The following is a 57,671-nucleotide window of genomic DNA, read 5'->3' as shown; positions in this document are numbered from 1 at the left end:
CATGGGCTGATACTTGGGCTGAAACAGGGCTTACTGGAGGAAGCAATGCCAACAGCTTCAATGAAAGGGCTTTCGCACAACCTATCCTGTCAGACATTGAGTTTTCAGATACAGGTCTTGACCTTGGTTTTTTGGATCGTTTCGGACTTCAAGGAGGATTTAGAAATCTTACACCTCAGGCATCACCGACAACACTATATTTATCGGTAGATGTGGCAGGTGATATTATCCACTATTGCAAAGTAGGAAACAGTTATGTACAGGAAGGCAGCGCTGGCTGTGCAGTTCTAGACAATACTACCAATAGTAGCTCTGCCACCGACGGGCCCAGCGGTAATGGCGAATTCTACTATGCAGAATCTTATAATGATACGGATGTTGGTCCTACGTTTAATCACAACGAAACCTCATTGGGGGGACTGGCTGTGTTAAAAGGCTCACAGGAAATTCTTAACAATGTTTTTGACCCTATCAGCGGAACCCAGACTGCAACCGCTTTTACCCAAGGGCTTCATTGGTATAATACTTCGACAGGCGCGAAAACAGATCAATATCTCATTGTACCAAATGCAACTGACAACCCACAATACTTTGGTAAAGCAGGTGGGCTGGGAGATCCTGAGCTACTGTGTAACCCAGCTCCTTTAGAAATCGGGAACCGCGTTTGGAAAGACAGTGATAATGACGGTATTCAGGATGCAGGTGAAGACGGTATCAACGGCGTTGAGATTGAACTCTATAAAGGAGAAACCTTACTTGCAACGGTTACAACTGCTACCGTAGCTGGACAAAGCGGAACTTGGTATTTTAGCAGTAAGAGCCGCTTAGGCAGTGCTTGGGTTGGCACAGGAGCAGATACTACACTACTGCCTGCTACCGCCTACAGCATCAAAGTAAAAACAGCGTTGGGAGCAGGAGCATTGGCAACTTGTACGGCTTTTAGCACAAAAGATGCAACAACCGATGGACTAGACAGCGACATCAACCCTGATGCTACCATATCATATACCACAGGCAGCTATGGTGAAAACAATCATACATTGGACATTGGTGTAACGGAATGCATAACACCCGTGATTACGGCAACTTCAGCGCAAATACTTTGTCAGGGAGAGACGGCGGGGGCTTTTACAATGAATATTACTTCCGGAACGGTCAGTTCTCAGAAATGGTATGGCCCTATTGCCAATAATTTACCATCTACCTCCTTAGGAACAGCTATCCCAGGTGCCACTTCAACCACCTTTATTCCAAGCGTGGCTCAATTACCAGCGGCCGACGGCGTAATCAGATACTATGCCGTTGTTGGCGAAAGCAACAGTTCAACCTGTTCGGATACAGCTTATGTTGCCATCACTGTCAAACCTAAACCCAACGCGGGAAATTCACAAACAGTTTGTGCTGGAACAAGTGCAACGCTGACTGGTACTGGCCCAACGACGGGTAGCTGGACGGCCCAATCTAGTCCTGCCAATCCCTCAGGTGCCACTTTGGGAAGTACTACTGCTGGTGTAGCCAATGTAAGTTTTGCCACAAATACTTCAGGAACCTTTAAGTTTGTTTACACAGTGGATGGCTGTACAGACACGGTACAGATAACCGTAGGTGATAAACCCATTGCCGGTGCTGATATTATAGGTGTCAACGCCATTTGTAACACCATTGCCAGTATTGATTTGCCCGACGCCGCAAACGGCGAAACTTGGACTCAGCTCGGCAATACACCTAAGATAGCCGCCATCGACCCCACTTCGGGTGTCGTAACAGGCATGGATGCAATCGGTATCTATCAATTTATTTTGACTAACTCAAATACAGGTTGTGCCGATACCGTAGCCGTCGAAACCAAAAACTGCCTCAAAGGAAGCATCGGTGACTTTATTTGGAAAGATATCAACGATAATGGTATTCAGGATGCCAACGAACCTGGCGTGAAAGGAGTAATTGTGCAACTGCTCAACAATGACAATAATGACGCCTTACTGGCCACCGATACCACCGATACCAACGGAATTTACGGTTTCTCAGGTCTGGATTCAGGTAATTACAAAGTCAAAATCGTGCTCAATTCTTTGCCAGACACCTGCCAAATCAGCCCTAAAAAGGATATAACGAGCAATAGCAGTAACGACACAAATGACTCCGACTTTGACCCAACCACGGCAGAAAGCCCAATCATCAACATCAATACTTTGGAAACAGGCATCACCAAAGACAATCCAACCATTGATGCTGCTTTGATTATCCCATGTATCAAGCCTGTTTGGACTGTTACATCAACCCCAATCTGTTCGCCTAGCACCGCCGTCTACAGTGTTAGTTTCTCTATCACTAACAAAAATGGTAGCTTAAAAATCAACGCGGGTACACTTTCTGGAACCAACCCCTACACCGTAACGGGTATTCCCAACGGGACCAATTTGATTGTAACCGACAGTCTACGGGCCAACTGTGTGTTTGATACCACTTTTATTGCCCCGGATTGTAGTTGTCCGCAGATTAATCTACTTACACCAAATGCCACGGCCTGTATCGGAGATACACTCCCTACCCTCAAAATCATTCTTTTCGGAACCAATCTCGACGGAGTTACGGCCAATTGGTACGCTAACGCAACAGGGGGGTCTGTACTCGCAACGGGACTCTCTTTCAAACCAACTGGTATCATAAGCGCTACCGACACTTTCTATGTAGCGTTGACAGGTGCCCCCGAATGCATCAATCAACCGCGCACTGCCGTCATCGTCACGGCCCAGAATTGTGATATTGATTTGGCATTAAAGAAAAGCATCAGCACCAAAATCGCCCGCATCGGTGATACCCTTACTTATACCATCAAAGTATGGAATGAGTTTACCAACGATGCCTCGGGCGTAGAGGTAACCGACTCCCTTGCCACCACCATTCAGTTGCTCAACGGAACATTCAACGCCAGCCGAGGCAGTGCCAACATCAGCGGAAATGTCATCAAATGGACCATTGGAAACATCGCCGCCAACGGTGATACCGTCACGCTGACCTACAAGGTAAAAGCCATGCAGGAAGGTGTTCATTTCAACACCGCCGAAATCAGCAAAACCAACGAAAAAGACAAAGACTCCTCCCCAAATAATGCCCAAGAAGGAGAAGATGACATTGATCGCCAGTGTTTTACCGTTCCTCTTAAGTTGTGTGTAGGGGAGAAAGTACAGGCCAACGTCCCTGCTAAATACACGAATGTTCAATGGTTTAAAGATGGTGGAACCAACTCAATAGCCAGCGGAAATGAGGTACTACTCACTGAAACAGGAACGTATACCTTCACGGCCAACAATAATACTTGCCCCGCTGAAGGCTGCTGCCCCGTAATCATTGAGCCTGGCGACAATTGTTGCCCCGAAGAAATCTGCGTTCCGTTTACGATTAAACAAACCAAAAAGGCAGGGAAAAACATCTAAATGCCGCTTCTAACAAAAAAGAGAGCTCCTAGGGGCTCTCTTTTTTGTTACGCTTTTCTTGATTATCAACGGTCTACATACATCCCGTCATAATATTTTTGATAATTACCAGAAGTGACATTTTCTAGCCATTTTTGATTATCCAAATACCATTGCACGGTTTTCTCCAGTCCTTCTTCAAACGTAACCGAAGGTTTCCAGCCCAATTCATTCATGAGCTTGGACGGGTCAATGGCATAGCGCAAATCATGGCCAGCACGGTCGGTGACGTAAGTAATCAACTGTACCGATGTACCTTCGGGTCTTCCTAATTTCTCATCCATTAATTTACACAACAGAAATACCAAATCAAGGTTTTTCCACTCATTGCAACCACCAATATTATACGTTTCTCCGTTTACACCTTCATGAAAAATCAAATCAATGGCGCGTGCATGGTCTTCGACGTACAACCAATCCCGAACATTCTCACCTTTTCCATAAACGGGAAGCGGCTTATTGTTCTGAATATTGTTAATCATCAAAGGAATTAGCTTTTCGGGAAAATGATTTGGACCGTAATTGTTGGAACAATTGGAAATCACCACGGGCAATTTGTACGTGTTATGGTACGCCCGCACAAAATGGTCGGAAGAAGCTTTCGATGCTGAATACGGCGACCGTGGGTCATAGCTGGTCGTTTCCACAAAAAACTCCTTCGGATCGTGAAGTTCTCCGTAGACTTCGTCGGTCGAAACGTGATAAAAACGTCGCCCTTCCTCTTTTCCTTTCCAAGCAATACGAGCCGCATTGAGCAAATTTACCGTGCCAATTACGTTGGTCATCACAAACGCCATCGGGTCGGAAATAGAACGGTCGACGTGCGACTCGGCCGCCAAATGAACAACCCCCGTGAAATCATGCGTTTTGAAAAGTTCATCAATAAACGCCGCGTCTGTAATGTCCCCTTTTACAAACGTATAATTGGGTTGGCTTTCTATATCTGTCAGGTTAGCTAAATTACCCGCGTAGGTAAGGGCGTCTAAATTGACAATTTGGGTGGTGGGATAGTTGGTCACAAACCGTCGTACCACATGCGACCCAATAAAACCAGCGCCCCCCGTAATAAGTATTTTTTGCATAGTTGTTGAGAATAAAATTCGGATATTCTAAAGCTTTATATAAACTATTTGCGTGTTGCTAATTTTTGTTCCCAACGCCATGCGTCCCGCAGTGAATCTTCCAGCGATTTTTCGGTTTGCCATTTCATCACCTCCCGCGACTTATCGACCTGGGCATAAATTTGTTCTACATCGCCCGGGCGACGCGGCCCAATGCTGTAATTTAATTTAATGTTATTTACTTCTTCAAACGTCTTAATCAACTGCAACACCGTCACTCCCTCGCCCGTACCAATATTAAATACATCATAGAAGTTTTCTTCCTGCACGCCCGCCAGCAGTTCCAACGCTTTTACGTGCGCTTTGGCCAAATCTACTACGTGAATGAAATCACGAATACAGGTACCATCAGGGGTATTGTAATCACTGCCAAAAACGGTCAATTTTTGACGCAAACCCGCCGCAGTTTGGGTAATATAAGGAACCAAATTGCTCGGAACTCCGCGCGGCAACTCCCCTATTTCGGCCGTTTCGTGGGCACCCACAGGATTAAAATAACGCAACGCAATAGCCTTCATGGCGGGCTTAGAAAAGATAAAATCACGGATGATATCTTCGCATATTTTCTTGGTGTTGCCGTACGGCGAAGCCGCTTCCTGACGCGGCGTAGCCTCCGTTACGGGCAGATGGTCAGGTTGGCCATAAACCGTACACGAAGAAGAAAAAACGAAATTATGCACCCCGTACTCTTTCATTAATTTTAATAAAAGAACCGTAGTACCAATGTTGTTTCCGTAATAAAGAAGCGGATTCTCGACCGATTCTCCCACGGCTTTGTTGGCCGCAAAATGAATTACTCCCCCAATTTTTTCCTTTTCAAAAAGCGCACGCAACGCTGCTTCATCGTTGCAATCAGCTTTATAGCAAACAACTGGCTTACCAATTATTTTTTCGAGGCCTTCCAATACTTTTTCCTCTGAATTGCTAAAATTGTCAACAATAATGGGTTCAAAACCCGATTTTTGTAATTCAACGACTGTATGTGAGCCAATAAAACCCGCCCCGCCTGTGACTAATATTTTCATATATTGAGCAAAAAGTGAGTAACAAAACTATAAAATTTGGGCGCTGAAAAAAAATTGTTTTTATTTATCGCCAACAACGCCAAATCATACCGTATGACAGAGCAAGAAATCAAAGCGCTGGTTTCGCTACTCGACGACGACGACAAGGAAGTATCTCGTTTGGTTGAACGCGAAATTCGGCAACAGGGAGGCAAAATCATTCCTTTTTTAGAGAATGAATGGGAGAGTGCGGGCTTTAGCCCTGACGTACAGCGAAAAATAGAGGAGTTGATTCATGAACTTCAATACGTATTGACCCTCGAACGCTTGACCAATTGGTACAACGGCGGAGCCGTCGACCTCTTGGAGGGGTTATGGATTGTGGCTACTTATCAGTATCCGGACCTTTCGCTGGAAAAAATTCGCGCTGATTTTGAACAGTTTTACTACGAAACTTGGCTTGAATTTAAGATTGATATGCACCCAATCGACCAAATTCGGGCCTTGAACCACGTTTTTTTCTCGAAATTAAAGTTTGGCTCGAATACCAAAAATTTCCATTCGGCCGGCAATTCCATGATTAACGTGGTGTTGGAAACAAAAAAAGGGAATCCGATTTCCCTTTGCTGTATCTACATGATTATTGCGCAGCGGCTCAATATGCCCGTTTATGGTGTCAATTTGCCCAATCTATTTGTTCTGACGTACAAACAGGATTCGATTCAGTTTTACATCAATGTCTTTAACAAAGGGCTGGTGTTTATGCGGTCTGACATTGACCACTACATTGCCCAGTTGAATCTAAAATCCAACGAGACTTTTTATCAACCTTGCAGTAATCTTGACATTCTCAAACGCGTGCTTCGCAATCTGACTCTGGCGTTTGAAAAAACGGGAGATACCGACAAGGTCAATGAAATAGAAAAAATGGCCTTAATTCTGAATGAACCTTTGCCTGAATAAACATACAATATCTATTAAATAGCCACGACTCCGCAGAAATCCTCCACCCAAAACCGATGCAAGTGGTGTAATTGTTGGGAAATTTCGGGGACAGAAACCATGCCCTGCCCATAGGCATCGCTATCCCCAAAAGGTTTGACAAAAATATGATTTTTGAAGTTAAGCCGCCGCACACCGTCTAGTTTATACAGCGCCTCTTTGGCGCACCAGTAGGTTACTAATTTTGGAAGCTCCATCCGTACCTCCAACTTTTCATTTTCTGACAAAAACTTCGGTGCTACGCGGGCCAGTTTATCGGCCATGCGTTCCATGTCAATTCCGAGCGGTTTGGTAGGGTGCAACGTAACCCCCACGTACTTAACCGTATGCGTAATAGAAATCTCGGCGATTCGGCGTCTTAAATGAGGCTTTCCGTATTCATCTTTCACCATTCCTTCATACGGTAGACCTTTACTTTCCACCAATAATTGCATGACATACCGCCCAGTCAGCCACTCTAATTGTTTTTGGGGGTGAGAAATGGTTTTGAATTCATCCCACTCTTCGGCCTCCGCCACCACGTTCTGAAGCAACACTTCGGGAGCCTCGGCAATTTCCCAAACTAAAATTTCACAGTCATCAAAAACTGTCCATTGACGAACCAGCGGCATTATAAAGGAGTTATCAAGTACTTATTCATTGTAATTCGTAAATATAGCCCGTAATTTTATACTTATCCAACCTCAGGTTGGGAGTTCATTTATGCCATGACGAAAATTCAAGTTCAAAAAATAGATACATTTTCCGGACACCGAGATTGTGTTTACGCCCTCCAACCTGCCCTCCAACCGCACCATTTTTTCTCGGCAGCGGGCGATGGCCTGGTTGTACATTGGGATTTGACCCGTCCAGATTGGGGAGAAGTGGTAGCACAAGTACCCGCTTCGGTATATTCTATGGCGTATGATTCGGTTAAAAACCAACTGTGGGTAGGACAAAACTACGAAGGAATTCAACGCATAGCACCGTATGAGAAGCTGGTTGTGTCATCCATTCGCCTGACCTCTGCCACCATTTTCGATATTCAATTCTTTGAAAATCAAGCTTTTATTGGACTATCAGACGGCGTAGTGTTAATCATGGACAAAGACCAATTTGCGGTTCGTAAGCACTTGAAAGCCTCCAATCAAAGCGCCCGTTGTATCAGCATCAACCCACACACCCGCGAACTCGCGGTAGGGTACAGTGACCATACCATCCGGATATTTGGACTGGACGAGCATGTATTGCATTATACCTTAGTATCACATACCAATTCGGTGTTTACCCTACAATATTCTCCCGACGGGCGATTTTTGATTTCTGGTAGTCGGGATGCGCACCTCAAAGTCTGGGACGTGTCCGAAAAGTATAGCTTGCATCAGGATGTTGTAGCGCATCTTTTTGCCATCAATCACGTAGTTTACAGCCCCGATGCGCAATGGCTGGCTACTTGTAGCATGGACAAATCTATTAAAGTATGGGACGCCACTACCTTTAAACTACTCAAAGTCATCGACCGCGCACGACACGCGGGGCACGGCACATCTATCAACAAACTTCTTTGGTCAACGTTTGATAATCAGCTGGTTTCGGCAAGCGATGACAAACGAATTTCGGTGTGGGATATAAAAAGTTTGTAAATTTGTGTTTTGAACGGTTTTGGTTCATCGTTCTAATCGACGAAATGCTCTCATTTACAGCCATGCAAAAATTCTTTACGTTATTACTTCAAGCCCTCAAAGGCGAAGAACAGGAATACACCTCTGGAAGTATTAATCGCGCTATTTTTCTGTTGTCAGTTCCCATGATTCTCGAAATGGTCATGGAATCCTTGTTTGCGGTAGTAGATGTATTTTTTGTTTCCAAAATCAGCACCGATGCCATCGCAACCGTAGGTCTTACGGAGTCGGTGCTTACGCTCGTGTACTCCGTTGCCATCGGTCTAAGCACCGCAGCCACGGCCATTGTAGCAAGGCGAGTGGGCGAAAAACAGTTTATTGAAGCTGGTCACGCAGCCGCCCAGGTTATTCTGGTTTCATTGGGATTGGGCATGGCCATGGGACTTGGCGGTTTTTTGGGTGCTGAGGCTATTTTACGCGCCATGGGAGGCTCTTCGGTGCTGATTGCTTCGGGGGCCAACTTTACAAGGATTATTTTTGCGAGCAGCCCAGCCATTATGCTCCTCTATACGTTGAGTGGCGTGCTACGCGGCGGCGGTGATGCCGCCGTTGCCATGCGCTCACTATGGATTGCCAACGGAATCAATATTTTGCTTTGTCCTCTATTCATTTTTGGTTGGGGGCCCGTGCCTGCGTTTGGCGTGGCAGGCTCAGCAATGGCAACTACCATCGGCCGTACCGTAGGCGTATTATACCAATTAAATGCACTCGCCAAAACCACAGGAACCATTCAAGTATTGGCTACCCAATTTAAAGTCAATATAGCCATCATTCGTAATTTACTAAGCGTAGCCGCAGGCGGAACAGGTCAGTTTTTGATTTCCTCCGCGAGTTGGGTATTCCTGACGCGCATCCTCTCTGATTTTGGCCCAAGCATTGTGGCGGGGTATACCATTGCCATCCGCATCATTGTGTTCACAATTTTGCCTTCGTGGGGTATGGCCAATGCCGCCGCCACGCTGGTAGGACAAAACCTCGGAGCCAACAAGCCCGACCGCGCCGAAGCCTCGGTTTGGCGGGCGGCTTTTTTGAACTTTCTTTTTCTGGCCGTTATTGCACTCGTCTTTTTCATTTTTTCCCGCCCCATTATATCGTGGTTCAATGCCGACCCCGTAACCGTCAATACGGGCGTCAACTGCTTACGAATCGTTTGCCTAGGCTACCTGTTTTTTGCGTATGGGATGGTCATCAGCCAATCATTCAACGGCGCTGGCGATACCCTGACGCCTACGCTGATGAACCTATTTTGTTTTTGGGCCGTCGAAATTCCACTGGCATACATCCTTGCAAAACAACTTAAGATGGGTCCCGAAGGCGTTTATACCTCCGTTGCTTTTAGCGAATCACTACTGGCAGTAGTAGGAATTGTGCTTTTTAAACGCGGAAAATGGAAAAATAAGAAAGTCTAATACTCAAATTCAACTGGTTGACACGTTTTGAATACCTGATAATTTACCTAACTTTGCTGCCCTATTTTTAGTCGTCAACTATAAATCAGGGCTTTATCATTATAATTTTTTATTACTTACTGATTTAGCAAAGAAACGACTCAATATCCCTTGTAATGAAAGAGCAAATTGACCGTACTAAACTCCCTCGACACATTGCCATTATCATGGATGGCAACGGACGATGGGCCAAACAACGCGGCGCCATGCGGGTTTTCGGACACCGCAATGCCATCAAGGCAGTACGCGAAGCGACCGAAGGTTGTGCAGAGCTGGGAGTTGAATACTTGACCTTATATGCCTTCTCGACCGAAAACTGGGGCCGCCCAGAAGCAGAAGTTCGGGCGCTCATGGAATTGTTGGTTCATACCATTGCTGATGAATTGCCTACTTTGCAAAAAAACAATGTCAGACTCAACAGCATTGGCGACATCGACAGCCTGCCTAACTCCTGTCAGCGTGAACTTCAGGAAGCAATTGATAAGACAAAACAAAACACGGGTCTTAATTTGATTTTAGCGCTCGGCTACAGCGGAAAATGGGATATTGTTCAGGCTACCCAACAACTGGCCCGCGAAGTAAAGGCAGGAACGCTACGCCCTGAAGACATTACCGAAAGCCTACTAAACTCCAAGCTTTCGACCCTCGACCGCCCCGAAGTAGACCTGATGCTACGAACAGGCGGTGATCACCGTATCAGTAACTTTCTGTTGTGGCAATTGGCCTACGCAGAGCTCTATTTTTATGACGATGTATTTTGGCCTGACTTTCGCCGTAATCACCTGCACGAGGCTATTTTGTCTTTTCAGCAGCGGGAACGCCGATTCGGAAAAACCAGCGAACAGATTCTGAGCGATGCGAAATAAAGCCGCACTTTTATCGTTATACCATTTTGGATAAAAATGCTCTTTGCGACGGATTTCTACCCTTGTTTTTCTTATTTTACCAAACTCAAAACACGTACAATCAAAGCAATTATAAAGAATTGATACCGAACCGTGAGCGCAAGAATTGTGTACCTACCTATGAAAAATTTTAACCGCCCCGGCCGCTTAGCAACTTTTGTGGTCGTTTTTCTATGCACTGTAGTATCAGCAATGGCCCAACAATTGGGCCTTGGACAACGTACTACAACCGCGCCCGTCGAAGATGCCGTTAGTTATGCCAATCCCAAAGAGCTCGTCATTGCCGACATCGTGGTGACAGGGAATCAATTTTTGGACCCTAACTCCATGATTTCAATGTCGGGACTGAAAATTGGTGATAAAATAAAAGTCCCGGGCGATGCCATCACGGGCGCCATCAAAAAATTGATGGACCAGAAAATCCTCGAAGATGTAGAAGTGCTCTACCGCAAGATTGAAGGTGACCAAATCTGGCTTGAGCTTCATATCAAAGAACAGTCACGCTTGTTTAAAGTAACCTACGACGGAATCCGTAAAGGAGAGCAGGAATCCCTCAACGACAAAATTAAACTCCCCAAAGGGCGTATTATTTCCAACACGATGATTAAAAACACGCAGTTGGCCGTGAAACGCTTTTTTATGGACAAAGGATTTTTGAACGTAAAGGTACGGATTGCTCAAATTACGGATTCAACCCGGGGAAATGCAACCCTAAAAATATTTGTTTCTAAAGGGCCCAAAGTCAAAATTCGGCAGATTGTTTTCAACGGACGAAATGAGATTTACGAACAGAAGCTGCGCAACAAAATGAAAGGCACCAAGCAGATGCGTTTCGGGCGTTTGTTTACACCTTCTAAGTTTATCCCCAAAAAATACGACGAAGACAAGGAGAAACTGATTGAACTTTACAACAAGAACGGTTTCCGGGATGCCACCATTGTTTCGGACTCAATCATCCAAAATGCCGATGGCAAAACCATTGATTTGGTCATGAACATTGAGGAAGGGCCTCGTTACTATATCCGCAATATAACTTGGGAGGGGAATTACCTCCATTCAACCGAGATTTTGAATAAAGTATTTGGGCTCAAAAAAGGAGATATCTACAATCCTGAAGAAATTCAAAAACGCCTTGAAGCCAACCCAGGACAGGATGTAAGCTCACTTTACATGGACGACGGCTACTTGTACTATAACTGCCGTCCCGTTGAGAAATCAATCGAAGGTGATTCGATTGACGTCGAAATGCGAATTTTTGAAGGCAAACAGGCCACCATCAACAAGATTATTCTAAACGGAAACACCAAAACCAGCGACCACGTCGTAATGCGTGAATTGTTTACGTTGCCTGGCCAAAAATTCAGCAAAACAGAAATCATCAACACACAACGTCAGCTTTCACAATTAGGTTATTTTGATGCAGAAAAAATCGGTATTCAGCCTATTCCTCACCCCGAAGATGGTACCGTAGATATTGAATATACCGTCGAAGAAAAACCAAGTGACCAAATCGAGCTTTCTGGCGGCTGGGGTGGATTTATCGGATTTGTAGGCACGCTGGGATTGGTTTTCAACAATTTCTCTACAAAAAATATCGGCAATCTGAAAGCTTGGAAACCCCTACCTTCCGGCGACGGGCAGAAATTGGCGGTACGTTTCCAAGCGAGTGGACGGCAGTTCCAAACGTATTCGATTAGCTTTACCGAACCTTGGCTAGGCGGTAAAAAACCCGTAACCTTTGGAATCAACCTCAGCCGTACCGTGTATCGTACCGTTGATTATTCTAATTTTTATACCCGCTCAAACAGCAGCGCCCTAAATTTCTTGGGTTCTTACAAAAACACGGGGGTTACGGTTTCTCTCGGAAAGCGTCTTAAAATCCCCGATCGTTATTTTGTGTTGAGTTCGGCATTGTCTTACCAGCGCTACCGAATGGATAGCCTTGACTTGTTCGGAATCGGTTATCCTAACGGAGTTTCAAACAACTTAACGCTTAACCTGACGTTATCGCGCAACACAATCGACAACCCACAATTCCCACGTGGCGGGTCTTCATTCTCGCTGAGTGGCACCTTTACTCCTCCTTATTCGGCCATTACGGGTAAAACCAGCTTTGCCAATAGCGAAGACCGCTTCAAATGGGTAGAGTACCACAAATGGATGTTTGACGCTAGTTGGTTCCAGACCGTGGCAGGAAAACTCGTACTCAGTACCCGCGCACACTTAGGTTTCTTGGGGCGATACAATAAAAACCTCTCCATCAGTCCTTTTGAGCGATTCGTGCTTGGAGGCTCAGGGTTGGCAGGTTATGGAATGTTTGCGTTGGCACAGGATATTATTGGTTTACGCGGATATGCTGACCGCGCGCTTGTTCCGATTTATAACCGTTTGAGTACAACTGATGCCTCTCAAACGACTGGTGCCACTAACACTGGCGTTGCCTCCAGCTTGGGAGGGGTTGCTTACAGCAAGTACGTCATGGAGCTCCGCTATCCTCTTTCCCTCAACCCTTCGGCGACCATTTTTGGTTTAGTATTTGCCGAAGCAGGGAACAACTGGGGAACCGATGCACCGCAGAAAAAATACAAAGATTTCAATCCGTTTGACCTCAAGCGTTCTGCGGGGGTTGGAGCACGTATCTTTATGCCTGCATTTGGTCTTATTGGCATTGACTGGGCGTATGGTTTTGATCCACTACCAGGACAAACCAAACGTAGTGGGCCACAATTCCACTTTACGATTGGCCAACAACTTAGATAAGAAGGTATATTTTGGATATACAACACTGAGTTAATGTCTGATATCCGGTATCCAAAATCCAAAAGATGTATGAAAACCCGCTGGCTTTTACTACTTTTGCAGTTTGTTATAGTAACCTACTCATTATCAGCCCAAAAATTAGGGTATATAGATATGGAGTATATAACAACAAAAATGCCTGATTATCAAAAAGCACAAGCCGAATTAGATAAATTTTCAGATCGTTGGGCCAAAGAAATTCAGGATAAATATGCCGAAATAGACAAGCTCCAACGCCTCTATCAAGCCGAAGAAGTATTGCTGACCGATGAAATGAAACGCAAACGCCAGCAGGAAATCAACGACAAAGAACGCGAAGCTAGAGAGTATAACAATAAAATTTTCGGCTTTGAAGGTTTGCTGTTTCAAAAAAAGAAGGAACTCATCAAACCCATTACCGACCAAGTATACAAAGCCAGTGAGCGCGTATGTCGGCAACGGAGATTGGATATGCTGCTTGACAAATCAAGTGATTTTGTCATTATCTATTCAAACCCCGTCCATGATTACACTGATTATGTGATGGAAGAATTGGGCTTAGTAACAGACACAAAAAATAATAAAACGAGTACGCCCGGCGTTAATACGCCTGCGGCTAAACCAAATGCAACGGATACCCCAAATAAAACAACCAAACCAAAACAGTAGATAAAAATGAAGAGCAAATTCATCGTGGCCCTGGTAGCCATTGTAACTTTAATCGGAGTAGAAACGAACGCCCAACAAGCCCCTAAAATCGGTTGGACCAATGTAGACTATATCTTGTCAGTATTACCCGAAAGCAAAAAAATCGAAAACGAACTCCAAATCCAGCAGCAACAAATTCAAAAAGCAATGCAGGACAAGCAGAAGGAGTTTGAGGATAAATACAAAGCCTACGAGCAAAACGCAACTAAGTGGTCGGAAATCATCCGTGCTGATAAAGAAAAGGAACTTAGCCGTCTTCAAACAGACTTTCAGGATTTTCAACGTACTTCACAGGAATCATTGCAGAAAAAACAACAGCAATTGATTCAGCCTGTATTGATTAAAATCAACACGGCTATCGAAGCCGTAGGTAAAGAAAACAACTATACCTACATCCTAAACATGGACGGTGGTGCACAAACTACTCCAATCATTCTGTTTGCAGGTTCTGACGACTTGAACGTAAGCAACCTTGTGTTGAAGAAATTAGGCGTTGATCCTGCCGAAATCGAAAAGCAGCAAAAAGCCGCCGCTGAAGCTGCCGTTCAGCAATTAAAACCAACAACTACTCCACAGCAGCCTGCCGCTAATAAGCCTGCAACGCCTGCTCCCGTGAAGAAAAACTAAGCAGTTTTATCTTTGTAGCCTATAAAAAGAGAAGGGTAGCCGTTGGCTACCCTTCTCTTTTTATAATTAGCTACCCTAATCTTAATGATTTTAAATCCAGTGCTTTCGCTTAAAGAAAAACCACATTCCAGCCATCGAACAGGCCATCAGCAATAACGAAAACCAAAATCCATACTGATGCGTACTTGTGGGTAAAATGCTATAATTCATCCCAAAAACCCCCGCAATCAATGTAGGAGGCATAAAAATGATGGTGAAAACGGTAAAAATCTTGATGATTTGGTTTTGTTCAAGATTAATCAAGCCCATAAACGTATTTTGAAGATACTCCAGTCGCTCAAAATTGAAAGTGCTGTATTCAAGCAACGAACTTATATCTTTCAAAACAATACGCAGACGCTCTTTACGGTCTTCTGGAAAAAACTGACTTCTCAAAATGCCCGACAATACGCGCTGCTTATCGATGATGGTTTCGCGTAGGAGCATGGTATTCTCCTGCATCATGTTAATCTTCAGCAGAATCTCCTGTTTTGCTTTTTGTTCCCGGTTCAGGTCTTTGCTGATGTTTGAAATATCTTTCGATAAACCTTCCAACACATCAGCATCACTTTCGATTCTGGTTTCGAGTAGTAGCAACAACATGTCTACCCCGCTCTGAAATGTTTCCTGACTCACCTTCATTTTTCGCACTGTATCGGCGAAAGTCTTGGAATCTCCGCTTCGATAAGTAAACAGCACCCCCTCCCGAATCAAAATCGAGACAGGATAAATAACGTAGCCTTCTGGACTGATTTTGAGGAAATTGGAGTTAGCGTTGATGGTATTATTTTGTTCAAAATACCGCGAACTGCTCTCAATTTCGACAATTTCTTGCGGGGTTTGAAAACTAATATCACACTTCGTCTCCACCCATTCTTCTTCTTCCTGCGTGGGCGATTGTAAATCTATCCACAAGATGCTTTTCAGATGCCCTATTTCTCGGACGTCGGTTTCGCGTTTAATCTGCTTGCCTTCACGATAATATATCCTGACCATACCTCTTTCTGCTTCATTTGCGCCAAAGTTAGCCAATTGATTTTAGGATTTTACGCACATTTTGCAGATTTTGTACCTATGTTTTGACGTGCTTAACGGTGAAAATGTTTTATAAAACATTTTTTTTCAAATCGATGCAACATTTGATTTTATCCATTGTCATTACCTCGAAAATACAGCCGATTGGAACCTAAACATTACATAGACAAACACGTCGAACTCGTTGAACGCTGTAAACAAGGAGATAGAAAAGCCCAGTATGAACTGTACAAGCTTTATTCGAAATCCATGTTGAACGTGTGCGTACGGGTGGTAAACCATATTGGGGAAGCCGAAGACGTGCTGCAAGAAGCGTTTTTGGATGCTTTTTGCAATTTACATACGTTCAGGGGGCAGTCCACGTTTGGGGCGTGGCTGAAGCAGATTGTGGTCAATAAAGCCATCAATCACCTCCGTCAACGAAAAATGCAACTTGTTGACATCGAAGGCTATGGCTACGGAGATGATGACCACGACATTGCCGACGATGCTCCGACAGACGAAGAAGGTATTCAAATGGATGTTGAACGCGTTCGAAGAGGAATTGCCCAACTCCCCGAAGGATACCGAGTCGTTCTTTCGCTGTATCTGTTTGAAGGATACGACCACGAAGAAATCGGTGAAATCCTCAACATCAGTGAAAGTACCTCCCGCACACAATACATGCGGGGAAAGAAAAAATTATTGGAATTATTAAGTAATAGAAGTGACAATTGAGCCGAAAGTAGAGATTATTAATTACTGTAAGTATTTAATAATCAACTCTTCGTATCAAAAATACAAAGAAAATGAAAGATAAACTGCAACGATTCGTCAGAGACAACCGTGAGGCATTTGATGTGCATGAGCCTTCTGATGACCTTTGGAGTCGGTTGAGTGAAAAATTACCAAAAGCGGAAGAGATTACGCCAACAGGCCAACATATACTCCCAGAAGTGTCCTCAAAAGAAACTTCGCAAGAGACAGGACTAAACCAGATTGTCCACGAAGATTTTCAGAATGGCGGTAGTTATAATCCGTTTTTCAGGAAAGTCAGCAAAAACCTAAATTGGCGCGTTGCGGCCTCCATCGCGCTCGTTGTCGGGCTGGGTTGGGTAGGCTACCGAGTGAATCAAAATTATGGAGTTACTGAGGCGCCCGAAGTAGCATTTGCCAATCCTGGTTACGCCAAACAAGTGACTCAATACACCCAATTGATTGATAACAAACGTGCGGAATTGCGTCAAATGACGGAAAATGACCCCGCCCTTTATAAAGAATTTGCAGTAGAACTGGATCAGCTTGAGCGCTCATACCAAAACCTGAAAGCCGACCTTCCGAAGAACCCCAACCAGGAAACGGTGATTCAGGCCATGATTCAGAACCTGCAATGGCAGATTGACCTATTGAACCAACAGTTGGATATTATCCAACGCATCAAAAACAAAAACAACCATGCAAACGATAAACTCATATAAGTCAGGTAGTTATTGGTTAATAATTATCGGCTTATTATGTACCCTCAGCGCCCGTGCCACCGAATACGGCAGCATCGAGAAAAAGAAATCCGTCATTAAAATGTATGACGTTTCGACCAAAGAAACCTTGCTAATTGACAATCAATTCGGACAGGTAAAAGTCAACCTTTGGGACAAAAGTGAAATCAGGGTTGACATCAGCATCACCGCCAATGCCAACAGCGACGACCGCGTTCAACAGTACTTAGATGGTGTCAGTATTGAAGATAAAAAAGAAGGCAATCAAATCAGCATTCGTACCATTATCAACAAAAACGGCAATTCAAACTGGAGCTGGAAAAGTAACAACGGCGAAAAGAACTTTGTACAAATTGATTATACAGTATCAATGCCCAAAAACACGCCGTTGACAGTCAAGAACCGCTTTGGCAATACAAATATCCCCTTTTTCAAAGCACCGCTCGTGATTGAGTCCAAGTACGGAAGTTTTATTGCCACCGACTTGTCAGGCAGTAAAAATGACATTGATGTGGCCTACGGTAAAGCAGAAATTCAGCACTTACTCAACGGCAACCTCGATATTGCTTACTCAACCCTCGAACTAGACAAAGCCAACAATATTGTGTTGAACAATAAGTTTGGGAAAATGAAAATCGGTGAAGTAGAAACCCTCGACGGCCAAATCAGCTATTCTGGCGGACGCATCGGCAACTTGAAAGGTTCCAGCAAAATCAAACTCAGTTTTTCGGGCGGATTTAGAATTGACCAATTGAATGAATCGGCCGACAATGTTGACATTCAGGCTAGCTATTCATCGGTAACCATTCCGATGGAAAATAATGACTGCAACTTTGATGTTACGGTAAGCTACGGTGGCTTCAAGTATCCTGGCGACCGCAAGGTTTCGTTCACCCACAACGACGACGACCGTAAAGATGATGCAAACCGCCACAGCCCCCGCATGACCAAGCAATACGTGGGTAAATTTGGTAACGGCAGCGGAACCAAAGTAAAAATTGTCTCGAAATACGGTGAAGTGAATTTGAGATAAAATTAAAAACCGACGTAGGGGCAGGCCTAGCGTCTGCCCTCTTAGCGTATAATCTCTTACCTCTACGTCTTGCATTTGCGTCTCGTGTAGTCAACAGCAATAATTACAAAAAAGGGCGGACGTGAACCCCGCCCCTACGTAATGTTTATTCTACAAAATCGAGCTCTTTACCGTAGGTTTCTTCGATATGTGTAAGCGAAAAAAGCGCAATTCCATAACAAAGCAAGCCCAATAACGCAGCCCCTCCCAAAGCGCCCAAAGAAGGTTTGAAGGCCTGAAAAGCAAGTGTCATAGGAATCGCCATGCCTCGTACTACGCTTGGCACAGAAGTAGTAGCGGTAGCACGGAGATTAGTACCATAAAGTTCGGCCACCATCATCAAATACAGGCCGATGTAGCCCGTACATATCCCCGACAAGAAGCAGACCGCATACAACATCGTAGGGGATGAAATACCACCGTATAAATAAATACCCACACTGACTGCTCCGCAAAACATCAGGTAGCCAATGGCTTTATGTCTCGACTGAAGCCATTGGCTGAGCGGGCCGCTGAAAAAATCGCCCGCTGTGAGTCCAAAATAAATAAACATCACACACTTGCCAGGCGAAATCGTCTCCGCTATACCGAGGGCTTTGCCAAACTCATTGCCAAAAGTGCCCAAAATACCCACCACAAACCACGTTGGAATACCAATCATGACGCATTGAAAGTATTTAATAAACCGGGGCCAACTGCTGAAAAGGTAAAAGAAATTCCCTCGACTGACCTTGGATTGCTTCATTTCCTCAAACAACCCCGACTCAAATACTCGAATCCGTAGCAAAAGCAACAACAGCCCCATACCACCGCCGACCATATACGCCGTGCGCCACTCAAACCATTCTTGCGTCAAATAAGCCGCTCCCGCCCCTAAATAGCCCACCGCCGCCACAATCGTAGGGCCTAGGCTACGAATCTCTTTGGGAATAATCTCGGTAACAAGGGTCATTGCCGCGCCAATTTCTCCCGAAAGTCCTACCCCTGCCACAAACCGCAGCAATGCGTAGGTATTGGGTTCTTGGACAAACCCGCAGGCAATATTGGCCAATGAATAGGTAATAATGGAGCCAAATAGCACTGAGAGCCGTCCTTTTTTATCGCCCAAAACTCCCCATAAAATCCCCCCTACCAGCAAACCCGCCTGTTGTGAATTAAAAATAAAGGTTCCGATTTTGGAAACTTCCGCCTCTGAATATCCCATTGATTGCAGGCTTGGAACTCGTACGATACTGAAAATCAGCAGGTCATACACATCTACAAAGAAGCCCAAAGCCGAAACAATGACAGGCAACGTAAAAAGCGCACGGTAAGAGATTTTGCTCATAAAAATTTCCTTCTCCTTGGCAAGGAGAAGGATTAAAGGTGAGGTTTAAGAGAGATTATTTATTCTTCAATAAAATCAAGGTCTTTGCCGTGCGTTTCAGGAACAGTCAGGGTAGAATAAAATCCTAAAGCGTAGCTGATGATACCCACTAAAGTACCCGCTCCAATCACGCCCAACTGCGGTACCGTAAGCTCAAAAGCCCCAAAAACATCCAAAGTGCCAGTTTTGAAGCCCGCAAAAAGCGTGGTCATCAGAATCACCATACCACGAACCATATTGGGAATAGTCGTGGCGGCCGTAGCCCGCAAATTGGTCCCAAACTGCTCGGCACCGATTGTCACAAACATGGCCCAGTAGCCAATCCCAAAGCCCATTAGGGTACAAAGACTATATAAAGCAAAGGGAGTATTGACCCCTGCGTAGAGATAAATAATGCTGAATATTCCTGAAAAAGCCATCAAAGCCGCCACGGCTTTCTTTCTCGAATGAAAATAATGGCTGAGAAAACCGCTGGCCAAGTCGCCACCCGCCAAACCTACATAACACCACATAATAGATAAACCAGGTTTGATGGGTTCGGCAATACCGAGGGCTTTGCCAAATTCATTGCTGAACGTAGCCAAAATACCGATAACAAACCACGTAGGTAATCCAATGCCGATACACTTCATATAGCGGGTGAAACGTTCCCAATTGGTAAAAAACGACAGAAAATCCCCTTTAGCGACGTGCTTTTGCCCGGAGACTTCCGTAAACATCCCTGACTCAATCACCCCGATACGAAGCAACAACAGCCCGAAGCCCAAACCGCCGCCCACAAAATAAGCAATGCGCCAATCTCCGAAAATTTCGACGGTAAAATAAGCGACAACGGCACCCAGAAGGCCGATTCCTGCCACCAACGACGTACCAATGGCCCGCAACTCTTTGGGCAGAATTTCAGAAACTAGCGTAATGCCTGCCCCTAGTTCGCCAGCTAGGCCAATTCCTGCAATAAAACGTAAATATTTATATAAATCAGGCGCTGACATGAAGGGCGTATCCTGAATAAATCCGCACAACACGTTGGCAATGGAATAGGTAATGATAGAACCGAAAAGCACCGAAAGGCGACCACGTTTATCCCCCAATACTCCCCAAAGAATCCCTCCAAGAAGTAAGCCGCCCATCTGCCAGTTGATGATGGAAGCACCAATGGCCGACACTTCCTGCTCATTCAATCCTAAATCTCTGAGACTGGGTACGCGTACAATACCAAACAACAATAAATCATAAATATCAACGAAATAGCCTAGGGCGGCCACAATCACGGGAAGTCCAAAAAGCGAGTTTTGGGTAGAGGGTTTAGACATTGGTTAAGGAGGGTTTTTTATTTTCTGCAATAATACTAAAAAAGCGTCGGCTGGTCTGATACCAACTGACGCTTTTTGTGATTCTTTTGAATATTCCTACGTATATTTTCGCCACCCGCCCAAGATAGCACCCATGGCCGCACCGCTTACTGCACTAAACCCTGCATTGAGGATGGACAATTCGACGGGTTTCATTTCGTAGGCATTGTTGGTAAAAATATTCCCCCCCACAATCAACGCCCCAATCAACGCACCCGTCATGGCTCCCGTTTGTGCGGTGCTAACATTCATGGATTTAAACAAAAGTGCCATCGCATAAGCTCCCAATAAGTACGTAATAAAACTAACCGCATACCCTATACTTCCGCCGCCGCCAGCCTGTATTTTATCTTCGGTCAGGCCCGTCAAGGCAAGCCATTGAGGTTGGAAGGTGATGTACCAGATAGCCCCTAAAACAAAGGTGGCGATTGCGGACATAAAGACCGCCATGTAATTGATTCTTAAGGTTTTCATTGAAGTAGGAAGGTTTGAAGGTATTGTAAAATAAAGCTGAAATATACACATTTTCAGAAAACCTTCCTTTTCTTTATTTCTTACTCATTACCAATCATTTACCCATTAATTGCTGATGACTATAATTGGCCCCAATCGGTATCACTTGACCATTAATATACACCTCATACCGGTCAAACCGCTCTATTTTATCTTTGGCCACAATATAGGAGCGATGAATACGCACAAAGTGCTCAGGCGGAAGCAATGATTCAGCTTCATTCATCGTCATTCGAGAGGCGATTTTTTGATGTTTAGTGATAAAAACAACGTAGTTGCCACCCGCCTCCAAATACAGAATATCGTCAAGCAGCACCCGCACCTGCTCATAGCCATTTTTAACAAAAATACTTTCTGGTACCGCAGGCGCTGGCTTAGCTGAAACATTTTCGACCAAGATGCTCCCCGCCGCCTGTCGCTTGTTTTCTTCCAAAAGAGCTAACTCTCTCACTTTCAGCACGTCATGGGCTTTGGTACAAGCTTTCAGAAACCGACTGATGGCGAAGGGTTTGAGCAGATAATCAATGGCGTCGAAGTCATAACTCTGCACGGCGTGCTCGGCGTAGGCGGTGGTAAAAATCACCAACGGCGGATTGGAAAGTACCCTCAAAAATTCAAGCCCAGAAATGTCGGGCATTTTGATGTCCAAAAAAATCAAATCTACGGACTCCCGCTGAAGAAAGTCCAACGCCTCAAAAGCATCCTGAAAGGTAGCTTTCAAGGACAAAAAAGGTACTTTTTCCGCAAAATTCCGCACTATATCCAGCGCTTTGGGCTCGTCGTCAATGGCAATGGCAATCATCCGTCAGATTGATTTATGAATCGTAAAAGTAAACAGTACATGCTTAGAGTTGGTCATAAGTGGCTAATATTGAGTTTAGCTTTTTACCTTTTTTAGCAAAATCAATCACCAACCGCACCGAAAACTCCTTTTCTGTACGATGAATACGGAGATCATGCGTTTTAGGATACAACAGTTCTAAGCGTTTCTGCACATTGACCAGCCCAATTCCCGACGAATATTTTTCAGGGTCTTCTTCGTGGCGCGGGTGAATGCTGTTAAAAACCGAAAAGTAAATTTGTTCTTGTTGACAATACAATTTAATATAAATCCATGATTGATTACGCAAGCTGATGCCATGTTTGAAGGCATTTTCAACAAAGGGAATCAGCAACATCGGCGCAATACTCCGCAAACAAAGGGCATCATCTAAGTCAACTTTCAGCTCTAGTTTATCAGACTCCGACAACCTAAGTCGCTGCAAATCAATATAGTTTCGCAAATAAGCTACTTCCTGTTGCACATCAATCTGCTCTTGGTTGTTTTCGTGCATCATAAAACGCATCATGTCCGAAAGCTGCTGAATCCCGTGGGAGGTTTTTTCGGCATTTTCTTCAATGGCCGTGGCATAAAGTGTGTTCATGGCATTGAACAAAAAATGCGGGTTGATTTGGGCACGAAGGGCCGAAAGCTCAGCTTGGTTACGATTGAGATTGGTTTCCAGCGGTTTCACCATAAACTGACGAATCAACGTAACGGCAATAGCCCCCAGCCAAGACACCAGCCAAAAAGCGAAAATTTCATCTACATTGTAGAAATATAAGTAATTTCTAAATGAGTCATACAACAAAACCAAAACGATACTGCTGCCAAAACTAACGGCCAAAACGGCTAACAAAGTGAGAAAAGCTTGGCGGTTTTCATTGTTTCTACGAAACATAAACGTCTTCCATCTCAGCAGGTTGTGATGATACAAATAAGCGTGAAGAAACGCACCCTGTACCCAAATCAGCGCAGGGATAAAGAAAAAATTACCGGGCGTTGTTTGAAAAGCAATCCACAGCACAAATCCAATCAATGCCAAGCTGCTACCATCTTTAATGGTTTTTTGGTTTGTGTTTGGATTGGTTTCTGCCTGTTGCAGCGCCCATTGGTACGCCTGAGACAGAAGGGTGTACAATACCAAAGCCAAAAACAGACCACCAATAAGTAAAGCTAAGCTCCTAAGTCGGAATGATGACAAAACTTTGGCTCCAATAATGTTGTAATTGATGTCGTGTCTGAAATCAAGTTCCTTCCAACTATACAAATAACTCCAAGCACCCGTCAACACAACAATACCAATCAGCACCAACCCCATCGCAAAAAAATTGAGCTGATTGGGCCAATAACGGGGAATAATGACGTGGTTTAGCACGTACCAACTGCCATACAGGGTCAGGAAAATACTCAGAATAGGCCACAGCCCATTGGTTGCCCAATTATATCGAAAATAAATACGGTTTTGTTCGAGCGCGTCAAGTTGAAACCACACGCGCGAAAAGTTCTGGTAATCAGTGGCGAGCGTGATTAGCAGAAACAAAGCAGCAAGGGCAGTAATCACCCAAAATTCGATTTGACGGAAGCGTTGAAGTGTCATAGAAGTAATGATTAAAATGGCTGTTTTAGGTTAGACAATTCAAAAGTATAGTGCGTAGCTGCCCAGAAGTGAAATCTGTGACGAAATCCGCCAAAAATGGGGTGAAAAAGCGAAGGCGTCAGACGGAAAAAACCGTCTGACGCCTGAAGTTCTAACCTCAAAGAAGTACTTTACGCCAACGGAATCCCCGTATCTTTTGCCACTTTCATCACATATAGGCGTGCTTCGTCGTATTCTTCGGGAGTACGCAAATGCTCCAACATCAACGGCACTTCACGGGGTAGTGCCGTTACATTTCGCAGATAAGTGGCGTAGTCCATGCCGCCGCGTCCGGGCATGGTTTCGGCAAAATGCACATCTTTTCCTACCACATCTTTGGCGTGGCATGACACAATCCACTTGCCCAGTTTCTTGAAGGTATCGTTGATTAAAGCCGTATTTTGGTAAAAACGCTCGGGTGAGTTGATGATATTGGCAATGTCGACGTGGGCCGCAAACGCGGGGCGGTCGATGGCTTTGATAAATTTAAGGCAAGAATCGGCATCATTGGGCAGACTCCAACCCATCATTTCGAGGGCAAATTTGGCCGTTTTGGGCTTAACGGCATCAATTACTTTTCGGCAGTTTTCAACCGTGGCATCAAAATATTCTTTGGTGAGGTTGCGGGCATCTGGCCCGTCCCAGTGTTTAGGATTGTACGAACCCGCAATGTCAATGCACGTCAGCGCACCGATTTCCTCCGCCAACGCCAGCCGCTCGGTCACGTAAGCCATGTTTTTCTTCCGTTTTTCGGCGTCAGCGTCAAGCATATTGACCCACGCGCCCACTTCGGCAATGATGACATTCTGCTCCGCAAAGGCTTTGCGAATAGCCTGAATTTTAGCCGTTTCTCCCACTTTTACCGCAGGCACATACGCCGCGCTGTACCCCAAACGCCGATGCTCTTTGGCCAATTCTACGGGGTCATCGCTTTTCAGAAAAATCGGGCCGCCTAAACGTAACAGATTGGGAGCCGACTTGAATTGAGGCAGTAACGTAGCCCCTGCTAATAAGGATGAAGTGTGAATAAAACGACGGCGGGTGAGGGATTTCATGGAGTGAGTATTTTAACAATAAGCCTTTGTATAAGAAGGAAAAGGCCTAAATCTCATTAAAAAACCGAAAAATCACCAACTGTAAAAATGTAAACGTGTTTTTTTCGATAGAACACAAACAAAAACCCCTATCAACATTTCTGCTGACAGGGGTTTATATTTATAGATAATTGTTAACAATTAACGCTTAATACGCTCTCACTACTCCGCGACCTTCGTAGAAGTTCACGTAGGCTTTGTTCACCACGCGGTTACCGCCTGGCGTAGGATAATCTCCCGTGAAATACCAATCACCGCTGTGGTTGGGGCAGGCTTCGTGGAGGTTTTCTACCGTTTGGAAAATAATAGACAATTCAGCCTTTAAGTCTTTCGGGCGCACAATATCAGCTACTTTACGCGAAACTTCTTCGGGCGTAAATGGCTCAAACAAGGCTTTTACGTAGTTTTGCTCATACGCATTGTCGGTTTCGAGCGAGGCAACGCACTGGGCGTATACTTCGTCGCGTAGGTTATCCAAACCGCGCTCTTTCAGGAGTTGCAGCGTGGCCCGGAAAGCAACGAAATCTTTTACTTTCGACATATCAATGCCATAACAGTCAGGATAACGTATCTGCGGAGCCGACGATACAATCACGATTTTCTTGGGGCCGAGGCGGTCCAACAACCGCAAAATGCTCTTCTCCAAGGTAGTACCGCGCACAATCGAATCATCCACTACCACTATGGTATCCACTCCTTTTTTAACTACCTCATAGGTCATGTCGTACACATGCGACACCATTTCGTCACGGGCGGCATCGCTCGTAATGAAGGTACGCTGCTTGACATCCTTAGAAACGAGCTTTTCGATTCGGGGGCGGAACGACAGCACTTTATCCAGCTCTTCGGGCGACAGATTTCCGTCCAGAATCGCTTTCTTACGCTGTTTGGCTAAGTATTCTTCGAGTCCTTCCACCAATCCAAAAAACGCCGTTTCGGCGGTATTGGGGATGTAAGAGAAAACGGTATTTTCGAGGTCGTAATCTACTTCTTCCAGAATCTGCGGAATCAACAGTTTACCCAATTGTTTGCGCTCGTGGTAAATATCGGGATCGGAAGCCCGGGAAAAATAAATCCGCTCAAAACTACACGAACGTTTCTCAAGCGGCTTCAGAATCTGGTGTTGGTCGTACTCACCGTATTTATCAATAATCAACGCATGACCTGGCGTAATTTCTTTAATATCTGCGTAATTGGCATCAAAAGCGGCCTTAATGGCGGGTTTTTCGGAAGCCACCACCACCACTTCATCATCGGCATAGTAATACGCCGGACGAATGCCCGAAGGGTCACGCACTACGAAGGCCTGTCCTGAGCCGGTCATGCCGCACATGGCAAAACCGCCGTCAAAATCACGACACGACCGGTGCAACACACGCACCATGTCCATGTTGTCTTCGATGACGTCAGAAAGGTCGGGGTTTTCGTAAATGCCCTTGAATCGGTCGAAAACACGCTGGTTTTCTTCGTCCAAAAAGTGACCGATTTTTTCCATGACCGTAACGGTATCCACGCGGTCTTTGGGGTGCTGTCCCAACGAAACGAGCTTATCAAAAAGCGAGTCTACGTTGGTCATGTTGAAGTTTCCCGCCACCACTAGGTTTCTGCTTCGCCAGTTATTTTGGCGCAGCATCGGGTGGCAGTTTTCGATTTCGTTGGCACCGTGGGTACCGTAGCGCAGGTGGCCAAGCCAGACTTCGCCAGTAAATGCTACGTTTTCTTGCAACCAACTGGCATCGTAACGGAGGTCTTTTTGGTCCCCTTTGAGTTCTTTAAAGGCTTTTTTGAATTTCTTCTGGACCTTCTTAAAAATCTCAGCTACGGGTTGGGGGTCTACCGAGCGGTAGCGGCTGATATAGCGGCTACCCGGCGAAACTTCGAGTTTGATGTTGGCTACACCGGCACCATCTTGGCCTCGGTTTACCTGTTTTTCCATCAATGTATGAAGCTTATAAACCGCGTAGAGGGGTGTGCCGTATTTATCAATATAGTATTGAAACGGCTTTCGGAGTCGAATGAGGGCAATACCGCATTCGTGTTTTATGACGTCGCTCATCAGGGAGTGTGAAGTGTGTGACGATTTGTTAACACAAAGTTAAGAAATCGGATTCCAAAACACTATGTTAAATTTTAAGACAATTCAAATATTATACCACAACACCTTAATTATCAGCACAATATATACCATTTAAACTTATTTAAAAATTTAAAAAACTTTTGAAAGCCTTAATCTGGCTCAACAAAGTGTTTCTGGTTTTTGGATAAGTTATGAATACTCCAATCAATGTCTCGCTTGAAGGCTTTGGCCCGAACGGGGCAATCTGCCAAGCGGCAATATTTACAACATTCTGGCAAACAGGGGTCAACGTGAATAAAAAATTCTACATACCCTCCCGCGTCTTTTTCCAGTGCTTCCTCAAATTCATGTACCGCCTCGTGTACCTGACGTAAATCCCAATAATATGGCAAGGTCAAATGACAATCAATGTGCAGGTCAGATCCGTATTTTTGAATACGCATATTATGAACATCAATCCAGTAGTCGCGCTTGTGATTTTTGAGGATATTGACGATACTTTCCATCAACTCGGGGTCGGTTTGATCCATTAGAGCCGCCGCCGAACCCCGAATAAGCATAAAACCATTGTAAAATATAACCAACGACAACACCAACGATGCCGCGCTGTCAATCCACTGCAAACCCGTCAATATCAAGAGCCCTAACCCAATCAAAATAAGGACGCTGCTCAGACTGTCGGTCATGAGGTGCTTACCATCGGCAATGAGTGCTTCTGAGCGAGTACGTTTACCTACTTTTTGGAGATAATACCCAACAACTCCGTTGAGGACAACGGTCAGTAAAATCAACCAAAGCCCCCAATCCAAATGCTGAATAGGTTGCGGATGCAACAGGTGCTGAATGGCCTCAATGGCAATCCAAACCCCCGCAATGATAATAAGCGCGCCTTCAAAACCCGACGAAAAATACTCAATCTTTCCGTGTCCATAAGGGTGGTCTTTGTCTTTGGGCTGAGAAGAAAGATAAATACTATAGAAGGCAAAGCTGCTGGCAATGACGTTGATAATCGACTCCAAAGCATCACTTAGTATGGCATTGGAACGCGTTAAATAATAGGCTGTAAACTTGATTGCCATCAGAATTATACTCAAACTAAGCGAGACGATAATCCAACGGAATTTAGAATTTTGGCTAACTTGCACGACTTTTTTAGGGTAATTTGGGCTCAAAGTTACGAGTTTACCCCCAGAACCTTACATTAATTCTAACCATTACCGGAAAACATCGTTTTTCTCATTCAACAAACTTTATTTGAAATACAGCCCGTTATGTCACTTCCTTTTGAAACAGAAAATCCGTGGAAAACCCTGACTTCCAGCGTAGTATACGATAACAAATGGATACAAGTACGGCACGAAGAAGTGCTCAACCCCAGCGGCGGCCCGGGAATCTACGGCGTGGTACATTATAAAAATAAAGCCATTGGCGTCATTCCCATCGACGACGAAGGATTTACGTATTTGGTGGGCCAATACCGTTATCCGTTGGAAGAATATTCTTGGGAAATTCCCGAAGGCGGTGGCCCAATAGACGAAGATCCCATTGAAGGTGCCAAACGTGAACTCTTGGAGGAAACAGGCCTGATTGCCGCCCAATGGACGAAGATTGCGCGGGTTCACCTGTCAAATTCGGTCGGTGATGAAGAAGGCTTTTTGTACATTGCCGAACAGCTCACCCAAGCCCAACAACAGCCCGAAGACACCGAGCAGCTTCATGTGGCGCGAATTCCGTTAAAAGAAGCCATCGAAATGGTCATGCGGTCAGAGATTACAGATTCTTTGAGCGTGATGGGCCTTTTAAAGGTCGCAAGGCTGAGGGGAATTTAATACATAGCGGCGAATGTATGTCGCTTATTAATCGCCTTTTTCTTAACTTTTAATCTTAACAGTCTATTTATGCCCCTTTTTTTGGCAGCTATATACGGATTGATTGCGGGTATTATCTTGTGTCTGACCTTCGGGACAGTGTTTTTTGCGTTGATACAAACGAGTATTGAGCGGGGCTATCGTAGCGGGGTTCAGATTGCAATGGGCGTCGTGGCCAGCGATGCTTTTTTTATTTTTACGGCCATTTTTGGGACCTCTTTTTTACCACAAATCAATCATTTTGATAAGTGGATTGGCGCCATTGGCATCATTTTTTTGGTCATTTTAGCCATCGGAAACTTCCTTAAAGTACCCACCCTAGAACCCAAAACCCACGCCGACAACCGCAGCCGCCGCCGTTCTAATCTGAAATATTTTCTAAAAGGTGTAGCGCTAAATGCCCTCAACCCCATCAATTTTATGTCTTGGGCGGCCATTGCCGCTTACCTCCGCACCAAAGGTCGCTACGACCTGAGCGAAATGATTGTGTTTTTTAGCATGAGTCTCGTAGGAGTGGGGGCTACTGAATCGGCCTTGGCAGTGTACGCAAATCGCCTGCGTCGATTGCTGACGATTAAGGTAATTCATTACATCAATATCGCTACAGGATTGGTATTTTTGGGTGTCGCCACTAAACTCCTTTGGGAAGGATTTTTAAAATAGCGCTACTGCTTTTTGAGCCAGTCGAGAATAACCTTCAATGCATCGACCGAAAACGTTTCCTCCAACATTCCGTACTCCGCAGCAGTACATTTCTGGCATTTCTGAAAGAGGTGGTTCAACCCGGGCAGCTCTACCGTTTTGAAATTTTTGTTACCCGCAGCCGTTAAACCTTTTTCAAAACCTGCCAAATTTTCTTTAGCAGATACTTGTACATCATTGCTTCCGTTGAGGGCAAGTACTGGTATGTTGATTTGGGCTAAAATTGGTTGAGGGTCATATTTTAAAAAATAACGGTACCATTTTGAGCCAATTTGGTCAAACTGGCGAGTGACCGACTTTTTTCCTACTTCACTTTTAAAGCCCATTTGTCCCAATACGGCGTCAGGCTGCGCTTTGAGCCAATTATCAAAAGCAAGTTGAAGGCTATCCTTAATGTCACTTTCGAGCGGCAATCGAAATGCTACCTCATAAAGTGCAGCGTTGAGCGATTGTACATTGGCCCGGTATGCTGCGTTGGCCCCCGTTTTGGCCAAAATATCATCACTTTGTTTCAATAACAACGTTCGTCCGCCTACGCCCAATCCCGCCAAAGAAACCATAAAGGCCACATCTTTGGATTGCACGGCTACTATCGGCGCAATCATTCCTCCTTCACTATGGCCTATCAACCCGATTTTTTTGGAATTGATCTCTTTTCTTGATTTAAGAAAGCGAAGCGCCGCCAAAACGTCTTGGGCATAATCTGCCGATGTGCCCACTTTTCCTGTGGTTTCGCCAACACCTCGGTCGTCAATGCGCAGCACCGCAAACCCTTCCCGGCTCAGTGCATCGGCTATCACCCAAAACGGCTTATGCCCAAACAGCGTTTCGTCACGGTCTTGCTGTCCCGAACCAGTAATAAGAATCACCGTCGGAAATTTTCCTTTGCCTCTGGGAAACGTCAGTGTGCCGCCAAACTGAATGGATTGGTCAGCATTTGTAAAATTGACATTTTCCGATTCATACGGAAACGGGGGTACAGGCACCTGAGGACGTTTTAAAAACGACAGTTGCTCTACCCGCTTTAAAGCCAGTGGCGCGGGAAAGCCATTCTGTTTCCATTGTCCCAAAAAAGTTTCGGTATTTACTTTTCCACTCAATATCGTTCCAAACTCCTTTAAATCTGCAATTAGGCTGTCGTTTCGGAAAACGGGCGCTTTGAAGGCATACTCAAACAGGCCCTGTTCGGGAATGTATAAAGCGGCTTTTTGCTCTTCTTTTTCAACTTTTAAGCCAAATTTTAACGAGCCAACGGTTCCTTCATAATACGTTTGGCCCAAAACATGAAAAGCGGTAAAAAAACACAGTATACACAATGTGAATATTTTCATGGGAATTTTATCAATAACTAAAAATGTAAAACCGAGAAACTGAAAGCGGTCCCGTCCGTTGGGGACGCCGCGCAAAATGTAAAAGTAAAATGAATACAAGAGGCAAAGTGCTTTGATGTAAAAAATAAAAAAACAGTAACACACCCGAGGCAATTGCTTTAAAACTATAAATCGCCGACTGTTTCTGATGCAACCTCCTCAAACATTCTTTCAAAGACTCAAGTACTTAGGCCCTGGATTTATTTTATCGGCGGCTATCGTTGGCTCTGGCGAACTCATCGCCACCACCGCGTTAGGAGCCAAAGCAGGCTTTGTAACCTTTTGGGTGATTTTGGTTAGTTGTTTGGTCAAAGTTACGCTTCAACTGGAGTTTGGCAAAAACGCCATTTATACGGGTATTCCTACCATGCAATCCCTCAATACCCTCAAAGGTAAGCACTACGGAAAAGCGCATTGGTCTATCTGGGCGTGGCTGTCATTGCAAGGATTGAAACTGCTTCAGGTAGGAGGCATTGTGGGAGGCGTAGCCATTGTGCTCAACATGGTTTTTCCCATTTTTTCCACCAACGTATGGGCCATCACGGCGAGTTTAATTACGGCCGCTTTGGTGTATCAGGGATTTTATAAATCAGTTGAAATCGGGGCTTTGGTGATGATTATTTTATTTACAATCACCATCTTAGTTTCCCTCATTTCTTTACAATTGACACCGTATGCTATCCGCTGGAGTGAGCTGGCAAGCGGATTAACCTTTTCACTTCCTCCTTCGGCCGTTATGGTGGCCATCGGGGCGTTTGGCATCACGGGCGTAGGAGGTGATGAAATCATGTTTTACAATTATTGGTGCATTGAAAAAGGCTACGCTACCTACACGGGCCCCAACGACGGCTCGCCCGAATGGGCCGCTCGCGCCAAGGGCTGGATTGAAGTAATGTACCTAGATGCGGTTTGCTCAATGGTGGTTTACACCACTGTCACCGCCGCTTTTTACTTGCTGGGGGCTGCCTTACTTCACCGGCACGGAGAAGTCCCCGAAGGATATGCCATGATTGAAACCCTCTCTAAACTTTTTACCGAAACCCTCGGTCCTTGGGCCAAAGTCATGTTTTTGATTGGGGCTTTTTTTGTGCTTTACTCCACGCTTTTTACCGCTACGGCCAGTTGGTCACGTATATTCGGAGATGCTTTCGGACAAATCGGTTGGGTAAAATTCAACGACTCTGCTTCTCAAAAACGTGTTATCGGGATTCTTTCTTGGGCATTTCCTATTATTTGGTGTACGCTATACCTCATCATCAAAATGCCCGTTTTGATGGTATTATTGGGAGGCATCGCTACATCCATTTTACTTTTATTGGTCGTTTGGGCCGCCTTGCAGTTCCGCTACCGTCAGCTTCCTCAATCGCTTACTCCTACCCGCGTCTACGACGTCTTTTTCTGGCTAAGTGTGATTTCTATTTTAGGCGTTAGTGCGTACGGTATTTTTCAAGTCACGCAGTGATTTTTGCTAAATAGCGGGATGTCGCTTGAATTCTTTGGTACGGTCAAACAAATATCGGTACGTAGCGTGCACTTTGTGAGGCGTACCACCCAGTAGCTCTACAAAACGAATCATCTTGGGGTTGAAATCTCCAATCCAGTTCATTTCCAACTCTGTATACTGATAGTTGGGACGCCAAGCCACTTTAGAAGCCGACAGCGCAATCGCCGATTCTACACCACGCCCTTGAAATTCGGGGACTACCCCAAAAATCACTCCGAAGGCTTTATGATTGGTTTTCAATAGTTTATGATATAAAAATTTCAATTTACCAATCAAATCTAGCTTTCCGTTGACGTGTTTAAAGATTTGGTTTAACTCAGGAAGCATAATAAAAAAAGCAATCGGCGCGCCTTCATAGTACCCAAACCACATCAATTCTTCGTCCAAAATCGGTTTCATTCGCTGCATAATTCCGCGCGCTTTATCGGGCGTCATGTCTTCTGCTCCTAGGTTTTTTGCCCAAGCTTTGTTATAAACAATCCGAAAATCTTCCGCGTATTTGTCCAATTGTTTTTTGTCGATATGTCTAAACTCGTAGTTTTTCATGGTCAAAATCCGCTCCGCACGTTCAAAAAACACCCGATTGACACGCTCCATGAAACGATCTTTGGGCATCAACAAAAAGAAAGTCAGCTGTTCGAAATACGTTTGGAAGCCGTACGCTTCAAAAAATGTTTGATAATACGGAAAGTGGTAGCCCATTCCGTATAGCGGCTCTTTATCAAATCCATTGATGAGCACGCCCCAGAAGCGGTCGCGCTCGCCAAAATTGATCGGGCCGTCCATGGCTTCCATACCTCGTTCGGCAAGCCATTTTTTACAGGCGTCAAACAGCGCAAACGCGACTTTTTCATCTTCAACACACTCAAAAAAGCCCATTCCGCCCGTAGGCTGGTCGTTGCCTTTCATGACCGTATTTTGATTCACAAACGCCGCCACCCGGCCAACGGTCTGCCCGTCATCATCCACGGCAATCCAGCGGATGCATTTTCCGTCTTTGAAGTTCTTATTTTTTTGCGGATTGAACGTATCTTCGACGTCTTTATCCAACGGACGAATCCAATACGGATTATTTTTATAAAGCCGAACGGGAAGCAATAAAAATTCACGTTGACGCTGAGGATTTTGGCCTACTTCGAGGAGTTGCATAGCAGAAATTGAGTCAGATACAGAAGACGTTCCAAGTCTTTAAGACGAGCTCTCTCAGACTAGGAATGTCTATACAAGGGAGCGAAATTATACGTTTCTCACAAATTATGAACCATTAACTTTGACAAAAAGCTAACTTTGCTCCCTCAAACCACCAATCATTTACCCTCAATGGCCCTAAAACGCCTTGCTATTTTTGCTTCAGGCTCTGGCTCAAACGCCGAGAAAATTGCTGAGCACTTCGCCAATCATTCTGAAATAGAAGTGAGCCTTATTCTATCCAATAATCCCCAAGCGGGCGTGATTGCGCGAGCGCGTCGACTGCACATTCCTATCATTTTGTTTGACCGAAAAACGTTTTACGAAACCGATAAAGTAGTCAAAATCCTTCAAAACGAACACATCGACTTGGTAGTACTAGCGGGTTTTATGATGTTGATACCCGAAGTAATGGTGCACGCGTTTCCCAACAAAATCGTCAATATTCACCCTGCATTACTACCCAAATACGGCGGCAAAGGCATGTACGGGCATTTTGTACACGAAGCAGTAGTTGCAGCACAAGAATCCGAATCTGGTATTTCAATCCATTATGTCAACGAACGGTACGACGAAGGCGGCATTATCTTTCAGGCCACTTGCCCAGTGACACCCACCGATACGCCCGAAGACGTAGCCGCCAAAGTGCAGGTATTAGAGCATAAATATTATCCAGAAGTAGTGGAAAAGATTTTAATTACGTTATAAACAATTAAAAGTCAGGCTGTTTGTACTTTCATTATCAAAACCATTGGCAGCCTTTCATGAAACAACTTCTTGTATTCCTTCTTACTCCTTTCTTTTCATTCACTCAAACGTGGATGATTACGGGAAAAGTAATGGAAAACTCTCATACGCCTGTTCCGTTTGCGAGTGTGTATGTCAACAATACCTCGATTGCTACCACCGCCGACGCGCAGGGAAATTATACCCTCAAGATTCCTTTTCGATTCAAAAAAGTAGAGTTGGTTGCATCATTCATTGGCTATAAATCGGTCAAAAAGATCATTGAGCGCGAAAGCGGAAAAAACCAAACGTACACTTTTCAGATGACGTCGTCCAACATTCTCGCTGAAGTGAAGGTCAAAGCCAAAATGGACAAAGAATGGAAAAAACACTGGCAGATTTTTGCCAATGGGCTCAAAGGTGAATCTCCATTTACCAAGAATTGCCTCATTCTCAACCCAGAATCGGTGCGTTTGTCATACGATAATATTCGCAAACAGGTAATTGCCACTGCTACGGAGCCTATTATTCTTCAAAACAGTGCTATGGGGTTCAAAATCATGTTTCACATGGAGGCGTTTCAGTCGGATGGCGAAAAAACGTTTTTTGCGGGCAATAAATTCTTTCAGGAAATTCCGCCCGAAGATGAGAAAATACACAAAAGGCAACAGCGAAATCGGGAACTCGCTTACCGCAATTCATTTCGAAATTTTCTGGTTTCACTAACCCAAAATCAAACGAAAGAGAACGGATTTGAGCTGTATACCTCCCGTCGAGTCAGCGAAGTGTATCTCCACCGCATTTTGCTTTCTCAAGAAATCGCCGATGGTAATTTCAAAGAGATTTCTGCACAGGAAATATGTTTTTGGAATCCTGAAACAGAACAGTACATCCTGCACTCCAACCAAATGCTTTTTATTTTTGCGCTTCATCGGTTCGATGCTCGCTCGGTGTTCGTTGACCGACCGTATAAATACTCTCGTTTAGTTTTACCCAACGGGTACCTGAGTTTTAACGAAAATGGTTGGATAACAAGCCCAAACGGCATGACTATGTATGATTTTTGGGGACAGGAGGGATTTGCCAATTTGCTTCCCAACGATTATATCCCCACTGATGCCCCGCCCGTGGATTCATTGACTACACTTAAACCTATTGCCCTGAAAAGTCAATCACTTCCGATGAATTTTGCCACACAACAGATACAATGGTCCATTCGCCAATCGATGAATGCGGCGCAGGGCGCAAGCTATCAGCGGAAAGTTTCACCCCAATTGGAAGAAAAACAAACACTTGTGAATCTTGATTATGAAGTCAAAATTGAAGAAAGAGATAATTCTTATACCGTTTTTGAGTTGTTACGCCGTATTCCAGGATTGAAAGTAGTTTTTGACGGTTCAGGCTATTCCATTGCCTTTTCAGGTAACAATACCAACGTGGATGGCTCGGGCAACAGCACTCCTGCCTTGGAAATTGATGGTCAGTTTTCGGATAATTCTCCATTTGTTATTGAAACACTTAGCTCCTTATCCGTTCGACAAATCAAAAGAATCGGAGTGGTCAAGTACGGCAACAGCGCTGCCTACGGCGCCAGAGGTTCTAAAGGAATCATTATTATTCAAACTGCTAAATGAGATCTTCTCCTTACCAGAGGAGACCTCATTTAAGGTTATTTTATCTCTTCGTAACCACCATTTCTACGCGGCGGTTTTTATCGCACGGGCTTGGTTTACAGACCAGTCGCGTATCACCATAGCCCTTGGTTGCAATACGCGCCGAGCTTACCCCTTTTCGAATCAGATACTCGCGTACGGCATTGACCCGGTCACGGGAAAGAATCAGATTTTTTTCGGCATCACCGATTTTATCTGTATGTCCTTCCAAACGAATTTCAACGCTGGGGTTGGCTTTCATCCATTCCGCTACTTGGTCTAGTTCTTTATGTGAGCTTTCCAACAAATCTGACTTGGTCAGTTCAAAATACAGATTATCCATCACCATCGGTTTATTGATGAGCGCGGCATCGTAGGGCGTAGATGCTGGAACAGGCTTAGGCGCTGACTTGATTTCGGGCTCTACTTTCTTTTCAGATTTCGGAACTCGCTCTTTTTTGGGCTTGCGTTCCCGCTTTGGCTTCGGTTCTTTTTTGGGCTTTTCCCGTTTAACTTCGGGCTCTGGCTTAGGTGTGGCCTCTGTCCGATTACGAGAGATAGTCTTTCGTTTGGAAACAAAAGCAATGGGCAATTTTACATTAAACATCAATACCCGCTGCGATACGTTGGTATTACTTACCCCAACGGTCAGATTATCTCGGTAAAAAGTGGTTTCGGCTTGAATAACATTTTGTAAAGGATGATAATAGGCAATGCTAAACTCAATCCCGCTGTTTTCGCCATAAACCATCCCAATTTCAGGAACAATGAGCGGAACTCCTTTTTGCAGATTGTAGGTGCTCGTACGGTTTCCCGTACCGCCTTCGATGTACCCTCCCGTCAATTCTTCCATCTTTTCGCGGCCGTCGGCAGTGTTTCGATAAAACAAGGTTGAATAATACCCTCCCAGCTGAAAGTACGTGCCAGCCCATTCTTTCATCCAAGTACGACGCAACATTAAACCAGTGCGTAAGTAATTAAAATTCCATACAGTTGAAACCAGATTATGGCCTTTATACTCAAAGTTGAACGGATGGTTGAGCTTAAAAACCTGCCGCTGCCAAGCAGTACTCAGTCCAATTGACCAGCGATTGTCAGAACGCCGGTCTTTCCAACGATAATACGTCTCAAAGCCCCAGAGGCTTGTACGATAGTTGCGTGTGTAGGTTGTGCCATCACTCTTGACCAATTCTCCCCGATATGACGAAACCCAGGCATTCGACGGGGCTTCAGTACCGCTCAATAGCGTGATTCGGGACGGAATAACCACCCCGATACCGTACAACGGCGCCACCACCCAATCCCGTTGGCGGGTATAATTTTGCGCCGTTACGGAAAAAGTACAGGTGCTTATTCCGATAATCAGGGTTAGAAACTTTAGCGTAGTCGTTTTCATGACATTAGAATTTACGCTAAAGTTATAAAGCCGAAAGCCGCTTACCAAAGGGCAGGCGGCTTTCTTAACTATCTACTTATTAAACGGTTATTAGTTTGTCAGTGCTTGCATAGCGACCGCCAAATGAATTGATAACACCTGTGTCGGACAGTTTTGAACCAACTGACACAGGTGAATTTTTAGAATACATATTTATTTTCGGCAATCATCGCATCAGCAATGCGACGACGGGCATTTTTAGTGTTCATGGGCTCAATCTTAGTGAACCGCTTCAACCCCATCAGCATCACCCGCAACTCATCGCCTTCGGCAAAGCCCATGATGGCAGATTTGCCAGCGCTGTTGATTTTCTCCACTGCTTCGTGCAGGTAGCACATAGCTAAATCTTTTTGCAACGCGCAGGCAGCTTCGCCTTTCATCCCAATGAGTTTTTCGGTACGTAAAACCGCAGATTCAGCCGCGTAAATTTCGATAGCCATGTCGGCCACGTTCATCAGGATTTCCTGCTCTTCCGAAAGTTTCATCATAAATTTCTGCACCGCTGCACCCGCAACCATCAGAGCCGCTTTTTTCAAATTTTTGATCACTTTCTTCTCGGCCGCAAACGGGGTCTCGTCATCGCTCACGCTGAAATCAGGAATAGACATGATTTCTTTACCCACCGCCATAGCAGGCCCCATCAAGTCGATTTCACCCTTCATGGCGCGCTTGAGCAACATATCGACTGTCAACATACGGTTGATTTCGTTGGTACCCTCAAAAATACGATTGATACGGGCATCGCGGTACGCGCGGTCCATGGGCGCATCGGCCGAAAAGCCCATACCACCGTACACCTGAACACCTTCATCTACGACATAATCAAGCACTTCTGAGCCATGCACTTTCATCATGGCGCACTCAATCGCAAACTGTTCTAAGGCTTTCAATTTTGCTTCGGCATCCGAAAGGCCTTTTTCTTTCAAATCAGCGATGGCATCGTCAATGTTCTGACCTGCCCGGTAAGACGCTGATTCTGAGGCGTACAGCTTCACGGCCATTTCGGCCAACTTATGTTTAATCGCTCCAAACGTGCTGATGGCAATACCGAATTGTTTACGCTCGTTGGCGTATTGAATCGCTTGCGTAGCAACCTGCTTCGCTCCGCCTACCGCCGCCACGGCCAATTTGATACGACCGATGTTGAGAATATTAACCGCAATCTTGAAACCGTTACCACGGTCTGAAAGCATATTTTCAACCGGAACATGACAGTCATTGAAGAAAATCTGACGCGTATCGGAGCCTTTGATGCCCATTTTATGCTCGGGCTCGTTCATGGTGATACCTCCGTAGGTTTTTTCTACGATGAACGCCGTCAGGTTTTTATCGGTTTTTCCACCTTCGTCAATTTTGGCAAAAACGATAAACACATCGGCAAAACCACCGTTGGTTATCCACATTTTTTGCCCGTTCAAAATATAGCTTTTGCCATCTTCGCTCAAAACCGCTTTGGTCTTGCCCGAGTTGGCATCCGAACCCGAATCAGGCTCAGTAAGACAGTAAGCGGCTTTCCACTCGCCAGAAGCAAGTTTGGGCAAGTATTGAGATTTTTGGTCGTCGTTTCCGTAGTATAAAATAGGTAACGTTCCGATGCCCGTGTGGGCCGAAAGAGCTACCGAGAAAGAATTGCCCGCACCTGTGGCTTCTGCGACGAGCATAGAAGTATTAAAACTCATTCCAAAACCGCCGTATTCTTCAGGAACAGCCGTACCCAAAAGCCCTAGCTCACCAGCCTTGTCCATCAATGATGACATCAATTCGGGCGATTTGGCTTTGTCTATTTCTTCCACACGCGGCCAAATTTCAGTAGCTAAAAAATCACGGCACGATTGAGCAATCATCAACTGCTCTTCGGTAAACTCTTCGGGAATAAATACTTGAGAAGCGTCGGTGTCTTTAATCAGGAATTCTCCTCCTTTAATACTGGCGCGATTTTCTACTGCTATCATGGTCTTTAGGAATTTTGTTATTGTTCTGCTTGTGTACAAAATTATGAGAAACAAAAATAGTATGCAAGCATACTATTAAAAAATTTTATACACAGAATAGTTATGTTTGCAAAAAATTTTGTGAATGCTTTTATCCCATCAGAAAGCATCAGCGTAAATATGACCGATACACTCAACCTATCGCCCGAAGTACTTGCCAAATACGAGATTGTGATTGGCCTAGAAGTACATTGCCAATTGCAGACCAACACCAAAATTTTTGCGTCTGATGCCAATCACTTTGGCAGTGAGCCCAATACCAACATCAGCGTGATTACGCTGGCACATCCGGGCACCTTGCCCAAGTTGAACAAAAAAGCCGTTGAGTATGCCGTGCGTATGGGCTTAGCATGTGGGTGTTCTATTACCAGGAATACAATTTTTGACCGCAAAAACTATTTTTATCCCGACCTGCCCAAAGGTTATCAGCTTTCGCAGGATAAATTCCCGATTTGTGTGGGCGGCCAAATTCCAGTGATGTACAAAGATAAACAGGGAAAAATGGTCGAGAAAGTGGTGCAAATTCACCATATCCATTTAGAAGAAGACGCTGGCAAATCAGTCCATGATGGTGCTTTGACCGATACTTTATTAGATTATAACCGCGCTGGTACCCCCCTCATCGAGATGGTGACCGACCCCTGCATTGGTTCTGCGGAAGAAGCTGGCGCTTTTTTGACCGCCGTTCGGCAGTTGGTACGATTTATTGATATTTGCGACGGCAACATGGAAGAAGGTTCGCTGCGTTGTGACCTCAACGTTTCGGTTCGTTTGAAGGGTACTTTGGCCTTGGGAACAAAGGTGGAAGTTAAAAATATGAACTCCATTCGGAACGTAATGAAGGCCGTTGAAACGGAGTTTCGCCGGCAGGTGGAAATGGTGGAAAATGGGGAAACTATCTTGCAAGAAACACGTATGTTTGACCCAGAAACGGGCGAAACCTCAGGGATGCGGGTGAAAGAAACCATGAACGATTACCGTTATTTTCCCGAGCCTGACTTAGCCCCAGTGTTTATTTCAGACGCATGGATGGCCAAAATTCAGGACGAAATGCCACCATTACCGCGTCAATTGTTTGAGAAATTTACCACAAAATACGGGCTCTCGGCAGGCCACGCGACTACATTGACCGACACCAAAGAGGTAGCTTTATATTTTGAAGAATTGAGCGCCAAAGCTGGAAATTACCAAGCGGCTGCCAATTGGGTTTTAGGGCCTGTCAAAACGTATTTAAACGAAAATTCCGATAAGACAGCCGATGAATTTCCACTTTCTCCTGCTCAATTGGCGGAAGTAATCAAATTGGTGGAAAGTAATCAAGTAAGCCACACGACTGCCTCGCACAAGCTTTTACCGATTTTGCTCGAAAATCCAACGCAAAATCCGCTAGAAGTAGCCAAACAAAACAATTGGCTGCAAAACAGTGACGCCAGCGCTTTGGAAGGCATCGTCGATGAAGTTTTGACCGCGATGGCCGATAAAGTGCAGGAGTTCAAAAAAGGCAAAAAAGGCCTGATGGGCTTGTTTGTGGGTGAAGTCATGAAAAAATCAAAAGGCAGCGCCGACCCTAAAGTGGTCAATCAGTTACTGAGCAAGAAACTGGGGTAAAACCGTTCAATATCGTATAATAACTTTTGATGGTCAGTCGTTTACGTGATAATACTACTCGACTGCACCATGAAAAAATTCTTTACTTTCGCCTGTGTATTCAGCCTGCTTCACTCAGCGTATGCTTCGCATTTGCTCGGCGGTGAGATCCGCACCCGACGCCTCACAACTCAAGGGCTAACGTATGAAATCAGGGTATTGCTTTATTGTGATGAAGTATCGGGAAGTTTTGCCAATGACGGCCAGAACAGTATTAGCGTTTGTGTAGGAGAAGGAAAACAAACCCTTACGGCTACTCGTGAGTCAAGAGTAAAAGTATCACCAGAAGTATCGTTAAATACCTACATAACTCAATATACCTACGCAGCACCTGGTACATTTACGGTTTCGGTAGCCATCGAAAATCGGAATGGTGGCCTCGCCAATTTCAATTCCGTTAATACCCCTTTTTATATCCAAACTACATTTGCAACGAACCTTATAAACGCTACTCCTGTGCTGAATTCCATAGTGGGAACCCAAACCGCTTATTCAAAACAAGTATTTAGGAATAACGTGAATGCCGTTGATGCAGAAGGAGATAGCTTAGTTTATCGTTTAGAAGTCAGCAAACAAAGCCAGCCAGGCACTTGTACTGTTAAAGATATTGCTGATTACCGGTATCCAAATGAAGTCACCCGCGAAGGTGTCTTTCAAATCAATTCACAAACGGGTGAGCTTACATGGAATGCACCTGTGCAAGTGGGCAACTACGCGTATGCTCTTATTGTGGAAGAATGGCGTGATGGCGTACGCATCAGTGAAACCCAACGGGAAGTGACATTACAGGTAATCGACCAAGGAGGTGACCCAGTCATCATTCCGCCTTTTGAATATCCGGGTAATGGAGTAATTACAAGTATAGAATCTGCGCCTAAAGATTTTTTGCAAATTTTTCCTTCTCCCGCACAAAACAGAGTGAAGGTTTCTTATTCCGCAACTAATCCGGTTAAAGTCTTATTTCAACTTATTGATGTAAAAGGAAAAATCGTGGACGAATATCCGAAACCCGAACAGTCTCTGACGCACATCCACGATTTTAATGTAGGGAACCTGCCGCAAGGAACTTATCTTATCAGAACGATAGCCGACAAAATAGTTACTGGTAAATTTATAAAAGAATAATTCCTCAGGCGTTTTTTACCAAATCCACCAGTGTTTCTATCCAAATGGGGCTGTCGTTGAGACTTTCGACGAGTTGCCAATGTTTTCCGCCCGATTCTTCAAACAACTCTTTGTATTCTTCGCCTACTTCAATGGTAGTTTCGAGGCAATCGGCCACAAATGCGGGCGAAAATGCCAATACGCTTTTGATTCCCTTACCTGGTAATTCTTTGATTACATCATCCGTATAGGGCTGTACCCAAGGCGTTTTGCCCAAACGCGACTGAAAACTCGTCATATATTTTCCTTCGGGAATGTTGAGTGCTTTGACCAATAAACGCGTTGTTTCAAAGCATTGCGCTCGATAACAATGCTGATTCATGGCCGTAAGTGAGCCGCAGCATTCTCCAAATCGGCACACACTGCCAGTCACATCTCCTTTGGTAATCTGACGCTCGGGCAAGCCGTGATAGCTAAACAGGAAATAATCAAATTCATGCTCGGCCATGTATTTTTGGGCATTCTGCACAAACCCCTGAATAAATTTGGGGTGATTCACAAATTGATTGACAAAGCGAAGCTCTGGCATCACTTGCCATTTTGCCAATACGCGCATTACTTCTTCATATACCGAACCCGTAGAAGCCGAAGCATATTGAGGGAAGAAAGGAATGACAATTATATCCGTCAACCCCATTTTCTGAAATTCCAACAAGCCAACTTCAATGGCAGGATTCTGATAACGCATCGCCAACTTTACCACGTAGGCATCTCCCAGCTCGTCCTGCAATAATTTTTCTACCCGTTCTCCGTAGATTTTCAAAGGAGAGCCTTCAGGCAACCATAGTTCTTTATAAACTTTCGCCGATTTGGGGGCTCGAAAAGGGGCAATGATCAAATTGACCAGCATAAACCGCTGAAGATAAGGAATATCAATCACCCGGCCATCCATCAGAAATTGACGCAAATATTTGCGCACGTCAGGTACCGAGTAGCTGTCGGGGGTTCCTAGATTAACAATCAATACGCCCGTTTTTCCGAGCTTTTTTTGCGTAGTCGGAATTGATTCAGAAACAGATGAGGTCATTTTTTTGATAGATACAAAAGAAATAAGCTGATTAAATTTGCCGTTTTGAGAATAAGCACTCCCTTTATTCTACTTACGCAAAGGCGGAGCCTTTAGTTTTACAATTCTTTCTCAACACAATTTTTAAAACTCAAATCAGAATAAAAAGTTTCTTGGCTCGTTGGCTTTCTTCTGTAAAAAGCAACGACATTCTCTGGTTATCCTGATTGTTTGTTACAAAGGTAAGCGTGAGCGTGGAATTAATGACATAGAAAAACAGCAAAAGACCAAAACTACAAACCAACCATTACCTTTGTAAAGAATTTAAGTCTAACAGAAGAACTTAACAAGTAACGACATAATCCATGGGATTCAGTTTTGACTATCGTAAACCCCTCGTTATTTCCGAAATCGGTTGTAACCACATGGGCGACTTTGGAATTGCGAAGGAGTTAATCAAATTATCGAAAGAGTGCGGGGCCGATTATGCTAAATTTCAGAAACGCAACGCCCGCGAACTCTTAACGGAAGAGCAATATAATTCGCCGCATCCTACTCCTTACAACTCTTACGGAAACACCTACGGTGCCCACCGCGAATTTTTGGAATTGACCTGGGAACAACACGCCGACCTAAAAACCTACGCCGAGTCGATCGGTATTGGCTACGCTACCTCAGTCTGGGATATGACTTCGGCTCACGAAATCATTGGCCTCAAACCAGATTTTATCAAGGTTCCGTCGGCTTGCAACAACAACTATGAAATGTTGACATTGCTGCGTGATGGCTACGCTGGCGACATTCACATTTCATCTGGGATGACCACTCTCCGTGAAATTGAAGAGATCGTTGCTTTCTTTGAAGAAACCAATCAGGCCCAAACCCGGCTCGTGCTCTACAACTGCACCTCTGGCTACCCCGTACCTTTCAAGGACATTTGTTTACTGGAAATCAATCGTCTATACGATGTTTACGGCAATCGCGTCAAGGAAATCGGTTTTTCGGGGCACCATCTCGGCATTGCGGCCGATATTGCCGCTTATACGCTAGGAGCTCGTTGGATTGAGCGCCATTTCACCAAAGATCGTACATGGAAAGGCACCGACCACGCTGCCTCACTGGAAGTGCCCGGCTTACAAAAATTAGTCCGTGATTTGCACCACATTCAGCAGGCGCTTACGTATAAAAGCACCGAAATTCTGGATATTGAGGCCGAGCAACGCAACAAACTCAAATACCGAAAAACGACAACCGTTTAATTATTCAACTTTTTTATATTTTGTCACGACCCAACGTACTGGCAATTATTCAGGCGCGGGGAGGTAGTAAAGGCCTTCCCCACAAAAACCTGCTTCCGCTGGCGGGGCATCCGCTCGTGGCCTACAGTGTGAAGGCTGCGCTCGATACGCCCTCCATTACTAGAACCATCATTTCTACGGATTCGAAAGAAATCGCCGCCGTAGCCGCCCGTTACGGGGCCGAAGTCCCGTTTTTGCGGCCCGTTGAATTTGCCCAAGATTTAAGTACCGATATCGACGTCTTTACCCACGCCCTACAATGGTTGTTGGATAACGAAGGCTATGCCCCCGATTTGGTGGTTCAGTTGCGTCCCACGTCGCCTATCCGTACGGTGCAGCACATGGAGGAAGCCATTCAGCGCCTCCTTGATACGCCCGAAGCCGACAGCCTGCGCATGATTACGAGTGCGCCCATTACCCCTTATAAAATGTGGCTGTATGACGAAGATACGGCTTCCATGCGTCCGCTACTGCAACATCCGACGTTGCCAGAACCTTATAATGAGCCACGGCAAAAACTGCCGCCTGTGCATTGGCAAATAGGCACGTTGGATGTGATTCGGCCATCCGTTATTTTGGAGAAAAAATCCATGTCGGGCTACCCTATTTTGCCGTACGTTTTGCCTTTTGACTACGCCATTGACATTGATGACATGAACAGCTTCCTCAAGGCAGAAGAAGTAATGCAGCGATTGGAGTGTGTTAAATTTCAAAATAGCTTAGTAAACGATTGAGCCTCTCTACCCAACTTCCACTCTTGGTCATTGGCGCTGGCTCTATCGGTGAGCGCCACATTGAAATCCTGCAATCACTTGGTTATCAAAATATTCATGTATACCGACAACGGATGTTACCGTTAAGAAATATACAGAATGAAAGTGTTCATTGCTTCACTGACTTTCATGAGATTGAGGTCATTAAACCTTACGCAACCATCATTTGTACGCCAACAGCGCAACATCTTGCGCAAGCCGTTGAATGTGTAAAACGCGGGGTTCATGTGTTGGTTGAAAAACCGCTGGCAAACCATCCCGAAGGAATCCAAGAGTTGAAGAAAGAGGCGGCCCAAACCAACAGCTTGGTCCAAGTAGCGTATATGCTGCGCTATCATCCTTTGATGCTACAACTGAAATCCATTATTGACGACAAACGTTTTGGTAATCTACTGTCATTCAGCACATACTGGGGAGAATATTTGCCTGATTGGCACCCTTGGGAAGATTATCGCGATTCGTACGCGGCCAAACGCGAATTGGGCGGCGGCGTAGCCCTCACGCTCAGCCATGACCTCGACATTGTCAGTTGGATGGTTGGAGAGTTACCGCTTCGTTGGCAGCGGTCCTATAATTATCGCTCCAAATTAGAAGTAAACGTAGAATCTGGGGCATCATTTTTGCTGGAATACCCCAGCGGAGTCACGGGGGCTGTGCAACTGAATTATTACCAAAAAGTGCCCAAAAGAACCTATGAACTGGTATTTGATGATGCCTTTGTGACGTTCGATTATTTTCAGAATAAAATCATTATTCAAACGCTCTACGGCGTTGAAACAATCGAGGAGCCTCGTTTTGAGCGCAATAAAATGTTTCGACAACAAACCATTGATTTTTTAAAGAATACAACCCTGTCTTCTACCGCCTCACTCACCGAACAGTACCTGCGGGAGTCAGATGTAATTCTAAAAATGTGTAATTAAACGATGCAAAAGTTAAAGGGGAAAACCATTTTATTCACGGGCGCTTTCGGGCTGATTGGCAAAGAAATCTGCACACACTATATGAACGAAGGTGCACGAGTAGCATGGACCGACGTTCGGATTGACTACGAAACCATAGCGTGGCTGCATACTCATTTTGACGAGGCTGATTTTATCGTAGTTGAAATGGACATTACCAACGAGCAACAAGTAGCCGACGGAATCGCCAAAATCGTAGCCCATTTCGGAACCATTGACGTCTTGGTCAACAACGCCGCGATTGACGCCAAGTTTGACAAAACGGGTATGTCGAAGGTCAATCAAAGTCGATTTGAAAATTATCCGCTTGACCTACTGCGGCGGTCGGTAGATGTAAACTTAACGGGCACTATCATCGTGACCCAAGCCGCTTGCCGCCAGATGTTGGCTCAGGGCTACGGCAACATCATCAACGTGGCTTCCACTTACTCAGTAGTGGCTCCCAATCAGGATTTATACGATTTTGGGCAGGGTACGCAAAACTACAAACCCATTGATTACATCGCTTCCAAATCGTTTATTCCTAATTTTACGCGTTACATTGCCACTTTTTACGCCAAAAACAACATTAGGTGCAACGCCGTAGTCCCTCACGGGATTTTCAATAACCACGACGAAGCTTTCTTAACCAATTTTGCCAAACTATCGCCATTGCAACGCATGGCCAACCGTGAAGAACTGCGCGGGCCTTTTACTTTATTGGCTTCAGATGAGTCTACGTACATGACAGGTTCAGTACTAATGGTAGATGGAGGGTGGACCGCTTGGTAATCAACAACATAAAATGAATGACATTAAATTATTTTTGACCGACGTAGACGGTGTATTGACGGACGGAAGTATGTACTACACCGAAAGCGGTGATGAATTTAAACGTTTCCATACTTACGATGGAATGGCGTTTGAACTGCTCCGTAATGCGGGCATCAAAACGGGGATTATTACTTCCGAAAATACTCAAATTGTGGTGCGTCGTGCGGCAAAGATGAAGGCCGATTATTTGTTTCAGGGAAAACGGGATGGGGGAAAATTGGCTGTTGCGGAGCAAATCTGTGCCGAAATGGGCATTACCTTGTCCGAGGTTGCCTACGTTGGAGATGATATTAATTGTCTGGAGTTATTGAAAGCCGTAGGTTTGCCAGCCTGCCCTGCCAATGCAAGGGCATCCGTCAAAAAAATTCCTAACATTTTATTGCTCCAAAGCCGAGGCGGCGACGGGGCCGTGCGCGAGTTTGCAGAATGGATTTTAGCTCAATAATTCATAAAAACGTGTAATAGTACGCTTGTGTATTTACAAAAATCCTCCTCTACTGGTTTTTATTGGCTCCTCCTGCTGGTCGCACTTTACTTAGGATGGTATTTCTATTATCTAAACCTCCACGCGGTGGATGTTCCCTATATTGATGACTACGATGCGATTTTAGGCTACCTGCTAACCTACGAAAAAGCCGACGCTTGGACTAAATTCAAATCGTTGTTTCTGCCGCATAGCGAACACATTATCATCATGACAAGAATAGCGGGGTGGTTAAGTTATGAACTGACTGGGCACGTCAGTTTTCGTGGTATTATTTTGGCGGGCAATTTTTTATCATTTCTGGAGTTGGGATTGCTTTATACGCTGTTTCGGCCATCTCTACGTTTTCCTCCTGTGTATTTTTTTTTAGTGGTGTTGGCTTTTCTTAACCCTCAATACTCGCCCACTACCTTTTGGGCGATGGCTGTATGGTCCAATATTTGGGTTTTAATTCCTGTCACCCTTTCCATCTTTTTATTGGCCAACCCAAAGCAATGGTTCGGTGCTATTCCATTGGCTATTTTAGCGCAGTTCAGTAATGGAAGCGGCATGATGATTTGGCCAGTTGGGGTCTTTATTTTGTTTATGCACCAACGACCTTTAAGTCAATACCTTACTTGGCTCTTGGCGGGATCAATCAGTTGCTTAGGCTACTTTTATATTTTGAGCCAACACCCCGTTTCGGGGACATTCGAATTCAGCAATTTGGCATTAGTCCCTTTAAATTTTTTTGCTTTTATCGGGTCTTATGCAGCACTCATTGGTGGACTTGGCGGTCAAATCATGGCAGTATCAGCAGGCTGCCTAGTAGTAATCATAACCTTTTTAATGCTGAGGAATTATATAAAAAATAACGACCGCGCAGCACTAGTCCTGCTATCCATAATGGTTTTCATTTTCCTGACGGCGCTATCTGCGGCATTGTTTCGGGCAGAGAAGGGCATGAGTATCATCATCGGAGGCCGCTATCGGCATTATTCCTCTTTAGCTATGGCTCTGAGTTTTTTGATGTGCTTTCGGCTGATTACGTTCAGTCTCAGTCGGTGGCTTTCTTTTTTTTCTTGGATGGTCATCGGAGTGATAACGGGTTTGAGTTATTTTAGAGATATTGGCTTACGGCTTACTACTGAATGGATGACCGTAGCCAATTATTATAATTTTTTGCACAATCAACTAGATGTATATACCATAGACGGCACTCCTCGTTTTGGAGAAACAACCCTTAAAGCCCATCAAACAGGATTGTACGTTGTACCTTTGCGGTATGATCTAGCGCGACAGCTCAAAAGCGCTACCGTTCTGAAGTTTAAACCAACGCCCCAATGTGAACGCAACGAAGAAACAAAAGTAGATAAAGTTGTATGTGGAAATTATTGGTTGCTTAAAGAAGCTTATTTCCAATTTCCCTCTTCTTCCAAAGAAGCTTTCTACGCCGTACTAAGCCATGGTTCCCGTCGTTATGTATTTCCTACTTCATCGACTCGCAATGATTGGCTTGCGATACTGCAACAGCGGCGTTATTTTAAAAAAGGGCTGGAAGCAGAAGTATACGACTGTCATATTTCGATGATAAATGCCCAAATCGAATGGCTACAAATGGGCGATAAGCCTAAATTATACCATACAAATTCCATTATTACTGTCAATCCATAAACCGTTTCTTTTGCTTTGTCGCTTGACTATCGAAACATAGGTGTTTTATTTAGCCTAAACACCCTTAATATCATTCTGAACGTAGCTGTTTCGACGCTGACGGTGTACATCTTTGGTACATCTGCGCAGGTCGAAGCATTTTTTGCGGCGTCATTATTGGGAACTGCCGTTTCGCGTTTTGTCAATACAGGACAGTTGATCGAAATCGTTGTTTCTCGCTACCACCGAGTCAAACAAGAAGCTGGAAAGAACGCTGCCATGTCAATTATTGCCACACTCTGTAATTACATGACAGGTATTGCGCTTTTGTTGACTTTGGTATTTGTCGCAAGTGGAACGGGCATCATCAATTTATTAGTTCCTGGTTTTACAGAAGAGACAAAATGGGGAATTTGGCAAATCTATTGCATTACGGGATTTTTGATGCCCATTCAGATAGCCACTAATTTGTTCCAAGGATTGCTCAATGCCGAAAACATTTACGGAAAGGTAGAGTTTACCAACACGATTTCTCTGATTACCAATATATTAATTTTGGTCGTCTGGGGAACTTCAGAAAACGTAACGAGCCTAATATTAGGCCTGTTTATCAGTGTTTTAGCTCAGTTTTTTACAACCATTTATTATTTACGGCAAATAGGTTATCAGCATTCATGGCTACTGCGAAATCCTTATTTCCCCTTGCGAGATCTAGTACGTACACTATCGGCTACTTCTACATATATGGTAAGTGTACAACTGTATATATTTCTCTTCAACGCTGCCCTATCGCTCCTGCCTCCTGGCAGTTTTGCCATTTATCGTTATGCCGAAATAATTTATGGAAAAGTTGCCAGTGTGTTTATGCTGCCCATCAGCACCGTTTTTTTCAATGAAATCAATCGGCTACTAAATCAAAACAACGGGCAATCTATCAAAGCCTTTGTTTCTAAAAACCTGAATTTCTCCTTTTTCATCGGATTTATGATTTTGTTGCCATTTTGGGCAGGTGGAAAATACCTTCTTTGGACATTATGGGGAGGCGCTAAGTTTAATTCTCATGATGTAACGGCGGTTTACGAATTGTTGTGTATCTTTTTCCTTTCCATGATTTGGTCAGGGCCTTATATGATTTATCGTAAATTGGCGGTCAGCGTCGTACGTCCGGAGATATTATATTATTATTGGAGTGTGATACACGTTATTTCGGCTTTAATCGGCTACGCAACCATCCGTACACTTGGCTTCAACGGAGTTATGCTTCAGGTATTTGTTCATAATTTTCTGATGTCGCTTGTTCCTATCCTAACCGTTTGGTACTGGAAAAGGGTTTATTTGGGTCTGTATGAATTAAGGGAAATCGCTAAAATCACATTGGCATTATTGGTAGGAACAGGTGTAGTATGGAGCTTGAATAATTATTGGGGAGAAGTATTTGATTACGATAAAATAAAGAGTTTTTTTGTGGGGTTCCTCCTTATTACGGTTGCCAGTTTTGTATATATTGGGAGCAATCTTTTGCTTAAAGTGCATGATATAAAACTCATTAGCAGCAAAATTTCCAATCGTATCAAATGACATTTTTGAATTAACAACCAAAGTCCACAAGCCTGATTTTACTTTATTCACTAATTTTCCACTCCATGTCCAGCCCAACTGCCTTTAAGTTTACAGAGTTTTCCCGTATTATCGTTGAGGCCCAAAAACCCATTGCATTTGACTCTCCCGACCACCTGATGCCTTGGGGAACCGCTCGTGACAACAGCAAAAATTATCGTTTCAATCAAAAAATCTACCAAATTTTCTATTCCTATCCTGCACCTCTAAAAATATTAGACATTGGCTGTGCAGGTGGAGGGTTTGTAAAAGATTGCTTAGACGATGGTTGTTTAGCCGTTGGATTGGACGGAAGTGATTATTCAAAAAAATTCAAACGAGCCGAGTGGGCTACTATTCCCGGCAATCTTTTCACCTGTGATGTTACCGCCGATTTTACGGTTTCTGTCCAAACTGGCGAAAGCAAAACGCCTATTGCCTTTGATTTGATCACATCGTGGGAGCTGATGGAGCATATTTCTGAGGATAAAATAGAGGCCGTGGCGCGCCATGTTAAAAAACATTTGGCCAATCACGGTCTTTGGATTATGAGTATTGCTACAGTCGACGATATTGTAAACGGCATAAATCTGCACCAAACCGTTCGTCAGCGTGAGTGGTGGCTTCAGCGTTTTTCTGAGCTAGGCTTTGAACACCTGCCTTTATTTGTCGATTTTTTTAATACACAATTCGTTCGGGGAGGAAAAAAATACAGTGGGGCAGACAGCCGTAGCTTTCATTTAGTGCTGTCAGCCAACACCGAAAGTGCTCCTAAAGTACCTCCTACTGGCATAAGGGACAAGTTGTTTGATGCGTGGCTTGGCAGTAATTTACAAAAAACACTCAAACGTTGGATCATGGGCCCTTCGCGTAAAAACACTTAATATCTTTGATTCCTGTTGATTCTTGCCGTACTATTGCAGGATGGAATTACCAAAAGGTTCGACTGAGTCGACATAGTTTTTGGAGTTCGGATTTGGGCAAGTACGATTATTCAGTAAATTTGCCACGTTTTTGGAAAATCCTCGTTGACCAATAAGACTTCTTTCGACCTAACTGCACTATGTTCCCATTAGCTACCCCGTCAATTCCCGACGTTGTTCAATCTATCCCTTTACAAAACTACGTTCTGTTAGCAACGACTTTGTTTATCATCGGTATTGTGGGTGTATTGACCCGTCGTAATGCGCTTATTATTTTCATGAGTATCGAATTGATGCTCAATGCCGTCAACCTGTTGCTTATTGCTTTTTCGACCTATAAATCCGACCCCGTAGGTCAGGTTTTTGTCTTTTTTATTATGGCGGTAGCCGCGGCCGAAGTAGCCGTAGGGTTGGCTATTATCGTAATGATTTATCGCAATACGCGTACTATTGATATTGGATTCCTGAACAAGTTGAAGTGGTAATTTTCTGATTTGGAGATACGACATCGGCTATTTTCAAATTTTTAAATTCTCAAATTGAGCAATTTATGAACTCATCCTTACTTTTTTTAATACCTCTTTTGCCGCTCATTGGTTTTATCATCAATGGGATTGGATTTCGTCATGTTCCAAAAAGCCTTGCAGGCGTTATCGGCTCGGCGGCATCGCTCGGCGCGTTTGCCATTTCAATTTTAGCGTGGAGCGCCTTTGATGGTCAACCACAGGTGGTAAAACTTTTTGACTGGATTTCCATTGGCCAGCTCACCATTCCTTTTGCCTTCCAAATAGACCAGCTATCGCTTTTGATGCTCATGGTCGTTACGGGCGTAGGTTCATTGATTCACATCTATTCAATGGGTTATATGCATCACGACGAAGGGTTCGGGAAGTTTTTTGCCTTCCTCAACTTATTTTTGTTCTTCATGCTATTGCTCGTGATGGGTTCCAACTACGTCATCATGTTTATTGGTTGGGAAGGAGTAGGACTTTGTTCTTATTTATTGATTGGTTTTTGGAACAAAGTGACCAATTACAACAACGCTGCCCGCAAAGCCTTTATCATGAACCGCATCGGTGACTTAGGCTTTTTGTTGGGTATTTTCATGATTATCCAAACCTTTGGCTCAGTAGAATACCTTGAAGTTTTTGCCAAAGCTGCCAACGGTAGTTTTAGCATCAACGACACCATCATTGTAACCATTACGGCTTTGCTCTTCGTAGGTGCAATGGGAAAATCAGCCCAAATACCTCTTTATACATGGTTGCCTGATGCAATGGCTGGCCCAACGCCCGTATCAGCCCTGATTCACGCCGCTACGATGGTGACGGCGGGGATTTACATGGTGATTCGTTCCAACGTGTTGTATTCGCTTGCGCCAGCTACACTGGGCGTGGTAGGAGGCATTGGATTGTTGACTGCGGTAGTGGCAGCCTCTATAGGTTTATACCAAAACGATATTAAAAAAGTGCTGGCTTACTCAACCGTTAGTCAATTAGGCTACATGTTTCTCGCGTTGGGCGTAGGCGCTTATACCTCGGCAATGTTCCACGTTATGACGCACGCATTTTTCAAAGCCCTTTTGTTTTTGGGCGCAGGAAGCGTGATTCACGCCATGTCTGACGAGCAAGACATTCGTAACATGGGTGGTTTGCGTAAGCACCTTCCCGTCACGTTCTGGACATTTTTAATTGCCACTTTGGCTATTTCCGGAATCTTCCCACTTTCGGGTTTTTTCTCAAAAGACGAAATTTTAGCGCACGTATTTGAGCACAATCAAATCATGTGGGGAATTGGCTTGTTTACCTCAATGATGACCGCTTTTTACATGTTTCGTTTGCTGTTTGTGACGTTCTTTGGAGAGTTCCGTGGTACCCACGACCAGAAGCATCACCTGCACGAGTCACCCGCAACGATGACCATTCCACTGATTATTCTGGCGGTATTGTCAGCCGCAGGTGGTTTGTTAAACATTCCTCATGTATTGGGCGGCGGAGAATCGCTGGCGCATTTTATGGCCCCGCTGTTTGATCTGTCAAAGCAGGTCAACCCTGATTTGTTTGAAGGCCATTTGGAGCATTCTACCGAGTATATCCTGATGGGCGTATCGGTAGGGGCAGCGGTCTTGTCTATTTTGTTTGCTTATAATATTTTTATGAGCAAAAAAGTAGTTCCTGCCGCCGACAAAGACGTAACTGGCTTCCCCAAGGTTTTACAGAACAAGTATTACGTCGACGAATTCTACGAAGCTGTGTTTGTCAACCCCATGCGCAAGTTATCAGACCTGCTGTATAGCTTCGGTGAATTCCTGATTGATTTGGTGGTAAACGGCACGGGCCGTTTGGTACAGTTCCTGTCGGGGCGTCTGCGTTTGTTACAAACGGGAGAAACAGGCTTTTATGTTTTTGCCATGGTTCTTGGTATTTTGGTGATTTTAGCTTGGAATCTTTTGTTGAAGTAAGATTTTCTTCTTCTGAAATCTAACGAAGGGCTATAAACAGTTAAAAACGCAATTGCAATGATTCAAACCTATTTATCATCTCTGATAGCACGAAGCGACAGTCTGGTTTCTTCGTACCTATTGGTTGGTAAATTTTGGAAAATCAGAGTTACGGCTGTTTCTTTTTTGTTGGTGTTGTTTTTCTCGTTTCCTCATTACTATTACTTTTCAAACCTTAAATACCACGACTATTCTTGGGATTTTATTCACCAAAAAGTAAAAGACCCATTCGGTGAAAATAAAGAAAGATTGGGGACCAATGAGCACAATAAACAATATAGACTCACCCCTGTATTGATTGCGGGAATCTTAGACACCACGCACAAGATACGGGTAGTTGGTTTACTCACCTTGATTGAACATATATTTGGCATCACCTTTTTTTATCTTGTACTTAAGCTAGCGTACGAAATTACGGCCGACAAACTAGTTTCGAGTTATTTCTGCCTTGGCTTTAGTTTTATCTTTTTAGGGAAGGATTTCTTTTGGGATGTTTCTACTTGGCTGATTCCATTCGCTTATTTTTTCACACTATTGGTCGTTGTTACCAGAAACCTCCCTGTGTTGTTTTTGAGTTTGTTATTAGGATTCTGGTCTGACGAGCGCATGCTCCTATTTTCACCAATCTTGCTATTATGGTGGAAGTTGTACATTCCTAAGAAATTCAATGCATTCTCGTTGGTTTATATCGTCAATCTCTTCCTTTATTTTGGGGTCAGATATTATTTGTTTACCCATTTTATCAAAGGAACAGAGTCATATAAATTACACCCTCGAAGCACAGGAGCCGATTATTTCTGGTGCCTTTACGAACAGTTTAATCATATACCATTGGGAATGTGGCTCCCCTTTGAAGGATATTGGCTGTTTCTCATCCTTTTTGTAGTATATGCCTATCAAAGTCGCCTAAGTAAAGATTTCAAATGGTTTTTGTTGGCATTTATCACTTTTTTAGGAGCACTGGTAGTGTCGTTCAGTATTCTTGACACAACCAAAAGTTTAACCTTAATATTCCCGCTCCTGTTTATTTCCTTAAAAATGCTTCACAAGACCGAGAGCCCCGTTTTTGTGAAGAATGTTATAATAACGGCGGTTTCTATATCCTTTTTTTTTCCAACCTATTATTTTAAGGGTGACTATGCCTGGATGAGTCCTGTCTATTATACACCTGTTAAAGAGTCAATTGGTTGGCTATTGAATACTTTTGTACACATTTAAAAGAACGAATAAAATAGTTTAACGATATAAGTGAATTATGCTTACACTTTCCCTCATACTCATCCCGTTGATTGCGGGTATAGTTTCCTTAAGTACAAAAAACAACAGCGCTAAACAACTTGCTCTGGCAGGGTCCATTGTTGAATTGGGATTGGCAATTTTTATTTTTACGCAATTCCAAGCGAACGCCAGCGCGCAATTTAGCTTCAGCTATCCTTGGATTAAGTCCGCAGGAATTTTATTTGCAGGTGCTATTGATGGCATCAGTTTGCTACTAGTGATGCTAACAGCCTTCCTGACACCCCTCATTATTCTCTCTACGTTCCGTCAGCCGTACAAAAATGCTTCTGCCTTTTACGCGTTGATTTTGTTTATGCAATCGGCATTGATGGGAGTATTTACCGCCACTGATGCCTTTTTGTTTTACTTGTTTTTTGAAGCGGCATTAATACCTATTTACTTTTTGGCCGCCGTTTGGGGAGGCGAAAACCGCATCAAAGTCACGTTTAAGTTTTTCGTTTATACCATCTTCGGAAGTTTGTTTATGCTGGTAGCGTTGGTGTATTTATACTACCAAACCACGGGTACCCAAGGACATACTTCTGAAATCACCGCTTTTTACAAATTGGCGTTGGATGCTCAAAAGCAAGGTTGGATATTCTGGGCGTTCTTCATTGCCTTCGCCATCAAAATGCCCGTATTCCCTTTTCATACTTGGCAGCCCGACACTTATACAGAATCTCCTACACCCGCCACCATGTTATTGGCAGGGATTATGCTCAAAATGGGGGTTTATGGCGTTATTCGTTTTATTTTGCCAATCGTCCCTCTGGGTTTACAAACTTGGGACACCACGGCTATTGTTTTATCGGTCATTGGAATTGTGTACGGGTCTATCATCGCCATCCAACAGCGCGACATGAAACGCCTTATTGCCTATTCTTCTTTTGCACACGTAGGTCTGATGTCAGCAGGGGTATTCTCACAAACCCTAAGTGGGGTTCAGGGGGCTTTAATTCAAATGCTTGCGCACGGTATCAACGTAGTGGGTTTGTTTTTCATCGTGGAAATCATCTTTTCAAGAACCAAAACACGAAATATTGAGCAGCTTGGCGGAATTACCCAACGTACCCCCAACCTCACCGTATATTTTATGATTTTGATGCTTGGCAGCGTTGCACTCCCCTTAACGAACGGGTTTGTTGGTGAGTTTTTGTTATTGAAAGGGGTTTATGAATCAAATATTTGGTTGGGAGCCATTGCAGGAACAACCATTATTTTAGGGGCGGTATATATGCTTCGTCTCTTTCAAAAATCAATGTTTGGCAATAAAACATCCTTTACCGAACACTTCGCTGACTTATCTTTCAGTGAGCGCGCGGTGTTGGTTCCGTTGGTTATAATGGTCTTTTGGATGGGTTTATACCCCAATTCGTTTTTGAAATTGACCGAGCCTGCCGTCAGTAACCTTTTACAAATGATTCATTACTAAATTGAAACGGGCGGCTCGATTTGCCCATTCGGTCATCTGAGATTACCACATTACATTCTAAAATTGAAACATTACTAAAATGCTTCCAATCGTACTTCTTTCTATACTGGGCCTTGTGGTTTTGTTTTTGGGTTTCCAAAAATCAAAAAACCTTTTGCTTCCCGCTACCCTTTTAGTACTGGCAATTGTGTTAGTGGCCAATTTTCTCCATTGGAACGATATGCCATCGCTGTATTTTAAAAATATGCTGTTCGAAAACAAATTTACCATGGCATTTTCGGGCATTGTTATATTCTCTGCTTTTTTGATTGTGGCCCTTACCCGTGGCTTTGTAGATGATGAGTCGGCGCAGCCTGCTGAGTACTACACACTCATGTTGTTTTCATTGGTAGGTGCCGTGATGATGATTGGCTTCGAAAACCTAATTATGCTTTTTGTCGGCGTCGAAATCCTATCGGTCTCGATGTTTATCTTAACAGGAAGTGATAAGAAGAACCTTCGCTCCAACGAAGCGG

Annotated in this window: 48 protein-coding genes (2 of these 48 only partly in view); 31 read left to right on the top strand and 17 right to left on the bottom strand. The window is 44.3% G+C overall.

Annotated features, from left to right (window positions below):
• Positions 1 to 3,437: the 3' portion of an SdrD B-like domain-containing protein gene (locus GVN20_RS13165; RefSeq protein ID WP_166558758.1), read on the top strand. The gene continues 1,306 nt to the left of window position 1, outside the view; the window shows 3,437 of its 4,743 coding nt (coding positions 1,307–4,743); its start codon lies off the left edge, out of view; its stop codon occupies positions 3,435 to 3,437.
• A 65-nt stretch (positions 3,438 to 3,502) separates the two neighbouring features.
• Here the strand turns inward: GVN20_RS13165 and rfbB are convergent, their stop codons facing one another.
• Both rfbB and galE read right to left on the bottom strand, forming a co-directional pair.
• Positions 3,503 to 4,558: a dTDP-glucose 4,6-dehydratase gene (gene rfbB / locus GVN20_RS13160; RefSeq protein WP_166558757.1), complete on the bottom strand. Its 1,056-nt coding sequence runs from the start codon at positions 4,556 to 4,558 to the stop codon at positions 3,503 to 3,505.
• 44 nt (positions 4,559 to 4,602) lie between these two features.
• The gene (galE, locus tag GVN20_RS13155; RefSeq protein WP_166558756.1) at positions 4,603 to 5,622 is read right to left on the bottom strand and encodes a UDP-glucose 4-epimerase GalE; all 1,020 of its coding nucleotides are present in this window, start codon (positions 5,620 to 5,622) and stop codon (positions 4,603 to 4,605) included.
• A gap of 93 nt (positions 5,623 to 5,715) precedes the next feature.
• On the opposite strand from galE, the gene GVN20_RS13150 reads away from it, so the two are divergent.
• Complete coding sequence (locus GVN20_RS13150; protein ID WP_166558755.1) at positions 5,716 to 6,564, top strand: transglutaminase-like domain-containing protein; 849 nt, start codon at positions 5,716 to 5,718, stop codon at positions 6,562 to 6,564.
• 14 nt (positions 6,565 to 6,578) lie between these two features.
• Here the strand turns inward: GVN20_RS13150 and GVN20_RS13145 are convergent, their stop codons facing one another.
• Positions 6,579 to 7,214, bottom strand: a complete 636-nt coding sequence (locus tag GVN20_RS13145) for a 4'-phosphopantetheinyl transferase superfamily protein (protein ID WP_166558754.1) — start codon at positions 7,212 to 7,214, stop codon at positions 6,579 to 6,581.
• A gap of 96 nt (positions 7,215 to 7,310) precedes the next feature.
• On the opposite strand from GVN20_RS13145, the gene GVN20_RS13140 reads away from it, so the two are divergent.
• The 6 genes from GVN20_RS13140 (at position 7,311) to GVN20_RS13115 (ending at position 14,730) form a co-directional block, all read left to right on the top strand.
• Positions 7,311 to 8,225: a WD40 repeat domain-containing protein gene (locus tag GVN20_RS13140; protein ID WP_166558753.1), complete on the top strand. Its 915-nt coding sequence runs from the start codon at positions 7,311 to 7,313 to the stop codon at positions 8,223 to 8,225.
• 62 nt (positions 8,226 to 8,287) lie between these two features.
• Positions 8,288 to 9,673: an MATE family efflux transporter gene (locus GVN20_RS13135; protein ID WP_166558823.1), complete on the top strand. Its 1,386-nt coding sequence runs from the start codon at positions 8,288 to 8,290 to the stop codon at positions 9,671 to 9,673.
• A gap of 155 nt (positions 9,674 to 9,828) precedes the next feature.
• Positions 9,829 to 10,578, top strand: coding sequence for an isoprenyl transferase (locus GVN20_RS13130; RefSeq protein ID WP_166558752.1), 750 nt, complete (start codon positions 9,829 to 9,831; stop codon positions 10,576 to 10,578).
• A gap of 159 nt (positions 10,579 to 10,737) precedes the next feature.
• Positions 10,738 to 13,377 carry an outer membrane protein assembly factor BamA gene (gene bamA / locus GVN20_RS13125; protein WP_166558751.1) on the top strand — a complete coding sequence of 880 codons (2,640 nt, stop codon included), beginning with the start codon at positions 10,738 to 10,740 and terminating at the stop codon, positions 13,375 to 13,377.
• Positions 13,378 to 13,446: 69 nt separating this feature from the next.
• Positions 13,447 to 14,064, top strand: a complete 618-nt coding sequence (locus GVN20_RS13120) for an OmpH family outer membrane protein (RefSeq protein WP_166558750.1) — start codon at positions 13,447 to 13,449, stop codon at positions 14,062 to 14,064.
• Between the two features lie 6 nt (positions 14,065 to 14,070).
• Entirely contained in the window at positions 14,071 to 14,730 is a 660-nt protein-coding gene (locus tag GVN20_RS13115; RefSeq protein WP_166558749.1) for an OmpH family outer membrane protein, read from the top strand.
• Between the two features lie 90 nt (positions 14,731 to 14,820).
• On the opposite strand, the gene corA is transcribed toward GVN20_RS13115, so the two are convergent.
• The gene (gene corA / locus GVN20_RS13110; RefSeq protein ID WP_229599055.1) at positions 14,821 to 15,801 is read right to left on the bottom strand and encodes a magnesium/cobalt transporter CorA; all 981 of its coding nucleotides are present in this window, start codon (positions 15,799 to 15,801) and stop codon (positions 14,821 to 14,823) included.
• 147 nt (positions 15,802 to 15,948) lie between these two features.
• Between corA and GVN20_RS13105 the strand changes: the two genes are divergently transcribed.
• The 3 genes from GVN20_RS13105 (at position 15,949) to GVN20_RS13095 (ending at position 18,312) form a co-directional block, all read left to right on the top strand.
• A complete protein-coding gene (locus GVN20_RS13105) occupies positions 15,949 to 16,521 on the top strand; it encodes an RNA polymerase sigma factor (protein ID WP_114068732.1) in 573 nt (190 codons plus the stop codon).
• Positions 16,522 to 16,592: 71 nt separating this feature from the next.
• Complete coding sequence (locus tag GVN20_RS13100; protein ID WP_166558748.1) at positions 16,593 to 17,261, top strand: hypothetical protein; 669 nt, start codon at positions 16,593 to 16,595, stop codon at positions 17,259 to 17,261.
• Positions 17,239 to 18,312, top strand: coding sequence for a DUF4097 domain-containing protein (locus GVN20_RS13095; RefSeq protein ID WP_166558747.1), 1,074 nt, complete (start codon positions 17,239 to 17,241; stop codon positions 18,310 to 18,312). Before GVN20_RS13100 ends, GVN20_RS13095 begins: the two co-directional genes overlap by 23 nt.
• 145 nt (positions 18,313 to 18,457) lie before the next feature.
• Here GVN20_RS13095 and GVN20_RS13090 read toward each other — a convergent pair whose 3' ends face one another.
• The 8 genes from GVN20_RS13090 to GVN20_RS13055 all read right to left on the bottom strand — a co-directional run bounded on the left by GVN20_RS13090 (position 18,458) and on the right by GVN20_RS13055 (position 28,357).
• On the bottom strand, positions 18,458 to 19,678 hold the full coding sequence (locus GVN20_RS13090; protein ID WP_166558746.1) for an MFS transporter: 1,221 nt from the start codon (positions 19,676 to 19,678) through the stop codon (positions 18,458 to 18,460).
• A gap of 59 nt (positions 19,679 to 19,737) precedes the next feature.
• Positions 19,738 to 21,030 carry an MFS transporter gene (locus GVN20_RS13085; RefSeq protein ID WP_166558745.1) on the bottom strand — a complete coding sequence of 431 codons (1,293 nt, stop codon included), beginning with the start codon at positions 21,028 to 21,030 and terminating at the stop codon, positions 19,738 to 19,740.
• Positions 21,031 to 21,126: 96 nt separating this feature from the next.
• Complete coding sequence (locus GVN20_RS13080) at positions 21,127 to 21,543, bottom strand: DUF1761 domain-containing protein (RefSeq protein WP_166558744.1); 417 nt, start codon at positions 21,541 to 21,543, stop codon at positions 21,127 to 21,129.
• A gap of 94 nt (positions 21,544 to 21,637) precedes the next feature.
• Entirely contained in the window at positions 21,638 to 22,384 is a 747-nt protein-coding gene (locus GVN20_RS13075; protein WP_166558743.1) for a LytTR family DNA-binding domain-containing protein, read from the bottom strand.
• A 43-nt stretch (positions 22,385 to 22,427) separates the two neighbouring features.
• Positions 22,428 to 24,002, bottom strand: a complete 1,575-nt coding sequence (locus GVN20_RS13070) for a sensor histidine kinase (RefSeq protein WP_166558742.1) — start codon at positions 24,000 to 24,002, stop codon at positions 22,428 to 22,430.
• A gap of 170 nt (positions 24,003 to 24,172) precedes the next feature.
• A complete protein-coding gene (locus GVN20_RS13065) occupies positions 24,173 to 25,096 on the bottom strand; it encodes a sugar phosphate isomerase/epimerase (protein ID WP_166558741.1) in 924 nt (307 codons plus the stop codon).
• Between the two features lie 187 nt (positions 25,097 to 25,283).
• Entirely contained in the window at positions 25,284 to 27,191 is a 1,908-nt protein-coding gene (locus GVN20_RS13060; protein WP_166558740.1) for an amidophosphoribosyltransferase, read from the bottom strand.
• 170 nt (positions 27,192 to 27,361) lie between these two features.
• Positions 27,362 to 28,357, bottom strand: coding sequence for a cation diffusion facilitator family transporter (locus GVN20_RS13055; protein WP_166558739.1), 996 nt, complete (start codon positions 28,355 to 28,357; stop codon positions 27,362 to 27,364).
• Between the two features lie 126 nt (positions 28,358 to 28,483).
• Here GVN20_RS13055 and GVN20_RS13050 point away from each other — a divergent pair, with 126 nt between their 5' ends.
• On the top strand, positions 28,484 to 29,041 hold the full coding sequence (locus GVN20_RS13050; RefSeq protein ID WP_166558738.1) for an NUDIX hydrolase: 558 nt from the start codon (positions 28,484 to 28,486) through the stop codon (positions 29,039 to 29,041).
• 69 nt (positions 29,042 to 29,110) lie between these two features.
• Entirely contained in the window at positions 29,111 to 29,743 is a 633-nt protein-coding gene (locus GVN20_RS13045; protein ID WP_166558737.1) for a LysE family translocator, read from the top strand.
• A gap of 2 nt (positions 29,744 to 29,745) precedes the next feature.
• Here the strand turns inward: GVN20_RS13045 and GVN20_RS13040 are convergent, their stop codons facing one another.
• The gene (locus GVN20_RS13040; RefSeq protein WP_166558736.1) at positions 29,746 to 31,113 is read right to left on the bottom strand and encodes a S9 family peptidase; all 1,368 of its coding nucleotides are present in this window, start codon (positions 31,111 to 31,113) and stop codon (positions 29,746 to 29,748) included.
• 187 nt (positions 31,114 to 31,300) lie between these two features.
• Here GVN20_RS13040 and GVN20_RS13035 point away from each other — a divergent pair, with 187 nt between their 5' ends.
• Entirely contained in the window at positions 31,301 to 32,614 is a 1,314-nt protein-coding gene (locus GVN20_RS13035) for an Nramp family divalent metal transporter (protein WP_166558735.1), read from the top strand.
• 6 nt (positions 32,615 to 32,620) lie between these two features.
• Here GVN20_RS13035 and GVN20_RS13030 read toward each other — a convergent pair whose 3' ends face one another.
• On the bottom strand, positions 32,621 to 33,805 hold the full coding sequence (locus GVN20_RS13030) for a hypothetical protein (protein ID WP_166558734.1): 1,185 nt from the start codon (positions 33,803 to 33,805) through the stop codon (positions 32,621 to 32,623).
• A 171-nt stretch (positions 33,806 to 33,976) separates the two neighbouring features.
• On the opposite strand from GVN20_RS13030, the gene purN reads away from it, so the two are divergent.
• Both purN and GVN20_RS13020 read left to right on the top strand, forming a co-directional pair.
• A complete protein-coding gene (gene purN, locus GVN20_RS13025; protein WP_166558733.1) occupies positions 33,977 to 34,552 on the top strand; it encodes a phosphoribosylglycinamide formyltransferase in 576 nt (191 codons plus the stop codon).
• A 56-nt stretch (positions 34,553 to 34,608) separates the two neighbouring features.
• Complete coding sequence (locus GVN20_RS13020; RefSeq protein WP_166558732.1) at positions 34,609 to 36,204, top strand: TonB-dependent receptor; 1,596 nt, start codon at positions 34,609 to 34,611, stop codon at positions 36,202 to 36,204.
• Between the two features lie 40 nt (positions 36,205 to 36,244).
• Here GVN20_RS13020 and GVN20_RS13015 read toward each other — a convergent pair whose 3' ends face one another.
• Together GVN20_RS13015 and GVN20_RS13010 are read right to left on the bottom strand one after the other, a co-directional pair.
• Complete coding sequence (locus tag GVN20_RS13015; protein ID WP_166558731.1) at positions 36,245 to 37,618, bottom strand: OmpA family protein; 1,374 nt, start codon at positions 37,616 to 37,618, stop codon at positions 36,245 to 36,247.
• 179 nt (positions 37,619 to 37,797) lie between these two features.
• Positions 37,798 to 39,609: an acyl-CoA dehydrogenase family protein gene (locus tag GVN20_RS13010; protein WP_166558730.1), complete on the bottom strand. Its 1,812-nt coding sequence runs from the start codon at positions 39,607 to 39,609 to the stop codon at positions 37,798 to 37,800.
• A gap of 159 nt (positions 39,610 to 39,768) precedes the next feature.
• Between GVN20_RS13010 and gatB the strand changes: the two genes are divergently transcribed.
• Together gatB and GVN20_RS13000 are read left to right on the top strand one after the other, a co-directional pair.
• Positions 39,769 to 41,256 (top strand): Asp-tRNA(Asn)/Glu-tRNA(Gln) amidotransferase subunit GatB, encoded by a 1,488-nt coding sequence (gatB, locus tag GVN20_RS13005; protein ID WP_166558821.1) that lies wholly within the window; start codon positions 39,769 to 39,771, stop codon positions 41,254 to 41,256.
• Between the two features lie 69 nt (positions 41,257 to 41,325).
• The gene (locus GVN20_RS13000) at positions 41,326 to 42,420 is read left to right on the top strand and encodes a T9SS type A sorting domain-containing protein (protein ID WP_166558729.1); all 1,095 of its coding nucleotides are present in this window, start codon (positions 41,326 to 41,328) and stop codon (positions 42,418 to 42,420) included.
• Between the two features lie 4 nt (positions 42,421 to 42,424).
• Here GVN20_RS13000 and hemH read toward each other — a convergent pair whose 3' ends face one another.
• Entirely contained in the window at positions 42,425 to 43,486 is a 1,062-nt protein-coding gene (hemH, locus tag GVN20_RS12995) for a ferrochelatase (protein WP_166558728.1), read from the bottom strand.
• A gap of 344 nt (positions 43,487 to 43,830) precedes the next feature.
• On the opposite strand from hemH, the gene GVN20_RS12990 reads away from it, so the two are divergent.
• The 13 genes from GVN20_RS12990 to GVN20_RS12930 all read left to right on the top strand — a co-directional run.
• On the top strand, positions 43,831 to 44,724 hold the full coding sequence (locus GVN20_RS12990; RefSeq protein ID WP_166558727.1) for an N-acetylneuraminate synthase family protein: 894 nt from the start codon (positions 43,831 to 43,833) through the stop codon (positions 44,722 to 44,724).
• Between the two features lie 20 nt (positions 44,725 to 44,744).
• Entirely contained in the window at positions 44,745 to 45,497 is a 753-nt protein-coding gene (locus tag GVN20_RS12985) for a cytidylyltransferase domain-containing protein (protein ID WP_166558726.1), read from the top strand.
• Positions 45,494 to 46,459, top strand: a complete 966-nt coding sequence (locus GVN20_RS12980) for a Gfo/Idh/MocA family protein (protein ID WP_166558725.1) — start codon at positions 45,494 to 45,496, stop codon at positions 46,457 to 46,459. The genes GVN20_RS12985 and GVN20_RS12980 overlap by 4 nt, the downstream gene beginning before the upstream one ends.
• A gap of 3 nt (positions 46,460 to 46,462) precedes the next feature.
• A complete protein-coding gene (locus GVN20_RS12975; protein ID WP_166558724.1) occupies positions 46,463 to 47,269 on the top strand; it encodes an SDR family oxidoreductase in 807 nt (268 codons plus the stop codon).
• A gap of 13 nt (positions 47,270 to 47,282) precedes the next feature.
• Positions 47,283 to 47,756 carry an HAD family hydrolase gene (locus tag GVN20_RS12970; protein WP_166558723.1) on the top strand — a complete coding sequence of 158 codons (474 nt, stop codon included), beginning with the start codon at positions 47,283 to 47,285 and terminating at the stop codon, positions 47,754 to 47,756.
• A 27-nt stretch (positions 47,757 to 47,783) separates the two neighbouring features.
• Positions 47,784 to 49,448: a hypothetical protein gene (locus GVN20_RS12965; RefSeq protein ID WP_166558722.1), complete on the top strand. Its 1,665-nt coding sequence runs from the start codon at positions 47,784 to 47,786 to the stop codon at positions 49,446 to 49,448.
• 15 nt (positions 49,449 to 49,463) lie between these two features.
• The gene (murJ, locus tag GVN20_RS12960) at positions 49,464 to 51,005 is read left to right on the top strand and encodes a murein biosynthesis integral membrane protein MurJ (RefSeq protein WP_166558721.1); all 1,542 of its coding nucleotides are present in this window, start codon (positions 49,464 to 49,466) and stop codon (positions 51,003 to 51,005) included.
• Between the two features lie 65 nt (positions 51,006 to 51,070).
• Complete coding sequence (locus GVN20_RS12955) at positions 51,071 to 51,907, top strand: bifunctional 2-polyprenyl-6-hydroxyphenol methylase/3-demethylubiquinol 3-O-methyltransferase UbiG (RefSeq protein WP_166558720.1); 837 nt, start codon at positions 51,071 to 51,073, stop codon at positions 51,905 to 51,907.
• Positions 51,908 to 52,086: 179 nt separating this feature from the next.
• Entirely contained in the window at positions 52,087 to 52,431 is a 345-nt protein-coding gene (nuoK, locus tag GVN20_RS12950) for an NADH-quinone oxidoreductase subunit NuoK (RefSeq protein WP_013928043.1), read from the top strand.
• A 65-nt stretch (positions 52,432 to 52,496) separates the two neighbouring features.
• Positions 52,497 to 54,407, top strand: coding sequence for an NADH-quinone oxidoreductase subunit L (gene nuoL / locus GVN20_RS12945; protein WP_166558719.1), 1,911 nt, complete (start codon positions 52,497 to 52,499; stop codon positions 54,405 to 54,407).
• A 57-nt stretch (positions 54,408 to 54,464) separates the two neighbouring features.
• On the top strand, positions 54,465 to 55,664 hold the full coding sequence (locus GVN20_RS12940; RefSeq protein ID WP_166558718.1) for a hypothetical protein: 1,200 nt from the start codon (positions 54,465 to 54,467) through the stop codon (positions 55,662 to 55,664).
• A 37-nt stretch (positions 55,665 to 55,701) separates the two neighbouring features.
• A complete protein-coding gene (locus GVN20_RS12935) occupies positions 55,702 to 57,156 on the top strand; it encodes a NuoM family protein (protein ID WP_166558717.1) in 1,455 nt (484 codons plus the stop codon).
• Between the two features lie 79 nt (positions 57,157 to 57,235).
• On the top strand, positions 57,236 to 57,671 hold the start of the coding sequence (locus GVN20_RS12930; RefSeq protein ID WP_166558716.1) for an NADH-quinone oxidoreductase subunit N. Its footprint extends 959 nt past the window's final position; only the first 436 of its 1,395 coding nucleotides appear in the window; the start codon lies at positions 57,236 to 57,238; its stop codon lies beyond the right edge, outside the window.

Origin of the sequence: Runella sp. CRIBMP (assembly GCF_009905605.1) — a bacterium.
Taxonomy (GTDB): Bacteria; Bacteroidota; Bacteroidia; order Cytophagales; family Spirosomataceae; genus Runella.
This window is presented reverse-complemented; position numbering and strand designations above follow the sequence as displayed.

Coding starts and splice junctions, on each gene's coding strand:
- GVN20_RS13130 (WP_166558752.1), top strand. CDS start 9,829: ATGAAAGAGCAAATTGACCGTACTAAACTCCCTCGACACATTGCCATT.
- GVN20_RS13095 (WP_166558747.1), top strand. CDS start 17,239: ATGCAAACGATAAACTCATATAAGTCAGGTAGTTATTGGTTAATAATT.
- GVN20_RS13060 (WP_166558740.1), bottom strand. CDS start 27,191: ATGAGCGACGTCATAAAACACGAATGCGGTATTGCCCTCATTCGACTC.
- nuoK (WP_013928043.1), top strand. CDS start 52,087: ATGTTCCCATTAGCTACCCCGTCAATTCCCGACGTTGTTCAATCTATC.
- GVN20_RS12970 (WP_166558723.1), top strand. CDS start 47,283: ATGAATGACATTAAATTATTTTTGACCGACGTAGACGGTGTATTGACG.
- GVN20_RS13030 (WP_166558734.1), bottom strand. CDS start 33,805: ATGCAACTCCTCGAAGTAGGCCAAAATCCTCAGCGTCAACGTGAATTT.
- GVN20_RS13075 (WP_166558743.1), bottom strand. CDS start 22,384: ATGATTGCCATTGCCATTGACGACGAGCCCAAAGCGCTGGATATAGTG.
- GVN20_RS13065 (WP_166558741.1), bottom strand. CDS start 25,096: ATGAAATCCCTCACCCGCCGTCGTTTTATTCACACTTCATCCTTATTA.
- galE (WP_166558756.1), bottom strand. CDS start 5,622: ATGAAAATATTAGTCACAGGCGGGGCGGGTTTTATTGGCTCACATACA.
- GVN20_RS13135 (WP_166558823.1), top strand. CDS start 8,288: ATGCAAAAATTCTTTACGTTATTACTTCAAGCCCTCAAAGGCGAAGAA.
- gatB (WP_166558821.1), top strand. CDS start 39,769: ATGACCGATACACTCAACCTATCGCCCGAAGTACTTGCCAAATACGAG.
- GVN20_RS13115 (WP_166558749.1), top strand. CDS start 14,071: ATGAAGAGCAAATTCATCGTGGCCCTGGTAGCCATTGTAACTTTAATC.
- GVN20_RS13140 (WP_166558753.1), top strand. CDS start 7,311: ATGACGAAAATTCAAGTTCAAAAAATAGATACATTTTCCGGACACCGA.
- GVN20_RS13050 (WP_166558738.1), top strand. CDS start 28,484: ATGTCACTTCCTTTTGAAACAGAAAATCCGTGGAAAACCCTGACTTCC.
- GVN20_RS13040 (WP_166558736.1), bottom strand. CDS start 31,113: ATGAAAATATTCACATTGTGTATACTGTGTTTTTTTACCGCTTTTCAT.
- GVN20_RS12935 (WP_166558717.1), top strand. CDS start 55,702: ATGCTTACACTTTCCCTCATACTCATCCCGTTGATTGCGGGTATAGTT.
- GVN20_RS13100 (WP_166558748.1), top strand. CDS start 16,593: ATGAAAGATAAACTGCAACGATTCGTCAGAGACAACCGTGAGGCATTT.
- hemH (WP_166558728.1), bottom strand. CDS start 43,486: ATGACCTCATCTGTTTCTGAATCAATTCCGACTACGCAAAAAAAGCTC.
- GVN20_RS12990 (WP_166558727.1), top strand. CDS start 43,831: ATGGGATTCAGTTTTGACTATCGTAAACCCCTCGTTATTTCCGAAATC.
- GVN20_RS13010 (WP_166558730.1), bottom strand. CDS start 39,609: ATGATAGCAGTAGAAAATCGCGCCAGTATTAAAGGAGGAGAATTCCTG.
- GVN20_RS13145 (WP_166558754.1), bottom strand. CDS start 7,214: ATGCCGCTGGTTCGTCAATGGACAGTTTTTGATGACTGTGAAATTTTA.
- GVN20_RS13085 (WP_166558745.1), bottom strand. CDS start 21,030: ATGTCTAAACCCTCTACCCAAAACTCGCTTTTTGGACTTCCCGTGATT.
- GVN20_RS13015 (WP_166558731.1), bottom strand. CDS start 37,618: ATGAAAACGACTACGCTAAAGTTTCTAACCCTGATTATCGGAATAAGC.
- GVN20_RS13070 (WP_166558742.1), bottom strand. CDS start 24,002: ATGACACTTCAACGCTTCCGTCAAATCGAATTTTGGGTGATTACTGCC.
- nuoL (WP_166558719.1), top strand. CDS start 52,497: ATGAACTCATCCTTACTTTTTTTAATACCTCTTTTGCCGCTCATTGGT.
- GVN20_RS13035 (WP_166558735.1), top strand. CDS start 31,301: ATGCAACCTCCTCAAACATTCTTTCAAAGACTCAAGTACTTAGGCCCT.
- bamA (WP_166558751.1), top strand. CDS start 10,738: ATGAAAAATTTTAACCGCCCCGGCCGCTTAGCAACTTTTGTGGTCGTT.
- GVN20_RS12975 (WP_166558724.1), top strand. CDS start 46,463: ATGCAAAAGTTAAAGGGGAAAACCATTTTATTCACGGGCGCTTTCGGG.
- GVN20_RS12940 (WP_166558718.1), top strand. CDS start 54,465: ATGATTCAAACCTATTTATCATCTCTGATAGCACGAAGCGACAGTCTG.
- GVN20_RS12955 (WP_166558720.1), top strand. CDS start 51,071: ATGTCCAGCCCAACTGCCTTTAAGTTTACAGAGTTTTCCCGTATTATC.
- purN (WP_166558733.1), top strand. CDS start 33,977: ATGGCCCTAAAACGCCTTGCTATTTTTGCTTCAGGCTCTGGCTCAAAC.
- GVN20_RS13080 (WP_166558744.1), bottom strand. CDS start 21,543: ATGAAAACCTTAAGAATCAATTACATGGCGGTCTTTATGTCCGCAATC.
- GVN20_RS13000 (WP_166558729.1), top strand. CDS start 41,326: ATGAAAAAATTCTTTACTTTCGCCTGTGTATTCAGCCTGCTTCACTCA.
- GVN20_RS13090 (WP_166558746.1), bottom strand. CDS start 19,678: ATGAGCAAAATCTCTTACCGTGCGCTTTTTACGTTGCCTGTCATTGTT.
- rfbB (WP_166558757.1), bottom strand. CDS start 4,558: ATGCAAAAAATACTTATTACGGGGGGCGCTGGTTTTATTGGGTCGCAT.
- GVN20_RS13020 (WP_166558732.1), top strand. CDS start 34,609: ATGAAACAACTTCTTGTATTCCTTCTTACTCCTTTCTTTTCATTCACT.
- GVN20_RS13120 (WP_166558750.1), top strand. CDS start 13,447: ATGAAAACCCGCTGGCTTTTACTACTTTTGCAGTTTGTTATAGTAACC.
- GVN20_RS13150 (WP_166558755.1), top strand. CDS start 5,716: ATGACAGAGCAAGAAATCAAAGCGCTGGTTTCGCTACTCGACGACGAC.
- GVN20_RS13045 (WP_166558737.1), top strand. CDS start 29,111: ATGCCCCTTTTTTTGGCAGCTATATACGGATTGATTGCGGGTATTATC.